The sequence below is a fragment of the Streptomyces sp. S3(2020) genome (assembly GCF_013044505.1).
GTDB lineage: Bacteria > Actinomycetota > Actinomycetes > Streptomycetales > Streptomycetaceae > Streptomyces.
The window spans coordinates 57,672-115,342 of the sequence record NZ_JABERD010000003.1 but is presented as its reverse complement, the minus strand read 5'-3'; the positions used below and the strand labels follow the sequence as shown (position 1 = coordinate 115,342).

Below are 57,671 nucleotides of genomic sequence, written 5' to 3'. Positions count from 1 at the left end.
GTCACCGGGCGGGCCGCCGGCGGCGGCGATGATGGTGTCGCCGAACTGCGCGTGTTGCTGGAGCAGGCCGATCAGCTGCCCCTGGGTGAGGGCCGCGTCGGTGTCGCGGACGACGTCGGAGTCGTCGGGCAGTGACGCGAAGTCAAAGGCGGTCTCCGGGTCGAGGACGGCGGCCCGCTGTGCCTGCCACTGCTCGTCCAGGACACGCGCCTGCTCCTGCCAGGACGGCGAGATGGTGGTGCCGATCGCGCGTACGGCGGCGGTCAGCGCCGCCAAGGCCCGCTTGGCGTCGGCCACAATGGCGGTGGCGCCGAGGCGGTCCGCATCGTGGACATTGACGTTGATGCTCGCGAAGCGCACGTCCGGGTTGTGGAAGATGGAGTGCGAGGCGGTGGCGAAGTCCGTCAGCCGGGAGCCCACGGTGAGCACGAAGTCGGCTTCCCGGGCGAGAGCGTTCACCGCAGGGGTGCCTTCGAGACCGATGCCGCCGAGCTGCCACCAGGCGCGGCGCTGAACCGCGCCCTTGCCCGCGAAGGTCTCGGAGACGGGAACGCCCGCCGCCTCGGCGAGGTCCTCAAGTTCTTTGGTGGCACCGGAGTACACGACACCGCCACCGGCGATGATCAGCGGTTTCTCGGCCTCGGCGAGCATCTGTGCCACCGCGGCGACCTCGTCGGCGTCCGGCGCCGGACGGCGGATGCTCCAGTCGCGCTCGGCGAAGAACTCCACCGGGAAGTCGTAGGCGTGGGACTGGATGTCCTGCGGGAGGGAGACGACGACCGCGCCGGTGTCCACGTCGGTGAGCGCCCGCATCGCGGCGGGCAGCGCGGTCAGCAGCTGCTCGGGCCGCGTGATGCGGTCGAAGAAACGGGAGACGGGCCGGAACGCGTCGTTCACCGTGGTGTCGGCCTCGATCGGGTGCTGCAGCTGCTGGAGTACGGGTCCCTGATGACGGGTCGCGTACGTGTCGCCCGGCAGCAGCAGGACGGGCAGTCGGTTGACGGTGGCCAGGCCCGCGCCGGTCACCATGTTCAGGGCACCTGGGCCGATGGAGGCAGTGACGGCCAGGGTGGCGTGCCTGCGCGTCGCCTTGCCGTAGGCGGTCGCGATGTGGACAAGTGCCTGCTCGTTGCGGCCCTGGATGAAGGGGAGTTGGTCGCTGAGCTGGTCGAGGGCCTGGCCGAGCCCGGCCACGTTGCCATGGCCGAAGATGCCCAGCGCGGCTGGAATGAGGCGGCGGCGATGGCCGTCGGCCACGGAGTACTGCCGGGAGAGATAGGTGACGACGGCCTGGGCGACGGTGAGGCGCACCGTGCGCTGTTGCGTCCGGTCAGTCATGAGTCGGCTCCTGATCGGGGCTTGTACGAGAGGGGCAACAGGATCACCAGGGACGGCCGTGCAGGATGACCGTCTTGACCTCGGTCATCTCGCTGACCGCAGCCCGGGGGCCCTCCTTGCCGTAACCGCTGCCCTTCAGGCCGCCGTACGGCATCAGGTCGGCGCGCCACAGCGGCGTCCAGTTGATGTGGACGGAACCGGCGTCGATCTCCCGGATGGCCCGTACCGCTCCGGCGATGTCGGCGGTGAAGATGCCGGCGCCGAGGCCGTAGGCGGTGCCGTTGGCCTGCGCGATGGCGGACTCCCAGTCCTCCGCCACGCTGACGGCGACCGCGGGACCGAACAACTCCTGCTGGCTGAACGGGGATTCAGGGGCGACGTCAGCGACCACTGCGGGCTGCACCACCGCTCCGTCGCGCGAACCGCCGGTCAGGACGCGGGCCCCGTCCGCACCGGCCTGGGCGATGGCCCGTTCGACGCGCTCCGCCTCCGCCGTGGTGATGAGAGCGCCCATGGTCGTATCCGGGGAGGAGGGGTCGCCGGTGCGGATGGCCTCGACCTTGGGGACGAGAGCGTCCAGGAAGTCACCGGTGACGGCGGGGTGGGTGATCACTCGCTGGACGGAGATGCACACCTGTCCGGCGTTCACGTATCCACCGGCGGCGACGGCACTCGCGGCGGCCTCGATGTCGGCGTCCGGCAGCACGATGACGGGGCAGGAGGCGCCCAGCTCCAGGGACAGCTTCTTCACTCCGGCGACGCGGGAGATGTGTTCTCCGGTGGCTGTCGAGCCGGTGAAGGAGATCTTCCGGACTCGGGGGTCGGTGACAAGGGCGTCGCCGAGCACCGCCCCGGAGCCGACGAGCACCGAGAGCACGCCTTCCGGCAGGCCCGCGTCCACGAAGCACCCGGCCAGTTCAAGGGCGGTCAGCGGGGTGCTGGTGGCCGGCTTCAGGATGACCGCATTGCCGGCGGCCAGGGCCGGGGCGAGCTTGTGCAGGACCAGCAGCGCCGGGTAGTTGAACGGCGTGATGGCCACGACGATCCCGCAGGGCTGGCGCAGGGTGAAGCCGACCTTGTCCTGCCCGGTGCCTCGGTTGGCGTCGAGCGGGAGCGTCTCACCGTAGAGCTGTGTTCCCTCGAAGGCTGCCAGCCGGATCAGGTCGCCGGAACGGGACGCCTCGCCGGTGGCCTCCGTGATGGTCTTGCCGGACTCCGCGCTGATGGTCTGGGCGGTCTTCGAGGCCCGCTCGTCGGCGAGTTCTGCGGCGCGCAGCAGAATACGCATCCGTTCATGGGCGGGCGTACGGCGCCAGACCGCCGCGCCGCGCTCCGCCGCCGCGAGGGCAGCCTCGACGTCCTCCGTTCCGGCGAGCGCCACGGTGCCGGCCGTCGAACCGTCGAACGGTGACCTGACCTCCCGGATCTGTCCGGTTCCCTTGGCCGACTGCCACCGGCTGCCGATCAGCAACTCCACAGGCGCCATTGCCCTCTCCCTTCAGCAAGCCGTCAGAACACGGCCGTGGCGCGCCTCAAAGGGTGCGGCACGGCCGACGGCAAGGCCGTTTACGTGCTCGCAACGCTAGGTCCACGCCGAGGGATTGATGAAGCCCTTGAATCAATCATTTGGCCATCAAAGAGGACATCTTTTTTCCATCATCATGAGCGAGGGCGTACTTCCTCCACGGCCAGTCATGGACACGGCTCACGGAGAGGTTCCGCTCCATCGCCTTCATCGGTCCCGACGCCATGGGAGGCCTCCTGGCGGCCAACCTCCTCCTGGCCTTCACGAAGAGGTCACGGGCCACAACCGCAGTCGTCGCAACGGTCGACCGTCCTGTCTCGGCCGGTGGTCCCGCAGCGGGACCACAGCGGAGGGCTTCGCCGAGGTCGTAGTTGGCGATGACGGCGTGCTCCAGCGCACCCGGCCCAGGGCGCCGCTCATCGACATGAGCACGGTCATCCCGCGTCCGGCCGCCGAGCTCACCGCCGTGGGCCAGGAGTGGGGAAGTGTGCGTCCTGGATGCTCTGAATCTCCAGCGGTGACGTGGGTACGGCCGAAGCCACGCTGCCAGTCCTCGGCGGGGGACTCTGCCGTCTGGAACGCAGGAAGGAGAACAGCTCAGCCGAGACTTCAGCCTCGGCTTCAGCATCGACCTGTAGGACAGGGACCTGGGCGACGTCACGGACACCGCCCGTGACGTCGCCGTGGACCTGCACGTCGGCTCCTTGGACGCCCGACTCCTCATGTCCTGCCGTGCCAACGGTGACCGCGGAGCGCGGCACGCCTCCCCGGTGACACGCACATCCGGCCTCGAAGGCCGACGCAATGGAGGCCGTGGTGAACGCGGATGCGCCCGCACCATGCCCGAGGCCACCCGCACCGGCAACCGGCCTGGAACGCGTCCCGTGCCCCCGTCTCGATCACCGGGCTGTCCCCTGGCTGCTTGAACGCTACGGATCCCCCACCCCGTATCCGATTCACCCGTTACTGGTTCAGTTGAGGGCTGACCCCCGATGTCCAGTTGTCAGCCATGTACTCTCGTTCGCCGGTCACGGTGACGGCGTCGAGGCGTGCGATGTCGTCCGCGGTGAGTACCACGTTGACTGCCTGGGCGTTCTGCTCGAGGTAGGCGATGCGGCGAGTGCCTGGGATCGGGACGACGTCGGGCGCCTTGGCCAGCAGCCACGCCAGCGACACCTGTCCGGGCGTGGCCTCGTGGGCTTCCGCTATATCCCGCACGACGTCGAGAGTGGTGAGATTCTTGTCCAGCGTGCCTTCGGCGTATTGGGGCATGGTGCGTCGCCAGTCGTTTTCGGAAAGGTCGTTGCGCGAGGTGATGGTCCCGGTCAGCGCGCCACGGCCGAGCGGACTGTAGGGGACGACGCTGATGCCGAGTTCCTGGGCCAGCGGGAAGATCTCGGTTTCGATGTCACGCGCCCACAGCGACCATTCCGTCTCCACCGCCGTGATCGGGTGCACGGCATGCGCCCGGCGGATCGTGTCCGGGGCAGCCTCGGACAGCCCGAGGTAGCGCACCTTGCCCTGGGAGACGAGTTCGGCCATGGCGCCGACGGTCTCCTCGATCGGCAGATCGGGATCGACACGGTGCAGGTAGTACAGGTCGACGTAGTCGGTCTTCAGAAGAGTGAGGGAACGTTCGATGCGTTCACGCATGTAGGCGGGCGAGCCGTTCATGACGGGGGGATTCCCGCCCATCGGCGGAGCCACGATGCCGAACTTGGTGGCAAGAACGACCGACTCTCGGCGCCCCGTCAACGCACGGCCGAGTACCTCCTCGCTGTCACCGTAGAGATCGGCGGTGTCGAGCAGGGTGACACCGAGATCCAGCGCCCGTCCGATCAGGTCCACGGGCGACTCGGTGCCGGCGGCCGACTGGTCGTAGGCACCGGCGTAGCCCATGGCACCGAAGCCCACGGCTCCGACTGCGAGGCGCCCGCCGAGGGTGCGACTCGGAATGCTCATTCTGTGTCCTTCGTTGGTTGGGGGCGTGCCGCGGTGCCGTTGGCCGGGACCGATCAAGCATGCGTGCGGTACCTGCCCCACCGGTGTTGCTATCCCCTGATGGGGGGCTGGGTAGCCAGGCGTGTGGCCGCGCGGGTCTTCAGGTGATCTTCAGGACTGGGCCCGGGGTGACTCCGTTCTCGTTGAAGGAGTCGACCGCGACCCAGTAGTCGCGTCCCGCGTTCAGGCTTCGCAGATCGAGGTCGTTCTGCTCGTAGAGCAGCCAGCTGTGATACAGCTTGCCGGGCGCAATGCCGTAGCGGACGTTGTACCCCTGGGCCGTCTCACAGGGGTCCCACTCGATCGTTGCCGTGAGGTCGTCGACGCGCTTCGCTCGCGTGGTGGTGGCTGAGGGTGCTGCTCCGTCGCCGATACCGAAAACGCGGAGTCCGCTGACCGAGAATGGTCCGTCGAACGGCATTCTGCCGGCTGTGACTCTTACGAATCGAGTTCGTCGTGCGGGGTCAAGCACCACGAATGCGTGCGGAGAGTCTTCGCCCGAACCTCGATTGTCCGCGACAGCATGCCATTCCTGGCCGTCTGACGAGAGTTCGATTAGGACCTCGGTCGGCTGGGGATCCGGGTAGATCGCTCTCCAGGCTCCGTTGCCCTGCTCACCGTCGGTCCTCGCCGGGGCGTGACGCGTCAGGTCCTGGTCGGCGAGATTGAGTTGAATCGCTGCAACGGTGCGTTCTTCGCCGAGATCGGTCTGGAGCCACTCACCGGGCTGCGAGGTTCCGGCGGTCCACCAGGTTCGGATGTCTTCGTTGACGGCGAGTCCGGGTTCGTGGCCCTCAGCGGACGAGGACGCTGTCGTCATGGTCCGGAACGACTGCAGCATCCACCCGGCGAAGGTGTCCGTCCACGGGTCGATACGCCGGTCGGGAACGAGCATCGGGTAGTCCCCGAAGTTCTGGTTGCAGAAAAGGACGCCGTCGGAGTCGAAACCGGCCGGGAACAGCCCGATGCGCCGCTCGAATTCGTGATGCACCGAGACACGCATGGTGGCGGCGTGCCACCAATTGCCGTGTTCGTCCTGGAAGGTGCTGCCGTGACCGGCTCCGGTGGCGAAGCCTCCCGGCTTGGAGGAGAAGGGGCTGTTGGGCGAGTACGCGAACGGTCCGAGCGGTGAGGGTCCTGTGTAGTACCCGTTTGCGTACGTGTTCCATTCCGTGCCTGGTGCGGCGTACTGGAGGTAGTACGTGTCGTTGTGCCGTGTCATCCACGCGCCTTCGACGAACGGGGAGTCGCCGAGGTACTGGGCGATGATTTTCGCCCGCTCCGTGGTGGGCTCGGCCTTGACGTGGTTCTCCCCGATCCTCTCCCAGCCGTGACGGTCGGGAGCGCCGCTGATTAGGGGGACCGGTTCGCCTGCCTTGTCCAGTGTCCTCGGGTCGAGGCGGACGCCGGTGATGGGTTCCTTGTTCGAACAGCCCCAGTACAGGTAGAGGGCGCCGTCATCGTCCTGGAAAAGGTGCGGGTCCCAGAACGGGAACCCTGGGTTCACCAGGGTGAAGTCGTCCGCGAGTGGTGCCTCACTGCGGAAGATCGGGCTGTCCGTCAGTCGGGAAGCCGCGAAGTACAGGACTCCGTCGATCTCGCGCGCGTGGGGTGCGTAGTCGAGCGCGGGCAGTTTCTGGGTCGCGCGGTACTCCCAGGTGATCAGGTCCGTCGAGTGCCAGAACCCCGCCGACATCGAGGCGAAAAGGTAGAACCGGCCCCGGTACCAGACGATGGCGGGGTCAGCCGCCTCTCGATGCACGGTCCGCTCCGCGCCCATGGGGCGCACGTCCTGATAGCGGTACGGAAGATTGAGCGGGTTGCAGACGGCTGCTTTTGTACGGGAGCGGGGGCCGGAGGTCATAAGAGGGATGTGCCCTTTCTTGCGTTGATGGCAGGCCGGAGACAGGGGCGGGATGCGCGCAGGGCGCGTTCTCGCGGTGCTCAGGTCCCTGCGCCGGGGCTGTCGAGCAGCGACACGAGCCAGTCACCGTCGATCGCACCGCCGCTCAGGTTGAGGATCTGGTTCATCGGCAGCGAAGCCACCATGCGCATCTCGTCGCTGTCGTCACCGGGTTCCGGGCCGCCCTGCGCGATGAGCGGCATCAGACGGCCCCTGAGTGGGGGCCCCGCCACGGGATGCGCGAGCCATTCGCCGACGTCCGACTGCAACGACAGAGTCGGTGGGATGCCGTCACCGTCAAGGTGGACGAGCTGCTCGCGGAGAACTGTGGAGGCGTTCTCCCCGACCTGGACCGTGTAGGCACCGCCCGGGACGACCCACCGCGCAAGCGGGAGATCCCAGTACGCGAACGCCCGCCGGTCCAGGGAGAGCCGGACGGTCCTGGTCTCCGCTGGTTCGAGGTGCACCTTGGCGAACGCCGCGAGAGTGCGCTCCGGGCGCCGGACCGGGCCGACGCCGGTGGAGACGTACAGCTGCACCACGTACTTGCCGGCTCGGGCACCGGTGTTGGTGACCGTGGCTACCGCCGTCGCCTCGGCCGGTCCGTCGACCTGTACCCGCAGCTGGGAAACTTCGAAGTCGGTATAACTCAGGCCGTGTCCGAACGGATAACGGACCGGGGAGCCGACCGTCTCGTAGTGGCGGTAGCCGACCATCACCCCTTCCCCGTAGCGGACATGTCCCTGCTCGCCCGGGAAGGACAGATAGGTCGGCGTGTCCTGGAGGCGGTGCGGGATCGTCTCCGCGAGCCGGCCGGAGGGGTTGGCCGCACCGAAGAGGAGAGCGGCGATCGCCGCGCCGCCGCCCTGGCCCAGGAGGAACCCCTCCAGGATCGCGTCTACGTCGTCGTGCCACTCACCGAGCGAGACCACCCCTCCGTTCGCGAGCACGACCACGGTCCGCGGAGCGGCTGCGGCGACCCCTTTGATCAACTCAACCTGTGCGGGCGGGAGTTCGAGACGTTCACGGTCGAGACCCTCGGTCTCCTCGACCTCCGGATTACCCGCGAAGACGACGACCACCTCGGCCTCGGTCGCGGCACGCACCGCAGCCTCGAGCAGAGCGCCGCCGTCCTCACCATGAGTGTCGAAGCCCCGCGCGTACGTGACCTCGGCCCCGCACGCAGCCGCGTGGGTCTCGATGAACTCCAGCGGGACGTCGACACAAGTCGCGTTCACGTGCGAGCTGCCACCGCCCTGGTACCGGGGCGTGGTCGCGAACTCTCCGACCACGAGGAGGGAGGATGGCCGGTCGAGCGGGAGTGTGCCGCGCTCGTTCTTCAGGAGGACCGCGCATTCAGCCGCGAGCTCGCGGGCCAGCTCATGATGGGCGTCCAGGTCCACGGCGGCCGGTCGGCGGCCGGCCGCCCCGACAAGTGCGAGCACGCGCTGCGCGGCACGGTCCACTGCCGACTCCTCGACATGGCCGGCCTGTACGGCTTCGACCAGCGCCTGCGTCGCATGATGGCCAGGTCCCGGCATGGACAGATCCAGACCGGCGTTCAACGCCGCGGGACGTGAGCGCACGGCGCCCCAGTCAGAGATCACCGCGCCGGAGTACCCCCATTCGTCTCGGAGTACCTGCGTAAGAAGCCAGTGGTTCTCCGAGGCCTGAACGCCGTTGACGCTGTTGTACGAGCACATGACCGTGGCCGGTTCGGCCTCCGTGACGACGCGTTCGAAGGCAGCCAGATGGATCTCCCGGAGCGTTCGTTCGTCGACGTCGGCGCTGATGACCATGCGCTCGGTCTCCTGGTCGTTGGCCGCGAAGTGCTTCAACGACGCCCCGACGCCACCGGCCTGAAGAGCTCTCACGTAGGCGGTGGCCAGCACCCCGGACAGGAGCGGGTCCTCCGAGTAGTACTCGAAGTTGCGGCCGCCGAGCGGGGAGCGCTTGATGTTCACGCCGGGTCCGAGCAGGACGTCCACTCCCAGCGCCCGGGCCTCCTCGGCGAGAGCGGCGCCGATCTTCGCCGCCACGTCCTCGCTCCAGCTCGATCCCACCGCGACAGCGGGCGGGAAACACGTCGCCGGTTCGCTGTGGTGCAGACCCAGATGATCGGTGCCGTGCTTCTGCCGCCGGACACCATGTGGACCGTCGGCGAGCACGATCGCCTCGATGCCTTCCTCGGGGAGAGCCTCGGTGGACCAGAAGCCACCGCCGGTCAGCAACGACGCCTTCTGTTCGAGCGACAGGGACTGCGGGGCTACTTTCTGCATGTGATGTCCTTCTGTGCCGGACCGGGCGGGGTCCACGGTGAGGGGTGGCGGGCAGCTGTCGCGACGGAAACGCGGCGGGCGTCCGTGCGCGTCAGCGAAAGGGGACGGCGCGCGAGATGACGAGGCCGCCGATGGCTCCGTCCGAGAACGGCATGGGCGCCCAGTGGGACCGTCAGGGGGTCGGGCCGGTCCCCCGGAGGGACCGGCCCGGAAAGACTCGGTCATGCGACCGCTTGGCCGACTTCGGCTTGGTCGAGTCCCTTGCCCTTCGGTATCAGCAGAATGAGGAGACCACCCAGTACGACACAGCCGGCCATCAGCCAGAACCCGTTGGTGAAGCCGCCGTCGCTGTAGAACTGGGTGCCCTTCGCAACCGTTCCGCCCTTGGCCATGACCACGAAGGTGACCTGGAGGACAACTGCCTGGACGACGCCCTGCACCATGCTCTGGGCCCCATTGGCCAGCGCCTGCTCCTCGGGCGGAACCGCCGCGATGATCATGATGGGCACGATGGCAGCCGTCATGCCCGTGCCCACTCCGGCTACCAGACCCATGATGATGATCTCGGACACCGAGTGGTGGAGAGAAGAGCCGAGAGCGAAGCCGGCGGCGGCGAAGAACGCGGCCGTGCCCAACAGGACGCGAGGCTCGATCCGTCGGGCCAGAACGCCTGTCACGACGGACACCGTGATGATCAGGACACTCATGGGGCTGGTGTAGATCGCGTTGTCCGTCGCCGACCAGCCCAGACCCGCGGACATGCCGGGGATATTGGGCATGAGGGCAAGCAGTTGCATGACCGTGCCCACCGAATAGACCGCCGCCGCGACCACCGCTGTGGCGATCAGCACGGACCAGACCCTGCGCCGCTTGAGCATCGAAACCGGGAACAGCGGGTGGGCGGCACGGCTCTCGACGACCGCGAAGGCGAGCAGCGCCAGCACGCCCGCACCGATGTAGGTGAAGATCTTGCCGCTGGTCCAGCCCCATTCGGCACCCTTCCCGATGGCGTACACGATGGCGGTGAGGCCACCCCCGAGCAGCACTCCGCCCAGCCAGTCCATGCGGGCCCGTTCCTCGCGGACAGGGCTCTCGGGCACGACGGCGATCAGCAGCACCAGGCTGAGCGCCGTGGCGAGCGCCATGGCCCACAGCGCGCCGCGGAAGCCGAAGTCGTCGATGACCCACCCGGTGAGGAACGGGCCGCCGAGCCCGACCAGGCCGAGACCGCCTCCCATGAGTCCACTGGCAGGCCCGACCAGGTGGCGGGGGAACACGTCACGGGCGATCGAGTAGGAGAGCGCCGCGATCGGTACGTAGAAGCCTGCGATGCCGCGTCCGACGAGCAGCGTCGCGTAGTTCGACGCGACGGCCGCGATGACGTCGCCGGCGAGCCCGAGCACTGAGATCACGATCATCACGCGCCTCTTGCCGTACACACCGGCGGCCTTCACCACGAAGGGCATGATGAACGTACCGATCAGGACGCCCAGCAGACTGAACCAGGCGATCTGGGTGGTGCGGAAGTGGATCGCGATCGCGGACTGCGCGTTGCCGGCCAGGATGCTCACGATGGGGAGAATCTGCGCGGTCCACACCAGGGCGAGCAGGATGAGTGTGTGCCGGACACCAAACCGGATCTTGGCGTTTGGTTCTGAAGTGTCCTCGGTGGTGGCTAGTTTCTGTGACATGTGCGGTCCTTCAAGTAGGTGGTACGGGGACTTGCGGGGTCCTCCGGAGTCGGCGTGCGGGTTGGGCTGGGCACGCAGTGGCCGACCCAGGGAGTGGGGGCGCTGCCGCGGGCAGCTCGATGACGAAGGCGAGTGACAGGCGGCCTCCGCTCATGGAGACCTGGCGGCGGTCTGGACGCTCCCGGCCATGTCAACGATTCGGAGTGTGTCCCGATGGGTGGCCGTGACCCGACTCCGGCGCTTTGCGCTGGCGGCAAGACGACGACCACGTCTGCCCGCCGTTCCGTGACCGTTGAATCCAGATCGTGGGTCCGGTCGAGCGCGAAGCCGCCGCCCTTCGTGGCAGGCGGTCACAAACGGCAGGTCCCCGACGTGCGGCCCCGCCTCTACGGGCGCAGACCACCGGGGCGTAAGTCGCTTTTGGCGAAAATCTTGAGTTCGCGGACAAGGCGTTCGACCCGCGAGTTGACGTCGCCGACCTTTGCCCGCGCCGCGTCCCCACAGGTCCCCGAGGCGGTGCCGGTGACCTTGCGTCGCAGCCTCACCCAACGCTTTCGCCCACTCCGACGACCGTGGTCGGTCGGTTGGAACAGACGAAGTCGGTGAGTCGCCCCCCAGGGGAGGCTTTCGGTAGCCGGGGCGCCCGATCGGACCCCCTGCCGCCCGGCGGTGCCCACCACCGAGGAAGCCCCCGAGCTTGCCGCGTCCGACGTCCACCAAGCCCCGTTCCCTGACGGCAGAGCGGGCTTCTCGTCCAAGGGCAGGGCGGCGAGCACTGCCCGGATGTCCGTTGTCTTGTCCGCGGCCGGGCGATGCGCCCGTATGTCGCTGAAGGCGGAGCTCGCCATGTAAGGCTCCCGACACGTCGTCGTGGTCCAGGTACCGCGCGGTGACAGGTCCTCGTCCGTTAACGCGCGTCAAAAGCAAAGCAGAGCTTATTAACGCGCGTCAATAGCGATGTAAACTGTAAGTGTCGCGCGTCAATGACGTCTGGGCGACCTGAACTTCAAGGCAAGGGAGGCAGCGGTGATCGCTACCAGTCAGGACGTCGCCGACAGGGCAGGTGTCTCGCGATCCACCGTCAGTCAGATCCTGAACGGCCGCGGAGAGCACTTCGCGGCGGAGACACGCGCACGGGTGCACCAAGCCGTCGACGAACTCGGATATGAGCCCTCCGCCGCGGGGCGCACCCTGGCCAAGGGCTCAAGTGACATCGTCATCGCACTCATCCCCGACACGACCTTCGGTGGAAACCTTCAGGACATCTACGGAGCCCTGACCGACGAACTGTCAAAGCGCGGACTCGCCCTGGTCCTCCGGCTCTCGACACACACCTCAGCGTCGCTGGATCGCCTCGTCATCGGCATGAAACCGCGGGCAGTCCTGTCCCTCACTCCGTTCTCCGACGACGACAGGCACCTGCTTGAGCGTAGAGGCGTCGAGGCGATCGACCCGGAGAGCTCGTCACACCCTGATTCCAACTCCGAGATCGGCAGACTGCAGGCGCGCCACCTGATCGATCGGGGCTATCGGCGACTCGCCTATGCCCATTTGCGCGATGCGCGCAGCGACACCTTCGGCGGTCCTCGCGAACGTGAGTTCGTGAACGAATGCCGTGCACGCGACATCGACGACCCGCGGATCCTCACTCTCGGGATCAACGCCGAGGACGCGGTGGCCGCACTGGACCAACTCGGCGAGCCGGGCTTCGCCATCGGCTGCTACAACGACGACGTGGCGACCGCCCTGCTGCACGCCACAGCACTCCGAGGATGGCGGGTGCCACACGAACTGGCACTGATCGGCATGGACCACACCCCCCTCTCCCGCCTGACGACTCCCCCACTGACGACCATGGAGTACGACACGTCCCTGGTGACGGAGGCGACCGTGCAATCGATCCTCTCCCGCCTGGACAAGGGGGGATTCATCGGCGCGCGCGCCGAGGTCCGTTTCCAGTTGATCGAGGGTGGGACCACTTGACCCCGTCCGGTTGACCAACTCGCCTGCACGTCGGAGCCGGAGCCGTGCACTGCGGTCTGGGCGTCTGCACTTCCGGGCGCGGCCGGCCTCCGTCGCCGTCCGGGAGAGCGGGATGACCTCGTCCGACCCTTCCGGCACCCGACGATGGCTGCCAGCCGCAGGCAGCCCTCGCCCTCAGGCCCTGGCTTCCAGAATGCCGCCGTTGCGGGCGACACCGCCGAGCCAGGAAAGACTCGGCTTGGGCGTGCGCCCGAACGTCTCACGGTCGACGGCTATCAGCCCGAACGTCGGCGCCCAGTTACCCCATTCGAAGTTGTCCAGTGCCGACCAGTGCAGGTACCCGCGGACGTCGATGCCCTCGGCGACGGCTCCGTACAAGTGCCTCAGCGCCTCGGCCGTATAGGCGATCCGGCGAGTGTCGTCGGAGGTGGCGATGCCGTTCTCGGTGACCAGCAACGGGATCCCTTCGGTGGCCTCCCAGGCGTGCCGCAGCGCGATGCCGAGCGCGTCGGGCCGATACGCCCAGCCGGTCTGGGTGTTGTCGGGACTCTGGGGCACGGGAACGATGCCGTTCTCGTCCACCGTCTGGCTGGTGTACGACTGCACCCCCAGGAAGTCGTCCCCGCGGGCCCCGTGGTGGTAGAGATCCTCCCAGGCCCACCGTAGGTCGGCGTAGATCTTCTCGCTGCCGGGCGCGGGAACCAGGGACTGCTGCGCCACGGTCCATCCGACCTTTGCCGAGGTGCGCTCGCGCACGACGCCCACGGCGGCCCGGTGCGCGCGCACGAGGGTCTCCCCGATGTCCTGGTCAGGGGTGGGCATCCGGACGTCGGCGCCGAGGTTGAGATCCACGCCCTGGGCCATCGCCGCCGCCATACCGCTCATCATGGCCAGGATGTTGGGCTCGTTGATGGTGCAGACCCAGGTGACGTCGTGGAGGATGCCGCAGACGCGCTCGACGTACGCGGTGAACCGGTCGACGGCGGTCGGGCTCGCCCATCCACCCTCGTCGGCGAACCAGCGAGGGCCGGTGAAGTGGTGCAGGGTGACGACGGGTTCGAGGCCGAGGCCGCGCGCCGTGTCGATCATGCGGCGGTAGTGGGCGAGCTCGGCCCGCGAGAACTCTCCGGGCTCCGGTTCGACGCGCGCCCACTCGATGCCGAACCGGTAGGCGTTCAGACCCGCGTCTGCCAGCAGCCGCATGTCCTCGCCGTAGCGGTGGTAGCTGTCGCACGCGTCGCCGCTGGGCTCCAGGCGGCCTTCGTTCTGGTGTTCCGTGCGCCACCAGTCGCTGTTGAGGTTGTTCCCCTCGATCTGGTGCGGTGAGGTGGACGCACCCCACAGGAAGTCGTGGCGAAGGTCGGGGTTGCGGCTCATCGGATCGCCTCCAGGCTCGCGGTCAGGTGGTCGGTGGACACAGGGACGCCGGGGAAGTGCGGGTACGGACGCCAGGATGGATGCGACAGCGTCCGCGCGGGGTCGCATCCCGCGTGCGTCGACGATGGTCGACTCGCCGACGCGGGATCGCTCGTGGTCGGGCCCGGCCTTGTGACGGCGGACCTCGGGCGGACCTTGCGTCCGACCCCGTGCAGGCCGCGCCCGCCTTGTCGAACGGCCGGGTGGTCGGAGACCCGCTCCTGAGCGCGACGACATCCTTCGCGCCAGGTCGTGGATACCAGCTCGTGTTACCGGCCGAGCGGATCCCGCCCCCGGCCGCGAGTAGATCGCCCCGAGAGAAAACCAAGACCCGTGGGAGCGTCCTCCGGCCGAAAATCTATCATCTAAAAAACTTCAGGGCCAGCCTCCGCGCCCGGAGTACAAAGGCTCCGCCCGCACGGGGAGCCGGGGCGCGCTGCACGCGCCGCCCGCCGAGGCAAGCAACCGTCGAGCCCGGTCAGCCGGCCACTTCCGACTCCCCCGTGCCGGTCGAAGGCAGCAGCATCCGCGTGAACGTCTCCGCGATCGCGGCGATGTCCACCGAAGGGTCGTGCATCCACTGGACCTGCAGGCCGTCCAGCACCGCGAGCAATGTCCTGGCCAGGTGGCCGGCAGGTTCGTCGGCCCGGACCTCACCGTCGCGCTGCTGCTGCTGAACATACTGGGTGATCTCGCCCGCGAGGTTCCGGTAGCGCTCGGTGAAATAGCTGTGCGCCGGGCTCTCAGGATCCGTGGCCGCCGCGGAGAGTGTGACGTACAGCTTGGCCAGGCCCGGATGGTCGGTGGTGTGGCGCGTGCTCGCCACCATGCCATCGATCATGGTCCGGCCCTCGTCGGCGAAGGCCTTACCCACCACATCTCGCCGGTCCAGAACCGCGAGAAGCAGTTCGTCACGCGTGGGGAAATAGTAGGTCAGCGCCGGCTGTGTCACCCCGACCCGGTCGGCAATGTCCTGGAGTGAGGCTCGCTCTCCGTGCTCGTCGATGGCTTCGTAGGCAGCCTCGAGAATCTGTTCCCGGCGCTCCGCGCTCTTGCGATACGGACCTCGTGGCTTTCGCTGGTTCGTCACCGGACAGACCGTACTTCACCGTTTTCGTCGGCGAGTCGGCGTGGGCCTGCGCCGTTGCGCCTCTGCGGTCGCTCGCCGCCGGCATGAAGGTACAGCGGGGCGGCCCGCGCCACCCTGTGTGTGGCGCGGGCCGCCCCGCCACCTCAGAGCGGCAGGGAACCGGTTTCGTCAGGGAACCGGCGCCCGCCCAGCCGCTCCGAGATCTCCGGGCCGTCTCACCGACGGCCGGTCCGGTCCGTCAGGGCCAGACGGTGAAGCCCTCGTGCCGGACCTGCCAGCTGCCATCGCGCGGAAAGCCCGGGCATTCGGTACCGGCGGCGTCTGTGGAGTCCCAACCGGCCGCCATGAGGGACACAGCAGCGAGCAGACCGCCGTTGGCCGCGTTGTACAGCGGCAGGGCGCTGCCGAACTGCGGGTTGTGGCCGACCAGCGAGTACGTGTTCTTCGGTGTGTCCATGAGCAGGGCGTCCACGGCGAGGTCCGGGCGCCCCACTCGGGTGGCGGTCATGGCCACGGCCGGGAAGTCCCAGCCCCATGCGGACTCCCACTGCCAGTCGTCAAGAACATCGAGCAGCGTTGCCTCCATCGTGCCCGCGTCGATGAGCGGACCGGCGGGGACGACACCTAGGGCGAACAGCATCGAGGGGTGGTCGTCGCGGCGAAGATAGGGCTCGGTCGCGATCGCCGTGTACGTCCCGCGCTCCGGATCCTGGTGCGGCGCGGCCAGGTGGTCCTGGACGTGTTGCCACCGCTTGTCACGTTCCAGGCCGAGGCGCTCGCGCCAGGACTGGGCAATCTCCAACCCGTACCACCAGTAGGCGAGTTCGAAGGTGGGGTCCTCGGTGGTCCGGGCGTCGTAGAACTCCTGCGCGGGCATCACGGGCGCGGGCAGGTGGTAAGTGCTGTCGCGCTCCTCCACGAAGGAAGCCATGAACCGAGCCGTCTCGTCGACGAGTTCGGCGAACCGGCTGACCAACTTCGCCCGCTGGTCCTCGTGCCTGCTGCGGTAGAGCAGTTCGAGCAGATAGAGGGGATGGGGCTGCTGCCAGACGAGCAAGGCGCCGATGTCCGAGGGGCTTTCCCGGCCGTCCGGGCCGACGTGCTTGGGCCAGCGAGCGCCCTCGTAGCACTGCCGCTGGGCCGTTTCGCGCGCAGAGCCGAGGATGGACAGATACCAGTCCATGCTGCGGGCGAGCAGTTCGGGGCGCCCCCAGGCCGCGAAGTGAGCCGCGTGCCACCAGTGCATCTCCAGATGGAACTTGCCGAACCAGGAGTTGGCGACGAGTCCCGACTCCTGGGGCGGGAGGGAGCCGGAGTTGTTCACGGCCGTCTGATACTGCGACAGCACGACGCGCCGTTCCAGCTCCGCCGCCCGCGGGTCGGTGCTGCCCGTGAAGTCGACGGCGGCACCCGAGGTCCAGAAGTCGCGCCACCAGGCCGAGGCCGTGCTGGCCACGGTCTCGAACGTGCCGCCCGCAGGCTCGCCGTCAGGAGCGAAGTCGACCACAAGCTCGAGCCTGTTCGCCGAACCGGACACCTCGAACTCGTGAGGCACCTCGGTCGCGGCCAGCGAGCCCTCGGTCCAGTCGAGCCGTACCGCGTAGGTCGTGTCGTCCAGCACGCGCTGGATCCTGGCCGCTCGCTGCCCCAGCCGCTCCAGTGTCGACTCGTGCCGGTCGGAGGACGTCCAGTCGGAGGTCTGGAAGAAGCTGTCACTGGCGTAGGGGAATCTCAGGACCACCCCAGCGAGACCGCACGCCAGCAGCTCCGATTCGACACGGAAGGCGACCTGTGCGTGGTGCGGGTGGGCGACCGTGGTGACCCGCACCTCCTGACCGGCGTACTCGAAGCTGCTGTTGATCGTGCCCGACCACAGGTCAAGTCGCTGGCGGGGGTTCGTGAGCACCTCCGGGTCCGTCTCGGGCGCGGCGCCGGGGGCGGGGCGCAGACACAGTCCGACCCGTCCGAGGTCGATCCGGTGCGGGTTCATGTGCAGCCAGGCTCCGGCGCGGAACTCCTCCGCCACCTCGCCGCCCCTCATCGAGGCGACGTCGAACTTGTCCGGGTACCGGACCGGGCCACGTGCCGTCTCATAAGTCGACATGGCGTCATCGAGGACGAACTCGTCGGGGTTGGGCATCGAGTGCCATCCCCAGTTCGACAGCGTCGCGCTGGGGACGGCGAGGCGCTGCTCGGCGAGGGCCGCGGACGGGTCGTGATAGGAGGTGAACGTCTGCATGCCGGTGATGTCGGCGGTGTACGCGAAGTCACCGTTGCCGACTGTCAGGACATGAGAGGAATCGGGTCGGGTGATCTCGACGGAGTGGCGGCGGACAAGGGACTCACGGTCGATCATGGTCACAGTTCCTGGTAGTGGTGGTTCTACGGCTGCTGTTCGGCCGTGACGACGACCTCCACCGGATCACATCCCGGAGCGGTTGCGGTGAGACGGATCTTTCCGCTGGAGGTGGGTCGCAGGACGGCCAGCGCGCGCCCCTCGTACGTGTGGCGTTCCGTGGTGTCGAACCGTTCCTCGGTCGACGGGGCTGCGCTGCCGAAGCCGATCAGCTCCCCGGCTCCGGACACCTCGACGCTGATCAGGCGATCGGCGCCGGTGTGGCAGGTGCCCCGCTCGTCGGTGAGGGTCAGGGTGACGAAGGCCAGGTCCCCGCCCGTCGCGCGGATGACCTCACGGTCGGCCTCGGCGGTCAGCCGTACAGGCCCATTGGCCCACCGCAGGCTGGTGCGGCCGGTCTCCACACCGTCCCGGTAGGCGACGGCGACCAGTTCCCCGGGCACGTAGACGATCTCGAACTCGGTGCGGAAGCGGTGCTCAGCACCCACCGGCCGTCGCCCGAAGGAGTTTCCGTTGCCCACCAGTTCGACTTCGTCCGCGTCGCTGTAGACCTCGACCGTGACCGGTCTGCCCTCGAAGCCGGGCCAGGTCCAACTGGAGACCGCATCGCTCCAGGCCCACGGCGAACCTGCCCAGGTTTTGCCGTGGTGCTCCGGACGGCGAACCGCGATGTACGGCTCGGCCCGCAGGCCGAAGACGATCTCACGGTAGTAGGAGGCGGGCCGGCGATGCCCGGTGATGTCGATGTCGCCGCACCCTGCCACGAGGTGCGGGTAGGGCGCGTTGTGCGCCGGCCGGGGGGTGTCCTCGGTGAGGTACTGGGGCTGGCCGATGCCGACCTCGCCCAGGTAGTCCCAGCCGGTCCAGGTGAAGTCACCGATGACATGACCGTGCTCCTTCACCAGCCGCCAGTTGCCTGCGATACGGGTAGGGAACGTCTCGGTGCCGAGGATGATCCGGCTCGGAAACAGGTCGCGGTCCAGGGCGTAGCGGGCGTCGGCGTAATTCATGCCGGCCACGTCGAGAGCGGCGAAGGATTCGGCCGTGCGCTCGCTGACCAGCCCGGAGGAGCTGACCGCGTTCATCGCGTCGCCCGCGTCCGCCATCAGGGTGTTGATGCCGGCGCCGTCCTCCGCGGCCTGTTCCAGTGCCTGCTGCTGGAGGGCGCCCAGCTCGGACATCACGGCGAGCATGCCGTTGACGGCGTTGGTGACGTAACGCGTGGCGTCCAGGGCGCGGACCTTCTCGGCGAGCCTGCGTCCCCACACCGCGCCGAAGGGCGAACCGGTCTCAGGGATCTCGTTGCCGATCGAGTACATGACGACGCTGGGGTGGTTGAAGTCCTTGGCGACCATCGCCTCGACGTCGCGTTCCCACCACTCCGGGAAGTTCAGGCTGTAGTCGAACTCGCTCTTGCCGGACGTCCACACGTCGAACGCCTCGTCCACGACGAGCATGCCGAGGCGGTCGCAGGCGTCCAGCATTGCTTTACTCATCGGCTGGTGGGAGATACGGATCGCGTTGAACCCGGCGTCCTTGAGGATCTCCACCCGCCGCTCTTCGGCTCTGGCGTAGGTCGCCGCGCCGAGGACGCCGTTGTCGTGATGGACGCAGGCGCCCCGCAGCTTCACGGTCTCGCCGTTGAGTCGCAGTCCCCGGACCGGGTCGAGTCGCAGCGAACGGATACCGAAGGTGACCTTCTCCTCGTCCACGTCCTTCAGGGCCACGCGGCAGTCGTAGAGACTCGGCGTGTCGGTGCTCCACCGGGCCGGGAAGGGAACGTATAGGCGCTGCCGGACCGTCGCCGGCTCACCGGGCAGCACCGTCACCTTCGACAGGTCGCTCGCGACAACCGCCCCGGACGCGTCCCGTATTTCCGTGGCGACATCGAGCGTACGAACCTCGATCGAGTCGTTGGCCACGTTCGTCGCGACCTCGACCACGGCACGCGAGTCGTCGATGTCCGGGGTGGTGACCTGGACGCCGTCGGGCGCGATACGGACGGCCTCTCCGACGAGCAGCCAGGTGCCGCGGTAGATTCCCGCGCCCGTGTACCAGCGTGAGTCACGGTGAGCACGGGCCTCGACCCGAATCTCGTTCTCCGCGCCGAACCGCAGGAATCGATCGGCGTCAATGCGGAAGTGCGAGTAGCCGTACGGCCGTTGGCCCGCGTACGCGCCGTTGATGTGGACGGTGCCGTCGCGGTACACGCCTTCGAACTCGACAAAGATCCGCTTGCCCCTGTGCTCCTCGGGCACGAAGAAGGTCTTGCGGTACTCAAAGACGCCGCCCGGGAAGTACGCGCCGGCGGCACCCTCCATCGTGATCTCGCCGTCCGGGGCCGAGCGCTGCTGATCGATCATCGCGTCGTGCGGGAGCGTCACCGGCCTGAAGGGGACCACGTGACCTGACAGTTCGGCGAACGGGTTGACCTTGGGCCGGACCTGCCAGCCGTCGTCGAAGGACGTGCGGATCATGTGGTCTCCATGAGTTGTCGGCTCACCGCCATAGAGGGGCACACGCACACGGTCCCGCAGGACGCGATACGCCCCGGCGACCTCACCTTGAGTGACCGCGTTGTTTCAGCTGTGAAAATCTATCATTTAAAAAAGTTGGCGACCAGGTTGACCACTCCCACCGGTCCGCCTCGGGGACGAGACGACACGGGAACTGTGACGGCAAGCCGGCTTGTGACCTGCGGTCCGCTTTGTCGGCCCCGGGAATGAACGACGGAAAGGTCCGATTCCTCGGCGTCGCCGCAGGCCTCCGTCGGACGCCGACGGAGAGCCCGGGTGCGGCGAGGTCACCATGATCAACAAGGATGTCCTCGCGGCGGCTCTGTCACCAAAGGTACTGAGCCGCCCGGCTCGGCGGGAAGCCGCGGGAGCCGCGGCGGATGCCGACCGGCTGTGCCTGTCCACAGATCAGCCGAGTGCGACAGACAGTGCCTGCCGCCACTTGGAGAACAGCGCCGCCCGTCTCCACCACGACAACGTCCTCACGGCCAGATGACCGGTCGCCAGCGGCATCACCGAAGGAGCAGCACGCCATCTGGTGGCCGACCGACTCGTCACCAAGCCCCCGGCGACAGCCGAGACGTACGGTCTACCGCCGGGCCTTCTCCTGTCCTTGAAGGACACTGGCCCCGATCAGTCGCAGTCCTCGGAGGTGACCGGGGCGTCCTGGGCGCGGATGGTGCCCGCGGGAAAGTCGTTCTCGTCCAGCACGTCCGCCTTTGAGGTGGTCTTGAACGCGGGCGAGGTGACCCGGATGCTGCCGCTGTCCTCCCAGCCGTTGATTCCCTTCTTGCCATCCGGATTCAGCAGCGTGTTCTTCTCGATGACGAATACCGGCTGACTGACCACGGAGCGGATCACCGGAACCCGCTCGAAGTGGCCCTTGGTTCGTGCGGGCACACTGATCGTCACCGCGCGGGAGATCGTCTTCGTCTCCCCGAACGACCAGGAGTTGGTCACATCCGCGTTGCCGCTGAGCGAGAGCACATCTTTGATCACGGTGATGTCGAAGCCGCCGCCGACGGAGACGGAGGTGGTGTAGGTCTCGCTGGTCGAGAAGCTCTGGGTCACCGACTCGGTCAGGGTGACCTGATCCCCGCAGTTGACCATGGGCCGTGAGACCTGCTGAGCTGGTCCGAGTGCGTCCTTCACCTCGGTGACCGGCCACTCGCAGTGGCCCTCGAAGGCGTGGAGTTCCACGCTGGATTTCTCCAGGAAGGTGCCTTTGGCTTCGTCCTCCGCGATGGCGCCGCTCACGGGGTCGTAGAACCAGTAGGTGACATCCGTCCAGTATTCCTTCTTGCGGGGGGCAGGGCAGAGCTGTGCCATCAGCGCGCCGGTATCGAAGGTCTCCCGCGTGTTCAGGTCGAGGACAGGCGACGGGTCGGCGGGCAGCAAGGCGCCGTAGGCGGTAGACAGGATGGTGGTGGTAGTGATGGTTACGCCGATGGCGGCGAGCCCCAGTATCTTCTTACGGCGCGACAGCCGGGCACGATGCGATGATCCCGCTTTCCTGACAGACACTCAGAACTCCTTGCACTTGGCAGACATGGCGTCTAGTCCCTGGTCGATTCGGAAGCCTCGAGTCGGAGTCGAACTACCTGACACCTGAACTTTTCGCGCGCGGGTTGCGGTCCGTAGGCCGTGGACCGAGTCCGGAGGGAGGTTTCCGTGCGTCAGGTTTTCACTCAGGCCTCAGCAGCCACTAGAGGCAGATATCCCTACCGGTGGTGAAAAAGTTCAGCGAGATTCTTGTGTGGAGAAATACGAGGCGTTTCCGCCTGGGAGGAATCGCATCGTGTGGTGGCGATGCGGAGCTGCAGGTCAATACTGTTGCCAACACCCGTACAGGCGGCGGCGCTTGAGGCGGCCCTGCACGCCTGCAACGAGACGGCGTCCTGGGCGTCCGGAGTCGCCTTCGAGAGGGATGTGAAGCGGACCTTCACGTTGCGTGACCACGCCTACTCCGAGATCGGGAACTTTCGCAAGCGCGTACGGCTTCGCAGACCCCAACGGGCCACCTCCAACTGGGGCACCTCATCGCGTACAAGGCCCACAAGGCCGGGATTCCGTGTTATACGTGGACCCGGCATACGCCTCCCGCACCTGTGCCGAATGCGGCCACGTCGACAAGGCCAACCGGGTCCCTCAAGTCTGGCCCGCGTGCCGGTCCTGTGTACTCGTTGAGCACGCGGATCGCAACGACTCCCGCAGCATCCGCGCTCGCGCGGAAGAGTCGCGGCGACGCGAGACGCAGTCGACCACCCCAGGCCCGCCCCCGAACCCGAACCCAGGCGTGGGACAGGACAGGACGCAAGCGCGGCACCACGCCCAGTGACGCCCGCTCTGCAAGCCCATCGCTTTGGGTAGCCGACAGAGCGTAGAAGGACTCACGGAGCGCGCTGTCCGCCGGGCTGCGCTTCTGCCCGGGATCGAATCCACAGGGGTAGGCATCAGCGAGGTCGCCGATCTCCCACGCCGTTCGATGATGCATACCTCGAGTGCCTACGCCAGGCTGAGATCACGCTCGGCGACCGATCTTCGTCCGCCGCCGGGGCGACGCACCTCCGACGCCCTGGCATAGCGCTGCCGCACACCTGGCAGGCAACGGAGGGGCTTGCCTGCCCGTCACCGAGAACGGCATCTCCGCCGCCGAGGACACATGGCGGGCCTGCACGACGGAGGCGCTGAGGCAGCCCTACGAGGGACGAGGGCGAGGTGATCCAAATGTCGACGCGCCCCCGGGGAGAATCCCGAGCTGTGCCCGATGCGCGAGGAGGCCAACGCCGCATGGTTGATAGTAGGCGGTTTCGGTGCTAATCGGCGCGAAGCCACAACAGGACGGCCGCCGTACGGTTTGAGATCCCGAGCTTGCAGTAGATGCTGCTGAGGTAGTTGCGGACAGTCTTCCGGGTAAGCGCAAGACGCTGCCCGATCTCTGTGACCCCCACTCCTGATGCCAGAAGATCCATGACTTCCTGCTCGCGCGGCGACAGTTTCTCCCGAAGTCCGACGACGGCGCCTTCTCCTGGGCCCGCGGCTGGAGGGATGCTCTTGATCAGTGCGTCGGCGGCCGCCGGTGAAAAGCATGTGTGCCCTTGTACGACATTCTCTGTCGCCACGGTCAGCGCGCGGCTGCACAAGTCCTCATCGACCAAATAGCCGACGACTCCGAGGTTCAGCGCGGTGATGACCTGCTCGGCGTCGGCGGTGGGGCAGACCAGGAGCACGGGAAGCGACCGCTCCCCCATGGCCTCATGCAACCGTGGCAGCTCACGAACAGGGTCATGACAACGCAATACGACGACATCACACGAAGCACATTCGAAGGTGGAGCAGGGAGGACGTATCCAGCGCACCCTCAGCGTCGTGTCGTTCATGTCCGGCCACTGCCGGCATGGCCAGTCACCCTCGCGGCACACCACGGCCACGTCAATCGTCACTTGTTGCCGTCGTGTCCACTCTTTCATCGCGCCACCTGGCGCGATGGCCTGTGACCAGCGGCGCCGTGATCAGCGCGGCTGACCACTTCCGCGGCCTGTCGCCACTGCGTAGATGGGTGATGAGGGCGCCGATGAGCAAGAGCAGCAGTCCGATGTCGGCAAAGACGTCCTACAGCGGTATCGAGAGGCCAGGGAGCAGCGCGGACGCCGTCGGCCGCTTCCGGTACGCCGATGACACGTCCCGTCAAGGTCAAGAGCCGGCTCTCCACAGCCAGTCGGCGCATCCGTGGAAGGGCCAGGATCCTGGCCGTGCCCAAGGTGGGTAAGAACGTGGCGAGCAGCGCGACGAGCACACTGGATCTGACGCTCATGGGGCACCTGTACTTTCCTGTGATCGTGCGGCGACTTGGAATCGTCCTGGCGGGAGCCTTCGCCGCCTGGAAGCACCGCCGGAGGGTGGCGTCGAGGGGTGCCACAGGGTTCGGGAAGCCGAGGGGGCGGAACCGCAAGAGCCCGCTTTCCGCGATGCGGCCCGTAGGAGGGCGACCGGTCCGTGTACCGTGCGCCGAGCCCGTCCATAGCCCGTTCGCGTGCCGGTGGGCTTCTGCCGGCAGTCCGGCGACGGGTGGGCTCACCGGCTCACGTTCTGGCACGGTGTGACGCTCATCGGGTGTCCCGTACAACGGTGCGCTGCCTGCCGAGGCCGACCGCGCCCCTCCCCCCTCGACGGCTATACGGCCACGCTCGCCGCGGCCTCGGCGACCGCCATCCGGCCGCCGAGGAGTTCGTCGGTGGTTAGGGCGTCATCTCCGCCACGGTGGTGCCCGTGCGAGTGAGGACCCTCCGCGCGTCGACGGTACGGAGGACGGAGGTACTCATGACGCGGCTGCTTTCAATAGGCCCCGAAGGCTGTGCCGGTCGAACTCGTTGTCTTCGCGCAGCGCACCGGCCATCGCACGCAGTTCGCTCAGGGATTCCCGGCCGGGCTTGACGCCGAGGAAGTCCTTGCTTGGCGGCGGTCCCCACTGGGACAGAGTCGATACGGCGAAGACGCCCCACCCAGGTTCGAGTGTGCAGTCGAACAGGTCGCCGTCCGTGAAGTGCTCGACCAGGAATCCGTCGGGGTCGCGCCAGTAGTCGAAGATCTGGCTGCCGTCGATGTGCCGGCCGATGCCCCAGGATCTCTGGTAGCCGTGTTGGAGCAGGTACTGGCCGCCGGCGGCCAGGGTGTCGAGGTCGGCGACCTGGTAGGCGGAGTGCACGTACTTGTTCGTCGGGCCGAGGTTCATCGCCACGGTGTGGTGGTCGGCGGGGGTGCTGCCGCGGTCACAGCGCAGGAAGGCCATGACCGGCCCGCGCTCACGCTGCTCGGGGAAGTACTGGAAATCGCTGACGATCATCCCGAGATGCTCGAGATACCAGTCGAGCGCCTCGCGGAACTTCGTCGACTGCAGGACCACATGTCCGATGCGCTGCGCCTTCGCCGGGTCCCGCGGCGCTCGCTGGCCTGCGTTCACCCGTGTGACGTCATGCCCGAAGTTGAACTCCAGCGGCTCCTGACCGGGCAGCGGGGGCAGCTCGTGCGTGCCCGAGACGACCCGCACCCCGAAACCGCTCGGGTCCGTCAGATCGACGCTGATGCCGCCCAGGCTCTCCGGCAGCTTCGCGGCCTTACGGCCGGTTGCCTCAGCAAGCCGCAGGACGTCCCTGTCGTCGGTGGCCCGGAAAGCCGACCCTACGAACCGTGACCTCGGGCCACGACGGATGACCACACATGGCGAACCCGGGTCCGTGCCGCGCAACTGCAGTTCGTCCGCCGTGCGCAGCGACACGGTGAAGCCGAAGGCACGGGCGAACAGCTCGGCCCGCTCAAGATCGGGCTTCTCGAACTCGACCCAGGCCACGTCGTGCACCTTCACGACCGGATTCTGTGCCCGTCCCGGGTGCTCACCCCTCAGCGCGCCCTGCTCGCTGTGCAGATCCGTGTGCGGATCACGCAGGCTCCCCATGGCAACTCCCCTCCAAAATTACTGATGAACACATCAGCCACGATGGTATCGTCAGTAAAACAGTACATGACGAAATCATCAATTGTGATCTGTGTCGCTTCGGTCGGGAGAGGGAAACAGGCATGGCCCAACAGACGGGGAGTGTCAGCCGCCTGGAACTACGCAAGGCCCGCACCCGCGCCGCGCTCGTCCAGGCCGCCCAGGCCTTCATCGCCACAGGACGGACGAACGTCGCGATCCTGGACATCACGCAGGCCGCCGATGTGGGGATGGGGTCGTTCTACAACCACTTCCGGAGCAGAGAGCAGCTCTTTCAGGCCGCGGTCGAGGACGCGCTTGACGTGCACGGGGACCTGCTCGACGAACTGACCTCGGAACTGACCGACCCGGCCCACATGTTCGCTCAGAACTTCCGGATGACCGGACGTCTACACAGGCATCGCCCTGAACTGAGCAGGGTTGTCCTCAGGAGCGGGCTGGACATGGTCGGCTCGGGCCGAGGCGCCTCCGCCCGTGTTCGTCGGGACATCGACGCCGCGGTGCGAGCAGGCCGCTTCAGGGCACGCGACACCGAACTTGCCCTGGTCGTCGTGGTCGGCGCGATGCTCTGCCTTGGGCAATTCCTGCACGATCATCCAGAGCGGGACGACACCGAGGCAACCGACCAGATCATTGAGGAACTGCTCCGCATGTTCGGCCTGTCCGACGACGAAGCTCGTGAAATCTGCGGCCGCCCCCTGCCCGACCTCCCGGCGGCCCCGGTGGGGCTGCGCCCTACCGGACCACCGCAGACATCCGGGACGAATCCCTCCCTTCGGGAGGATGGTGCCGGCTCATGAACCTGCACCGAGTTCTGGGCGGCCTGGCATCGTGGCGGTCCTCGGCACCGGCACGGCAATCACGTCATCGCCATCGCCTCTCGCCGTGAGTCCGCCCGAGTTGCGACATCCTGCGCCCTGTTTGCCTCTGGCCTTCGGCAATGCCGCGGTCCGCGCCCGTCCCTCGTCACATGGAGCCATTGACCAGTGCCGCAATCAGACCCTGTGTGGTGGTCGAGCGACGGACCGCGCCCGCCACGGTCGCCGAACCCGGTCAGCACGGTGTGGTCGAAGCCAGGGTCCGTCAGCTCCAGGCCCAGCAGCTACTTCACGTCGATCCTGGCCTGCACCACGTACATGGCCTGGCGATCGGTCAGGTTCTCGGCGAACTAAAGGTTGCTGATCAACACCAGTCGGCCGGGCGAGATGCCAGGACGTCCCCGGACGCCGCAGGCTGCCCTGAACTCCTTCTCCAGGAACAGCAGACCGAGACTGTCCCAGATCCTCATCGCCAGACACCCTTGGGGAACGCTACCCAGGCGACAACCCGTGTCATCACGGGCACCTCCGCCTCCGGGCCCGCCACATGGACACAGCACCACCGCCCCCGAGTTCCGCGGCTGAACGCCCAGTTCGCGCCCTCAGAACCGCCTGCACCACGTACTCACGGACCGGAATGTCACCCGGCTGGCGACCACAGCGGCTTCACCCAATGGAGCAACGGGGTTCATCGACGGGTTCTACAACAGACGCCGCCTGCGTAAGCACGTCCACTGGGGCTACCTCACGGCGAAACAACAACATGTCGAAGATCACGGGGGAACATCACCGCGATGGAGCCCTCTTTGCTCGGACACTTCCGTCTCCCCTGCAACTCGGCATACCCAGTCCGAAGGACTCCCGTGTGGCGATGGCGGTCGGGTAGCCAGCGTCGGCCTGCCGGATGACGCCGAGCCCGGTGTCGGCGTCCATGACCCGCTTCAGGCGGCGCCCCGCCTCAGGGGTGCCGTCGGCGATGGTGGTCGGGCCGGAGTTGAGGCCCTTGAACCCCCAGCCGATGACCGAGGTGAGGTCCGCGCCGGCGATGCCGTTGAGGATCGCGTTGAGCAGCGGCCAGTCGCCGACGCAGTCGCTGCCGTCCAGCATGTTCTCGGTCTCGCGGTACCGGGCGGTCACGCTCCCCGCGTCGAGATGGTCGCGGCTGAAGGCGACCGGGCCGGTGATCTCGCCGCGCGCGATCATGTCGTTGACCACGAGGGCGGCTCGGGTGCGTTCGGTGTGGCCCAGCCAGCACACCCGGGCGGGCAGTCCGGTGAAGGCGATCTCCTTGGCCCGCCCGAGCCAGTCGACGACCCGTGGCACGTCGGCGAACTCGCGCAGGAGCATGGCGTCGATCGCGTGGATCGTATCGGGGTCGCCCTGGATCGCGATGATCCGGAACGGCCCGACGCCCTGGCAGAACAGCGGGCGGATGAACATGTCGATGAACCCGCCGATCTCGAACGCGTCCTCGACTCCGGCCTCCAGGGCCTGCTTGCGGAGGTCGTTGCCGTACTCGAAGACGATCGCGCCCTTGCGCTGGAGGTCGAGCAGGCCTCGTACGTGCTCGGCGAGGGTCGCGGTCGAACGGCGCCGCAGTTCGTCGGGGTCGGTGCGCAGCAGGTATTTCGCTCCCGCCTCGTCCAGGCCCTCGGGGAGGTAGCCGTGCAGCGGGTCGGTGGTCGTCTGGTCTGTCACCACGTCGGGGACGACACCTCGGTCGGCGAGTTCGCGCAGCACCTCGGTGATGTTCGCGGCGATACCGAAGGAGGCGGCCCGCTCCTCAGTGGCGGCTGCGAGCCACTCGTCGACGCCCGCGCCGATGTCGTCGGTCATCGTGTCGAGGTAGCCCTCATCGATCCGGCGCCGCAGATGGCTCGGCTCGGCGTCCACGACGAGGATCGACGCACCGGCGAGCTTGCCCGCGAGGGGCTGGGCGCCGCCCATGCCGCCGGCGCCGGTGGTGAGGATGGTGCGCCCGCGCAGGGAGCCGCCGAGGGACTGGCGGGCGGCCTGCATGAACGACTCGTAGGTGCCCTGGATGATGCCCTGGCTGCCGATGTACTGCCAGGCGCCGGCCGTCATACCGTCGACCATCAGGAGTTCCTTCGCGAACAGCTCCTGGGTCTCCGCCTCGGTACTGCCCGTGGCCACCCCGTTGACGATGATCACGAGGGGGGCGTCGTCCGAGGTGCGGAACACCCCGACGGGTTTCCCGGACTGGACGACCAGCGTCTGGTCGGTCTCCAGCTCCTTCAGGGCCCGGACGATGGCGTCGAAGGCGTCCCAGTCGCGGGCGGCCTTCATGTTGCCGCCGTAGACGACGAGTTCCTCGGGGATGGCGGCGTTCTCCAGGTTGTTCTCCAGCAGGCGCAGGATCGTCTCCTGCCGCCAGCCCTTGCAGCGGAGTTCGGGGCCGCGAGCGGCGGTGATTCGGCGGGGCATGGTGTTCTCCAGGGAGGGGTGTGGGGTCATGGTCGGTCGCGGGCCAGGTCGCGGGCCAGGGTGAGGAAGGCGGTGCGGGCGTGTCCGGCGCGCGTCAGGCGGTCCGCGGCCCATGCGTAGAAGCCGGAGCCGGACGTGGCTCCGCGGCGGCCCTCGGCGCACAACTGCTCGATGAGTTCGGGTACTTCGGCGTCGGTGGACAGGGCGGGCATGATCACCTTCGAGACGCGCCGCACGGTGTTGAGCCCGGCGAGGTCCATCAGCTCGAAGAGCCCGGACGCGCACCAGCGCGGGCCGAGGGTGCCCGACACGGCCAGGTCGATGTCCTCGGCGGAGACGACGCCGGCGGCGACGAGGGCGAGTGCCTCGCGCATGAGGGCGTACTGGAGGCGGTTCACGACGAATCCGGGTATGTCCTCGCGGACGAGGACCGTCGACTTCCCGAGCGACGCGCATACGCGCTCGGCTCTCTCCAGGGTGTCGGGCGCGGTGTCGGCACCGAGGACGAGTTCGACGAGCGGCATGTGGGAGGCCGGGTGGAACCAGTGCATCCCGAGGAGGCGAGAAGGGTTCCGCAGGCCCCGCGCCAGTCGGGTGATCGACAGGCTCGACGTGTTCGTCGTGAGCACGCCGTCCGCGGCCAGGCACGGTTCGACCTCGGCGAGGAGCGCGGTCTTGAGGCCCAGGTCCTCCACGATCGTCTCTACGACCAGATCGGCGCCGTTCGCCGCGTCCGCCGCCGAGTCCGCCCCTGCGACGGCCCCGTCGAGGTCGGCCCGCACGGCGGCGACCGTCTCCGGCGAGCGGGACCAGACGGTCACCTCGTGTCCGGCGGTGACGAACACCCGGGCGATCTCGCGTCCCATCGTGCCGCCGCCGAGCACGGCGACCCGGAGCGGTCCCAAGACACCCCCGCCGGCGCTCACCGGGCAGGCTCCGCTACGGAGTTCGGCCTCGCGCCGCGCAGCACCAACTGTTTCGCCGCCTCGATGGGGCCGCTCAGCTCGGTCTGCGACTCGTACGGTTCCACGGCGGAACGCAGCGCCCGGTAGGCGGCGCCGGTGCCCTGGCCGAGCGCGGTGGGCATGTGGAAGTCCAGCGCCTGCGCCGCACACAGCAGCTCGATCCCCACGACCCCGGCGGCCCGGTCCAGGAGGGTCAGCAGCTTCTGGCCCGCGTTCACGCCCTGGCTGATGTGGTCCTCCTGCCCGGCCACGGTCACCATCGAGTGGACCGACGAGGGACCGGCGAGCTGCCGGACTTCCCCGAGCATCGCCGCGGCGGTCACCGGCAGCACCATCAGGCCGGACTCCGCGCCACCGCGCCGGGAGAGGAACGGCGGCAGCCCGCTCAGGGAGGAGTTGGTGAGGCGGTCGAGCCGGGCGTGGGACATGTTCGCCACCGACGCCATCGCGATGGCGAGGTAGTCGAGAGCCTGGGCGCAGGCCGCGCCGTGCCCGTTGCCGTTGGCGAGCACCTCGACCTCGCCGTGCTCCGTTGTCCGGAAGGCCGGGTTGTCCGTCACCGAGTTGATCTCGATGGTCACCGTGCGCCCGGCGAAGTCGAGCAGGTCGCGGGCCGCGCCGTGCACCTGGGGCACACAGCGCAGGCTGAGCGCGTCCTGCAACCGATGGTGGCGGTTGGCGGCAACCGGCTCGCTGCCGTACAGGAGTGACATGAGACGGGCGGCGGTGCGGACCTGCCCCGGCTGCGGGCGCAGGTCCTGTACGGCCGGCTCCCAGCCGCGCGTGTTGCCGCGCACCGCTTCCAGGCACATGGCCGCGGTCACGTCCGTGGCGTCGACGAGCGTGGCGGCGCGCTCCAGTGCGAGGGCCGCGAGCGCCGTGATCTCGTAGGTGCCACTGATCATGGCGTGCCCCTCGCGGAGCACCGGACCGTCGGTGGCGAGACCGGCCCGGCGCATCGCCACGTCTCCGGGCAGTACGGCCCCGCCATGGCGGGCCTGCCCGGCGCCGAAGGCGACCAGCGCGATGTGCGCGGGCGCGGTGAGGTAGCCCACCGAGCCCTGCGCGGGAGCGATCGAGACGACACCCCGGTTGAGCATCGCCGCGAGCCGTTCGACGAGTTCGGGCCGGACGGCGCTGCGGGCCCGCGCGAGCGAGACGAGCAGACACGCCATGATCGCGCGGACGGTCCGGTCGTCGTACGGCTCACCGACGCCGGTCGCGTGGGCGCGGAGCATCGCGAGCTGTATCTCGTCGTGCGCGGCCTCGCCCACCGGGGCCTTGTACAGATCCCCCACCCCGGTGGTCAGACCGTAGATCGGAGCTCCCCGACGATGAGTCGCCTCGACGGCGCGGTACGTCGACTCGCACCGCGCGAGTGTGTCGCGGTCCACCTCGACAGCAGCCCCGGCGGCGATCGCGGTGATGTCCGCCGGGCCCAGGTCACCGGCACCGATCTTGATCATCATGCCCGCTCCGTCCGGAGTCACAGGTTGTTGGCCTTGAGCCAGCTCTTCGCGACCGTGGCGATGGCCTGGTGCTCGTTGCTGACTTTGTCGTTCATGTCGATGAGGTCGTCGGTCGTTAGTTTCGCCGAGACCGCGTCGAGAGCCGTGGTGATCTTGCTGGAGTTCACTGAGGCCCGCACGAGTGGCGCGATGTTCTGCGGCAGGAAGAGCCCCTTGTCGTCCTTGAGGACGGTGAGGGACTTCAGCGCCGGGTCCGTCGAGAGGAGCGGCGCGACGTCGATCTGCCCGTTCTTCAGCGCCGCCAACGTCAGCGGCCCCGCAGAGTCCAGTGGCACGAACGACTTGAAGGTGATCCCGTACACCGACTTGAGGCCTACGACGCCCTCGTACCGGGTCTTCCACTCGGGCGCGCTGCCCTCGGACAGCTTCGAGGCGTGCGGGGCGAGCGAGCTGATGGTGGTCAGGCCGTACTTCGAGGCGGTGTCCCTACGTACGGCGAGCACGTTGACGTCCTGCGCCGCCGCGGCCTTGAGCATGGTGACGCCCTTGGGGAGCTTGGACGTGAGCGTGGAGGTGAGCTCGCTCGCTGTGACATGCCCGACCTTGGGGTCCAGGTAGGACAGCAGCGCGCCCTGGTAGTCCGGGATGATGCCGATGGAGCCGTCCTTGAGCGCCGGTATGTAGGTCTCACGGCTGCCGATGTTGAACTTCCGGGTGACCTTGACGCCCGCCTTCTCCAGCTGCTGGGCGTAGATCTCCGCGACGAGCTGGCTCTCGGAGAAGTTGGCGGAGCCGACCACGACGTTCGACGAGGAGCCGGTCGTACCGGAGTCGGAGGACGACGAGCATCCGGCGAGGGCGAGGGAGGTCGTGGTCAGGGTGGCGGTGAGGAGGATACGTCTACGCATTGCTTTCTCCTGTGCTGCGGATCATGAGGGAGGGGCGGAGCCGGACGAGGCGTCCGGTGCTCCTGGAGAGCCCGGGGGACACCAGGACTTTCGAGAGAAGGGCGAAGACGGCGTCGACCGCGATGACGAGTGCCGCGATGAGGACGCCGCCGGCGAGCATCTGGGAGAGGTTCTGCTGTGCCTGGCCGTCGATGATGAGCCGCCCCAGCCCACCGAGCGACACATATGCGGCGATCGCGGCGCCCGAGATGACCTGGAGGAACGCGTTGCGTACGCCGGCCAGGACGAGCGGTGCCGCGCAGGGCAGTTCGACGCCGAAGGCGATGGCGAGCGGGCCGAGCCCCACCCCGCGGGCGGCGTCGAGGACGTTGCGGTCGATCGCGTCGATGCCGGCGACGACATTGGTGAGGATCGGCGGCACCGCGAGGAGCACGAGGACCACGGTGCTCGGCAGGTAGAAGGCCAGCTTCGAGTGCATGTGCGGGGACAGCAGGATGACTAGCAGGACGACGACACCCAGGGTGGGCAGTGCCCTCAGCGCGTTCGCCAGCCCCACGACCGCGCGCTTACCGCGGCTGGTGTGGCCGACGGCCAGGCCGAGCGGCAGGGCGATCAACAGCGCGATCGCCACGGCGGCCACCGAGTACTCCAGGTGCTCGGCGAGGCGCGTCGGAACGCCGTCGCCGCCGGTCCAGTTGCGGGAATCGAACAGCCAGTTCATGCGTGCCTCACTCGGCTCGGCGGACGCCAGGGGGTCAGGAGACGGCCGAGCGCGAGGACGACCAGGTCGAGGACGGCCGCGAGGGCGAGGCTCAGCACGACACCCACGACCACGGGATCGAGGTAGAGCTGCTGGGCGCCCTGGGTGAAGAGCTGGCCGAGCTGCTCCACTCCGATCAGCGAGGCGATGGAGGCGATGCTCACGTTGGTGACGACGGCGACCCGCAGGCCGGCCGCGATCACCGGTACGGCCACCGGAAGCTGGACGAGCAGCATCCTCGCCAGGGGGCGGTAACCGATGGCGACCGCCGCCTGCTCCGTCTCGGCCGGGACCGAGTCGAGGCCGTCGACGACCGTCCGGATCAGAATCGACGTGCTGTAGACGACCAGGGCGATCACGACGTTCACCCGGTCGAGGATCTGCGTGCCGATGACCTGCGGCAGGATCACGAAGATCGCCAGGGAGGGGACCGTGTAGAGGATTCCGCTCACGCTCAGCACCACGGCCTTCCAGCGGCGCGAGCGGTGGATCAGCGCCCCGACGGGGATTGAGATCGCGAGGGAGACGAGGATCGGGACGACCGACAGATAGAGGTGAGAGAGCGTCAGGTCGGTGATGTACGACTGCTGTTGCCGGGCCCAGGTCAGCATGGCGCGCCCTCGCTCCGGCCCGCCGCCGCGATCTCGGGGAGCAGCGCGTCGATGGGCACGACCCCGACGGCCACTCCGTCGTCGTCGACGACGAGACCGGCCGACGTCGGGGAACTGAGCGCCGCGTTCAGCAGATCCCGGAGCGAGGCGTCCGGGCCCGCTGTGGCACCGCAGGGCACGAGGTGCTCGTGCTCGGCCTTTTCGAGGGGCGGCAGCCAGCCGAGCGGACGGCCCCACGCGTCGACCGCCAGACGCCACTCGCCGTCCGCCGTGGAGTCCAGCGGCACCGTGCGGACAGGCACGGGCCGCACACGGTCGGCCGACCGGAAGCCGAGCGAGCGGTAACCCCGCTCGTTTCCGAGGAACGTGGCCACGAACTCGTCCTTCGGGGCGGTGAGCAGCACGTCCGGCGCGTCGAACTGGGCGATGTGCCCGCCCTCGCGGAACACGGCGATCCGGTCCCCGAGGCGCAGCGCCTCGTCGACGTCATGGGTGACCATGATGATCGTCTTGCCGAACTCGCGCTGGAGCCGCAGGAACTCGTCCTGCAACTGCGTCCGCACGACGGGGTCGACCGCACTGAACGGCTCGTCCATGAGCAGGAACTCCGACTCGGCCGCCAGCGCCCGCGCGACACCGACCCGCTGCTGCTGGCCGCCCGACAGCTGCCACGGGTAGCGCCGGAAGAACTCCGGGCCGAGCCCGACGCGTTCGAGGAGTCCCCGCGCGACCTCGACGGCCTGCCGCCGGTCCTTCCCGGTGAGCCGGGCCGTCACGGCGACGTTGTGCTCGACGGTGCGGTGCGGGAACAGCCCCACGTGCTGGATGACATAGCCGACCCGGCGACGCAGCTCCGTCTCGTCCATGCGCGCGGCGTCCTCGCCGTTGAGCCGGATCGTGCCGGAGGTCGGCCGGATGAGGCGGTTCACCATGCGGAGCGAGGTGGTCTTGCCGCATCCGGACGGGCCGACGAAGACGGTGAGCCGGCCCGTCTCGGCGGTGAGGGACAGGTTCTCGATGGCCTTCGCCCCGTTGGGATACGTCTTCGAGACGCCGTCGAATTCGATCATGGTGCGACCTCAGTCCCGTACGCCGGTGCGCGCACTCTCGTTTTGCATCAGACGAAAACTACTCATGTCATGGAGTGAAACACATGGAGATTGCCTAATAAACCCCCACAAACGAACTGGAACCGCAAGGAAACGATTCGAAACGCGTCCGCAACCTCAGCGGGCTTCGGCCACCGGCGGCGTCCGCACGGTCAGCGGCGGCAGCGGCTCGTTCCAGGGCTCCACGGCGACGAGGCACAGCTGGCCCGTCGCCCCCTGCCCGAGCCGGGAGGTCCCGACGTCACGGGTCACGCTGTTCGGATTGCCGCTCACGCACATCCGGTCGTCGAAGTCGGGGTCTAACCAGGCCCCGGTCGGCACCCGTACGACACCGGGCCGCACCCCGTCCGACAGGGTGACGATCCCGAGGAACGACGCCTGCCTGCGCGACCGGACGCGTACCGGATCGCCCGCGGCCACGCCGATCCGGGCCGCGTCCGCCGGGTGCATCGCCACCGACTCCCGGCCCCGCTGCTTGGTCGCCATGCTCGCCGAGCCCATGTCGAGCTGGCTGTGGAGCTTGCCGGACGGCTGGTTCGCCACCAGCACGAACGGATACTCCCGTGCGTGGGGGGAGCCCGGCCATTCCTCCGGCTCCCGCCAGACGGGGTGGCCGGGGCAGTCGTCGTAGCCGAAGCCGGCGACCGTCTCGGAGTACAGCTCGATCCGTCCGCTGGGTGTGTCGAGCGGACGCCCCTCGGGATCGGCGCGGTACCAGTCGAGCCAGCTGTGGGGTGCTGGATCGAGCGGGATCGCGGTGCTGCCGCGTTCCCAGAAGTCGGCGAACGCCGGTGTGTCCGGCGCGAGTTCACGTACCCGTTCGCGCCAGTCCCGGTACAGAGCCTCGATCCACTCGCAGGGTGTGCGGCCCTCGGTGAAACGCTCGCCCAGCCGGTGGCAGGCGGCGATGTCGGCGAAGATCCGGTAGTCGTCGCGGGCTTCGGCGTACGGCGGCACGATCCGGCGCATCGCGATCATCTCGGGTTCGTTCGACGCGGCCGCGATGTCCTCGCGTTCGACCGTCATCGTGACCGGCAGCACGATGTCCGCGTGGCGGGCCGTCGCGGTCCAGAACGGCTCGTGGACGACGACGGTCTCCGGCCGCTGGAAGGCATCGTGCAGCCGGAACAGGTCCTGGTGGTGGTGGAAGGGGTTGCCGCCGGCCCAGTAGACCAGCCGGATGTCCGGGTACGTGTGCCGTCCGCCGTCGAAGTCGAACTCCTCGCCGGGGTGCAGCAGCATGTCGGCGATGCGGGCCACCGGGATGAACGCCTCGCAGCCGTTGCGCCCCTGCGGCAGCGGCGGATTGCGCAGCAGATTGGGGTGGTTGCCGTAGTTGCCCATCGAGCCGTGCCCGACGGAGAAGCCGGAGCCGGGCAGCCCGATGCCGCCGAGCATCGCGGCGAGCGCGATCCCCATCCAGACGGGTTGCTCCCCGTGCTCCGCGCGTTGCAGCGCCGGCGCCACCGAGATGAAGGTCCGTTTCGCCGCCATCTCGGCGGCCAGCTTCCGGATGACGGACGCCGGTATGTCACAGATGCCGGCAGCCCATTCCGGACTCTTCGGACGGCCGTCGGCGGCACCGGTGATGTAGTCGCGCAGCCGCTCGTAGCCGACGGTGTGGCTGTCCAGGAAGGCCTTGTCGACGCGGTCGGTCGCGATGAGTTCGTGCGCGAGCGCGAGCATCAACGCCGTGTCGGTACCGGGCCGACAGGCGATCCACTGCGCCGGCACGTCCGGCAGGTCGGACCGCAGCGGACCGATGTTCACGAACCGGCATCCGGCCGCGTGCAGGTCGCGTACGGCGCCCCGGGCCACGTGGCGGACGGCTCCGCCGGCGTTGACGGCCGCGTTCTTCGTGGCGATGCCGCCGAACCCGACGAACAGCTCGCAGTTGCCGATCAGGTCCGACCAGGTCGAACTCGAATGCAGCATCGAGCCGTTGTGGCCCACGACATGCGGTACGACGACCAGGGCGGCGCCGAGCGAGTAGTTCGTGACCCCGCGGACGTAGCCGCCGTAGAGGTTGAGGAAGCGGTGGACCTGCGACTGCGCGTGGTGGAAGCGACCGGCACTGGACCAGCCGTAGGAACCGCCGAAGACCGCCTCCGGGCCGGACTCGCCGTAGACACGGCTTATCTCGTCCGCGACGAGCCGGATCGCGCGCTCCCATGTGACGGGCACGAACGTGTCGCGTCCGCGTCGTGCGCGCTTGTCGCCGTCGAGCCAGCCGCGGCGGACGTACGGCCGGTCGATCCGCGTCGGATGGCGGACCGCGTCGGTGACGTTGTGGATGAGGTCGTACGGGTCGGGGTCGAGTTCGTGCGGGCGTACCTCGATGCCGCCGTCGGCGGTGGGGCGGGCCTGGAAGGTGCCCCAGTGGGAGGAGTGGGAGAGGAACTCCCGCTCCGGCTCTGCGCGCATGTGCTCTCCCGCGCGGGCCGCGGCCGAGGGGCGGTGCGGGCGCCCCTGCGTCGGCGTACGGTCACGCGTCGTAGTAGTCGATCCCGACGGAGAACTCGACGAACGTGCAGGCGGTGTCCCCGACGCTCCACGCGTCGTGCCCGGGCGGGAGCATCATCACGTCGCCGGCCGAGAACTCCTCGTACGAGCCGTCGAGCATGCGGACGGCCAGCGTGCCGGCCGTGACGAGCGCGACGTGCGGAAGCTCGCACAGCTCGGTTCCGGCGTACTCCTTGAGGTCGTTGGACCACTTCGCGCCGACGCCGAAGGTGACCTCGGTCACCGCCACGCCGTCGAGCTCTGCGGTCTTCTTGCTGATGAGGCCGTGCACGTCGGACTCGGCTTCGAGCAGTGCGGCCTTCTGCATCGCGGGGTTCGCGGGCATGTGCAACTCCTTCGATTCTCGTGATTCCTGCGGTAGTTCTTCAGGGGTGTCGGCTACCAGCGGTAGTCGAGGAACTTGCCGTCGAGCGTGACCACGACGCGGTCGCCGTCGGGATCCGGGCGGCGTTCGACGGAGAGGCTGAAGTTGATGGCGCTCATGATCCCGTCGCCGAACTCCTCATGGATGAGTTCCTTGATCGCGGGACCGTAGACGGAGAGCGCCTCGTAGAAGCGGTAGAGGGTCGGGTCGGACGGCGCGCCGCCGTCCAACGTGCCCCGGTACGGCTGGAGTTGGAGTTCGAGCGCGTCGTCGGCCGAGAGCCCGAGCGCCTCCGCGACCAGCTCCGCCTCGACGGCACTCAGCGCGTGCTGCCCGAACAGGGCGGCGACCGTCCAGGCGGGAGGCCTGCCGATCAGCTCGGCGAGTTGGGCCCAGGTCACGCCCTTCGCGTGGCGGGCGAGCCGGATGCGCCGTGTGAGGTCCGACTGGGGGAGATCGGTCATGTCCGGTTTCCTCTCGTCATGTTCCTTGCCTTCACCTCAGGGCCCTGCGGCGGGCCGCGTGGCCGATGAGGACGGTCAGCAGCCTGCTGAGCGTCAGTGACGTCGTGCCGCCCACGTCCAGGCCGGGGAAGTGCTCGACCACGTCGATGCCGGCGAACTCGAAGTCCCGTCCGACCGCGGTGAACAGCGCGCTCGCCTCGCGGAAGTCCAGCCCGCCGGGCAGCGGGCAGCTGGTGCCCGGCGCGATGGTCGGGTCGAGTCCGTCGACGTCGAGCGACACGAACCACGGCAGGTCCGAGCGCATCGCCTCGGTCACCACCCCGATTCCGTCGCGGTGCACGCGCGCGGCCGGGACGATGGTGTTCCCGGCGGCCAGCGCCGCCTCCACGTCTTCCGGACGGGCACTGCCCGTACCGCGCATGCCGACCTGCACGATCTGCCCGACCCACGGCATCTCGGACATGCGCCGGATGGGACTGGAGTAGCCGTCCCGGATGCCGTCGACCTCGTCACGGAAGTCGATGTGCGCGTCCACGTGCAGGACGTTGATGACAGGCTCCTCAGCCGCGAACGCCCGTGCGCACAGGATCGGGACGGAGTCGTCACCGCCGAGCACGACCGGCACCGCGCCGCGCTCCACGATCACGCGCATCGCCGCGACCGCCGCCGCCGCGTTCCCCGCGAGGTCGCGCGGATCGCCGGTCATGTCGCCCACGTCGGCCATCGCCAGCCCGGTGGTGCCGAACAGCGTGCCCTCCAGGTCGAAGTCCCAGCGCTCCGCGTGTGCACCGAAGCGCGCGGCGGCGCGCTCACGGAAGAGACGGGGCGCGTCGGCCGCGCCGGAGTGGACCAGCTCCATGCGGTACGGCGAGCCGTAGGGCACCCCGATGACGGCGAACGCCGCGCTCAGGCAGTCGAGATCGCTCAGGCTGTCCGCCCCCGGGAACGGGACGGCCGCCGGCCGCAGCCCGTAGGCCGCCTGACCGGGCGTACCGCGCTCCACCGTCGACCGAGAACCCATTTCCCCACTCCATTCATCGCCATACCGTGAAAACGGAAGCTATCATCTGGTGAAAAGCATGGCGATAGTCAATGGTCAGAGCGATTTGATTGGAACGGGCTTGACACACAGGATTAACACTCTCGTCGTCCACGCCTCGGAACTCGTCACCCCCTCACCGGCACTCGACGGCGCCGCACGTGGCGCCCGGCTCGACCGTCTTGAGGTCATCCCCGACGGTGCGCTCGCCATCGACGACGGCCGCGTGGTCGCGATCGGCAACACGGCCGACCTGCTAGCCCGGTACGACGCCGAGCACGTCGTCGACGCGAACGGCCGCCTCGTCTCCCCGGCCTTCGTCGACCCGCACACGCATCTGCTGTACGGCGGATCCCGCCACGACGAATGGCAGGGCAAGGTGCTGGAACGGGCGGTACCCGGCATCGACGCGGGCATCCGCACCACCATCGCGGCCACCCGCGCCGCCTCCGACGCCGAGCTCACGGAACGCGCCCTGGCGGACCTGGACGAGGCGCTGGCCCACGGCACCGTCGTACTGGAGGCAAAGACCGGATACGGCCTGGACCCCGACTCCGAGACCAGGCTGCTCCGCCTGACGAAGGCGCTGGACCATCCCGTCCACGTCCCGGCCACCTACCTCGGGGCGCACACCGTCCCGGCCGAGTACCTCGACGACCGCGACGGCTACATCCGTACGGTCCTGGACACGCTGCCGCGCATCGCCGCCACCGCCGACTTCTGCGACGTGGCGTGCGACCCCGTGTCGTTCACCGCCAAGGAGAGCCGGCGCATCGCGGAGGCGGCGCGTGCGCTGGGCCTGCGCCTGAAGTTCCACGCCGACCAGACCGGCGACATCGGGGGCACGGAACTCGCGGTCGAGTTCGGCGCCGTGTCGGTCGACCACCTCGACGAGGCGTCCGACGCCGCGCTGCGCACCCTGGCCGCGAGCGACACCGTCGGCGTCGTCTTCCCGGGCGCCAACTACCACCTCCTCGACATGACGGCATCGCTCGCGCCCGGCGGACGCCCCGCCAAGGACCTGGCCGCCTGGGCGAGCCGGGTCCTCGGCTCCGGCGCGGCGATCGCCCTGTCCACGGACTACAACCCGGGCACCGCGCCGTCCCTCTCCATGCAGGCGGTCATGCAGCTGGCGGCCCGGCTCTACCGCTGGTCGTACTCCCAGGTCTGGCACATGGCGACCCTGAACGCGGCCGCGGCGCTGGGCCTTGAGTCCACCCGCGGCAGCCTCGCCCCCGGCAAGGCCGCGGACTTCGTCGTCTGGTCCGTACGCAGCCATGGCGAAGTCGTCCACCGCTTCGGCACGAACATGGCCGACCGGGTGTACACCGGCGGCCGACTGGTCGCGGAGCGAGGGCGTCGGCTGTCCCCCGGGACGACGAAGAGGGCCTGCTCAACGGCGATATAGCATGGGCGATCAGAGCCATCCGCCGTGGCGCGCACGCCGAAATCCCCGCAAGCCTGCGACTGATGCGCGCAGGCGCTGCCCGAGCCCGAGGTCCTTCCATGTCATCGCCCGATCTCGAACAGGCAGCCGACGGTCCGCGGGCCGTCCACCGCGCACTGATGATGCTGACCTGTGTCGCGGAGAGGGGCCCGCAGTCGCTGACCGAACTGGCCCGCGCGCTCGACATGTCACCGAGTACTGCCATGCGGCTGGGACGCGCCCTCATCCACTGGGGGTACCTGGACCGCGACGAGTCCGGCACGTACTCGACGGGCCGCCGGTTCGCATCGCTGCGGCGGAGCGTTCCCGACGAGCCGGAGGCCGACATCGTCGAGCTCTCCGGCCCGGTGCTGCGCGCGCTCACCGAGGACACCGGGGAGTCGAGCTACCTCAGCGTCCGGGGTGCCGCCCAGACGCTGATCTATCTCCGGCAGGTGCCGAGCCCGCAGCCCATCCGGCACGTCAACTGGACGGGGCGCAGCATGCCGATGGAGGGAACGGCGGCCGGAGCGGCGCTGCTGGGGAAGACCGACGAGCGCGGGGTCGCGGTCGCCAAGGCCATCGCGACCGAGGGCGCCACGGCCATCGCGGCCCCGGTCCGCGACGCGCACGGCACCATCGTGGCCGCACTCAGCATCGTCGGCCCGTCGTTCAGGATGCCCGCCAGGACCATCGTGAGCTGGAGTGAACACGTCCGGGGGCGGTCTGCCGGGCTGTCGCGCCTGCTGGGGTACGAGAGGTAGCGCTCGCGGCCCGGCCGACGGAAGACGGCAGCGGCCCAGGCTGCCGCACGGCAAGCCCGGAAGACGGTCGGCACCACGGCGGGCGTCAATGGCTGCCGCATGCTCAGTACCCATAACTTTGAAACCACTTCGAAAGTCGCCCTGACGCCATCACTGGAAGAGGGGCGCAGGCAGCGGACCGGTCACGCACGCCTCGCTAATGGTCGGACGGCGGCGACCCGTTCCGTTCCCCCGACGGCTGGGTAACGATTTTCGATACCAAGGGGAACGATCTTCAGGGCCTCATGCCGACCCAGCTCATCAGCACTCGTGAACACCCCGGGCCCTGCCCAGGGCGCCGACAGCGCGGCACCGATCGGTGGGTCAGGTTTGGTTCCGCGCAGCCTGGCGTTCGATCCCCAGGCGGGCGAAGTGGTTGATGAGATCGGGGGCATCCACCGCGGCCGGGGCGAGGACCTGGTCGACCGGGACGCCCTGGAGCAGCCGCTTGACCGGGACTTCCAGCTTTTTGCCTGTACGGGTGTGCGGGATGTCTGGCACTTCAAGGATCTCGTCGAGCAGGTCCACGGTGACCTGGTCTGCGGGGTGCCCGGTGGTCAAATCCGCCAGTTCCTGAGCGGTGCGGGCCATGTCCAGGGTGGTCCCGATGCGCATGCTCGCCTCGTTCACCACGGACAACCGCCACTGCAGCCTGCGCTCCCGTTCCTCCTTCAACGCAAGGACGCCCTGCTCCGAGGGCAGGTCCAAGAATTCATCGCCGATCGCGATCAGTCGGCGCGCCGTCGCGCCAAGCAGCTCGACGTCGCTTGTCCATCGGGTCACCTCCTCGATCATCTGGTCGAGGAGCATGCCCCATCCGAGGCGGACCGCACGCAGCAGGGAACTGATCGGCACCCCCGCCGGCCAGGCTGCGGGCGCGTTCCGCTTCCGCCGACGGAGATTCCATCATGTGCGGCACGGGACACCAGAGCGTCTACGGTGAACCCCACAACACCGACGCTGCGCCGCTCACAGTTCCGCCGCGTGCCACGTCCCGCTGCCAGGACCAGCACACGTCGAGCGGACCGGCCCCGAAGCGCACGTGACCATGGCAGCCGAGCCGCTGGGCCCGGAACGCCGTTCGGAATCAGGGTTGTGGTGGACCAGGGTGGAAGCGTTGGCCGACCGTCAAGGAGCATCCTTACGCTTACGCCCGTCGAAGCCGCTGCGGCGGGACAGGTGCTGACCCAATGTCCGTGGAGCCGCCTGCCGGGCTGCGCTGGCGCAGCGTCCCGAACATTCGAGTTACTGATGGGTAGGGTCATCTGCCTCTATCGGCTTCTGATGCCCGAAGTGGAGATTGAGGCGCACCAGCTCCCCACACCGGCCGGAATCCACGGCGCGCGGACGATATGCCCGCAGGCTCGGGAGGACTTCACCTCCAGGCCATGCCTTCTGCAGATCCGTCGCCACGGGGCGTCACACCGACAGAGAGGGCTCACATGCAGATACGCTCGGTTTCCCATCCAGCCACGCCGTCGCGGGCGGGCAGTGGCGGGCACAGACGGGGCTCTCGGTGGTTCAAGGGGAAATTCCTGGTCCTCTTCCTCGCCGTCGCCGCGCTGCTGGGCGGCGCCGCCCTGATGGTCCCCCAGTTCCAGGAGAAGGCCAGCGCGATCGACGACGGCCAGGACATCACCTGGGACATCGGCAACCGAAACGCTGGCGCGTCCAGCTACACCAGCATGATCGAAGCGGTGCGGCAGCGCGCGTCCCGAGGCCAGTTCCTGCGCGCCAACACGCACCGCACGCGCCCCGACGCCACGAGCGAATTCTTCAGCGTCGACATGAGTGTGCAGGACGAGGGATCGAGCACCCCGAGTCAGATCCGGCTGCAGATCCGCGCCAGCGACCTGTTCGTCGTCGGCTGGCTCAACGTGAACGAGCGCATCTACAACCGGATCGAGTTCGGCAGTCCCCCCTTCGGCAATCAGGTAGGGGAGCGCACCACTTCCTATAACGGCAGCTACCTCCAGCTGGAGCGCCGTGTCGGCGACCGCGCGAACATTCCGCTGTCTCCCAACACAGTCCGGCAGGCGGTCCGCGACCTGTCCCGGAGCGCGTCCAGCGAGGCCCAGGAAGCCCGCGGCCTCATCGTTCTCATCCAGACGATCTCCGAGGCCGCCCGGTTCCGCCCGATCGAGGAGATGTTCCGCAATACCTATACCACCGAAGCGGTGCTACCGCCGCCGCACATCCTGGCCCTAGAGAACAGCTGGGCCTCCATGTCCGAGATCGGTAATCGGCATCTCAACAACCCGAACGACGAGGCCATCAACACCCTCATGCGCGCGCATGCGGGCGTCCTGGGAGACCTCGGAATAACCAATCCATCGGTCGTGGTCGCGATGCTCGGGATAGCGCTCACCATTTCTCTCCCCTGAGTGACAAGCTGGGCGACCAGCAGATCAATGGTGTGACGTTGGGGCATCGCTGCCGGTCAGGAGTTCGGGGTTCACTTGGTTGCGGCATGAGCACGCGCAAGCCGAACCCGCGATCACGGCATGGAAGGCTGGGCATCCGTCGGTCGGCGGGCATCAGGGCAAGTACGCGATGCGGGAGATCGTGAACGCGATCCTCTAACAGAACGGCACGGGTTGTCAGTGGGAGTTCCGGCTCCATGACATGGCCCCGCCCGGAGCGGTGAAGTACTACTTCTACCTCTGGCGTGACGAGGGCACCGACCAGGACATTCACGACCTGCTGCGCCGGCAGCTGCGGGAGAAGCGGAAACGCATAGCCGACCCGAGCCTGGTGGTCCTGGATACGCAGAGCATCCACGTGGCCGTCGGCGTCCCGGCCAAGACGACGGGCCGGGGCGCCGCGAAAAGGGTGCCGGGCTGGAAGAGATGCCACGCCGTGGACGTGCTGGGCCTCGTCATCGACTGCCTCGTCCTGACCGCCCCGGCGCACGAGAACACCACCGGAATCGCCCTGCTTGACCAGGTCGCCTCTCCGAGCGGCAGTGTGAGGAAGGCCCTGGCCGATGCGGACCGACCGATGCGCGCCCGCGGCCTCTGCCATGCCTTCGACCTGCCGATCCTCCCGAAGGACACCGAAGACATCCGCTCCAAACTGAAACGCCTGGTCAGCCGGGGCATCCTCATCGAACCCGAACCCGGCTTGTTCGCCCGCCCCGACAGCTGAGGGCCACCCGCAACCAGCGCTCCTTCCCCAACTTCAACCACGAAACGAAAAAGAGCCCACATTCCGCACTCTCATGAGAGGCGGCTGATCGTGCACGGCAGAGGTGCCCCAGCGATGGCGCCTGAGCAGTCGCCGGCCGGGACGACGTCCATGACCACGCGGTCTGGGCGCGACAGAGCGGCCTCCAATGGCTACCGCGCTTCCGGCCACGGCGGGCGCGGCAGCTCGTTCCGAGCGGGTCATGGCTCGCTCAACGCCGCGCTGAGCGCGTCGAGCATGGCGGTGCGAAAAGCGGTCATCGAGGGTGCCCTGCCGTCGAGCAGGGCGTCCGCGCCGTGGTACATGCCCGGTTCGACACGCAGTTCGCACGCGGTCCCCGCCTCGCGCAGGCGACGTGCGTACTCGATGTCTTCGGGGCAGAACAGATCGAGGTCACCGACGCCTATCCAGGCAGGAGGGAGTCCAGTGAGATCGGCACGCCGTGCGGCGGCGATGTAGGGGCGGTCGTCCCGTTTCTGCGGTGGCCGGCCGAGGTACGCCGTCCACGCGAAGCGGTTGGATGCCGGTGTCCAGGTGTAGACGCTGCTTTCATGGGGATCGGGACGCAGAGCAGTACGGTCGTCGAGCATCGGGTACTCCAGCAGCTGGAACCGGACCGGCACTCCGGTGTCGTGGGCGCGCTGGACGACGGTGGCGGCCAGCCCGCCGCCGGCGCTCTCCCCTCCGACGACGATGAGTTCTGGATCGACCCCGAGGTCGGAGGCGTTGTCGTGCAGCCAGCGCAGTGCTCGATAGCAGTCGTCGTGTGCGGCAGGGTAGGGGTTTTCCGGCGCGAGACGGTAGTCGACGCCGACCACGAGCACCCCGAGTTCTGCAGCGACACGGCTGCACCACGCGTTCTCCTGCCGTGCGGCGCCAACCACTGTCCCTCCGCCATGGATCCACAGCAGAGCCCCGCCCGGCCTACGACGGCCGACTGTCTGGTAGGCCAGCAGGTTCACGCCGGGGTCGGTGGCCGTGGCGGGGACGGTGCATCGCTCGACCCGCACGCCAGGCCTGATCGTGGCACCGATCAGGGGCACCACTTGGCGCGCGATGGCACGGACGGCGGCATTACCGAAGTTCAGCGGGACGTAGAGCGCGGGATGACGCAGCTCAGACGGAATCATGGCCAGAGCACGGTGGCGCGCGGTGATCACCATGGCCCCTTTGAGAGCCACCGCGGCACCCAGGACACCGACGGTACGGCGGAGAGTCATGCTGACACCTTGCTTCCAAGCGGATGGTCTCGCTGCGGACGTGTGCAGTCGTCCGGTGGGCTGCCGGCCTACCGGCACGGTGGAGATGGCCGGCAGACAGCGGCGGCAGATTTCGTGCGCCTCGCCGGCGGACACGCCGAACATACGCAGCAGTTCCGCGACGACGTGGTCGGTTGCTTCGGCGTCGTCGCGCGCTGGGTGATCGTGCGGGAACTGGCCAAGACAGAGCACAGCGCCGACCACGACGACAAGGGCAAGCTCGGTGTCGTGCGCATTTTTTTCCTACCCGTCGCGACGAATGCCCGGACGAGCGTGGCGCGGTACGCGTCCTGGGCGACTCCTGGCGATTCGGCCCGGCTCGCTCGACCTCTGGGGAGTCAGCGACGCGCTTTGTCTGGTGACTGATTGCCGCCCGGATGGGTGGCCCAGCGGGCGGCCAGCGCGGTGAGTACGAAGACCGCTGCCCAGCTGTACTTGGCGCCGCTCAGGCTGACGTAGGCGACAGGGATCGACAGCAGGAAGGCGACCGTCGGGAAGGTGATGAACAGTTGGAAACGCCGCATGACTTCGGGCGCGGCATGCGGACGCAGGAGTGCACGCGCCCGGCAGTGGCGCACCGTGTTGATCAAGACCAGCCCGGTTCCGCCGACGACGGTGGCGTAGAGGACGGCGCTGACTTGGTAGGCGCTGTCCTCGATGAGGACCTTCGTCGCGAAGGGAACGAGGATGATCCCTAGCAGCCAGACGAAGTTCAGCCACAAGAGCCTGGGTGTGAACCCGCCGATGCGGCCGAACAACCACTTGTGCGCTACCCAGTACGCGGCGATGACCGCGAAGCTCAGCAGGAACATCGCGTAGTCCGGGACTTCCTCCCGGAACGCCCTCCACACCTCGGCGTCGCTTGCCCCGTGAGGCACCGGCAGCTCCAGTGCCAGCAGAGTCAGGGCGATCGCAACGACCGCATCACTGAAGAAGACCAGCCGCTCGTTGTCGGCCACGGCTTTGCCGTTGGCCACGGCTTTGCCGTTGGTGGTCTCACTCGCCTCGGTCATGTCGGTTTCCTGGTGTCCTTACGTGAGTTCCGGTCCGCGCGCTGGGCCCAAGGCCCTTGAGAGCGATTGGGGTCCGACGCGACAGCTCGGTTGATGGGAACGGCTTTTCGCCGTGTGGTGAGCTCGGAGTTCACCGCCGCGTACGGCAAAGCGTCACCTCGGGATGAACGCGTTTGCCGTGGTGGCGAAGGTGGCCGCCCAGTCGGTCGTGATGATGCCGCCGATGTATCCGTCGGGCCGGATCAGGATCAGTGCGTCGCCGTCCACGCCGTAGATGCTGGCCAGTTTGCCGGTGGTGTCGGTGATGTAGTCGTTGTCGATTCCGCGCCCGCTGCGGATGGCGTAGCGGCGCAGTTCGGCGCCCTCGGCCGGCCATATCAGCTCAGGCAGGGCCTCGGTGGCGTTGGGGCCGAAGGCCAGCAGGGTGAAGTGCGGTCCTTGGTAGATGTCGAAGAGGCGGCTGGAGCCGGGGGCGGTGCACGGCGCGTCCGGCGCCCGGTCGCCCACGTGCAGGGTCTTGGTGGCCGGAGCGTCGGCGGGGGCAAGCGGGCCGCCGGTATAGGTGAGCCCGAGCTGCCGCTCTTCGTCCCCGCGCTTCAGCCCGGCGACACTGTGCTTGCTGAGGCTCTGATAGAGCTCGCTGGACTTGCCGAGAACACCCGCGGCGATCGGGAGCCGTTCCGCCTCATAGCTGTCGAGGAGGCTGTCCGGAGCGCCGGCGATCACCTGGCCGAGCTTCCAGCCCAGGTTGTAGGCGTCCTGCACACCGGTGTTGAGGCCCTGCGCGCCGGCCGGGGTGTGTACGTGGGCGGCGTCGCCCGCCAGGAAGACTCGGCCCTGTCGGTAGTGCTCGACGAGCCGGACGTTGGGCCGGAACACCGAAGTCCAGGTGATGTCGCGGAGCTTGAGGCCGACGAGTGCGTGGAACTGTTCGACCAGGGCGGCATGGTCGGTGTTCGGCGTCTCGCCGGACTTCAGCCGGATCATCACCTGGAACTGGTCGGAGTGCGGCAGCGGGCATGCGCCTGCGGACGCGCGGGGCCACATGTGCCACCGGTCGCGGGACAGTCCGTCGATCGTGCAGTCGATGATGAGGGTCTTGTCGGAGTTGTCGGTCTCCCCGACGAAGCCGAGACCGGTCGCCTCGCGGACGGCGCTCGCGCCGCCGTCGGCGCCGACGAGGTACTTGCTGCGCACCTGCTCACCGGTGGAGAGCCTCGCGGTGACGCCGTCCGCGTCCTGCTCGAAGCCCTCCAGGGCGACCCCGTACTCGATGCTCAGTCCCAGGCGCTCGAGCAGACGGTGCAGGATCGCGTCGGTGCGGTGCTGCGGCAGCAGCAGGATGTTCGGGTAGGGGACGTCCGGGGTCGGCTTGCTTCGCTGCTGCATTTTCCAGGGCGCGGTGACAGGGCCGAGGTGGAGTCCCGCGAGCGGGTAGGGTCCGCCCTCCGCGTGCGCCTCGTGCAGCACGCCGAAGTCCTCGAGGACTTCCTGGGTGCGGGGCTGGATGCCCTTGGCGCGGGAGCCCTCGAAGGCGTGCGGCGCCTTGTTGACGACACGGACGCGCAGGCCGCGCCGCAACAGGTCGGCCGCCAGAGTGGAGCCCGTCGGGCCGGCGCCGGCGACGAGAACGTCGATGTCGTCCTGTCGAGCGTGTCGGCGGTGGTGTTCGGTCATGTTGATCAACCTCAATCGATGGTGTAGGGGAAACAGCCGAGCGGCCGCACCGCGGGGGTTCTCGAACTGGACCACGCGTCCGCATGCGGCGGCAGGCGGCCGTGGGCCGGATGGAGCAGCGTCCGGACCGTCGAACTGTCGACGATCGGAGACGGGAGTCGTGCGGAGTACCGCCCGACGGTGGAGTTCTGCTCCTTTCCGCGAAGAGAAGCCGCGTCATGTCGACCAGTGCGGTTTGCGGCCGCCCCGGGTCATCCCGCTCTCTTTAATGGCTACAGCGTAGCCGTTTATTGAGGATGGAGCAAGCCGGGCGAGCTGGGGGTACGCAAGGATGGCCGTGTGGACCGCTCTCAACGGGCGACCCGCCCCGACCGGGGCCCGCGCCACTGGCACCACCCGGGCATCGGACGCCACACGGGGCGTCAGGCGGCCGGATCGTTCGCCACCGGCCCTTTCGGGGTCCGCCCGGTTCGATGCCTGCCGGGATCCGTGGAGTCCTGAGGCTGTTTACGTGCGGCCCGCTCCAGGCCGTCGAGGAGCAGATCCAGACCGAACCGGAATTCCTCGTGCGGCGGTACGGAGGTCAGCTCGTCGGCAGCTGCCGACGTGGCCGGGTAGCCGACCGGATCGAGGGAGCGATAGTAGCCCCGCAGCTGCGCCTGGTCCTCCGGCCCCGGCGTTCCGGGGCTGTGCTGCTGAATGGCGAAGCCGATCACGTAGTGCCCGATGGCCGTGAACGCGCGGGCGGTCAGGGACACGGAGAATCCGTGACCCAGGAGCAGCCCACCCAGCCATTCCCTTGCGAGGAGGCTGTTGGGTCCTGCGGGAACCCGGGTCGCCAGCAAGGTGATCGCGTGGGGGTGTCGGCGCAGGACCTCGTAAAAAGCGTTCGCGGAGATGGTCACGGCTTCCCGCCAGGGCAGGCCTTCCACATTCCCGGGCGTGATGCGGACCTCGCCCAGAATCTTCTCCGCCACGAGGACGAGGAGTTCGTCCTTGCTGTTGAAGCGGCGGTAGAGCGTCGCCGTGCCGGACCCGAGGGCCTCGGCGAGGGTGCGCAGGGTCAGCGCCTGGATCCCGGCGTCGTCGACAAGCCGCAGGGCCGTGTCCACGATCCGGCCGATGTCCGTCTGCGGGCGGCCTCGCTGCTGCGTGAGGGCAGGCGCCCGGCCCGCCCACCAGGCGGGGCTGCCCGGAACGGGCTGGACCTCCGAGGTCATGCGGTGATCCCCCTTCGGTGGCGGATCTCTGGGCCTGAGTGTCCGGAAGTGAGCATTATGGAGTCATCGTATCCGTTAAAGGTTGATGATGAGCAGCCAGAGCCTTGCAGGCCGCTCGGGCCGCCCGGCGACTCACGCTTACATCTCTGATGTTTTGCTCAGTTCACCTTCGCCGACTCGCCGTGCATGGTGATCCGACGCGGCCCCGCGTCCCGTTTCATCGGCCCGGCATTCCGCGCGGCCTAGCGCGGCGACCTGGACCGGCTCGCCCGGACCACCGGCTCCACCGTGCGAGACGCCGACCCGCCCGGTGGTGGCAAGGTGGTCGACCTGCTCGACCCCTCCGGCCTCCCGGTGCGGGTCGTGCACCATGTCGGGCTCGTTCTCACCAACGACGTCAGCGCCCGTGACGTCCAGCTGACCAAGACCCCGTTCTACGAGAGCAAGTCGTACCCCACCTTCACTCCGACGGGCCCGTACCTCGCGCTGCTGGAGCCGGAGGACTTCACCCATCTCCTCGATCTGCGGCTGAAGTTGTCCGTCAACTGCGACCTGAGTCAGGACCGCACCCTGGCCGACATGATCGTCCGCCCGGTGCAGGCGCTGTCCCTGCTGGCCCGTTTCCAGATCCTCGACCCCGGCGACCTGCTGCTGACCGGCACCGCGCTGAAGGCGCCGCCCAAGGCGGTCGAGAAGATCGGCGCGCTGTTGCCGCCGGCCGTCAAGTGGAAGGCGTTCTTCAGGAGCCAGGCCCGCACCCCGCACTTCCTCCACGCGGATGACCTGATCACCGCCACGATCACCACTCCGGACGGGCGGATCGACCTCGGCGAGCAGCGCACCCCCGTGGCAGACGCACAGTGAGTACGTCGCCCCGGGTACCCGTGGTGATCGTCGGGGCCAGGCCCGTCGGCGTCACCGCCGCCCTCCTGCTCGCCCGGCACGGTGTGCGGGCGGTCGTCCTCGAACGTCACTCGGACGTCTACCCCCTGCCCCGAGCCGTCGCCATGGACGACGAGGTCCGCCGGATCCTCCAGGCCGCTGGAATCCACGATGAGTTCGCCGAGGTCGCCCGACCGGCGCGTGGCCTGCGGCTGCTGGACGCCCGACACCGGATGACCGCCGAATTCCGGCGCTCCGAGCACAGGCACCATGATTTCCCGCAGCCCAGTATGTTCGGCCAGCCGGAGCTGGAGACCTGGAGACTCTGCTGCGCGAGGCCCTGGCCCGGCGCCCGGAGTGCGTGCTGGGGACCGGGGCGGAGGTGTCGCCCGTCGACCAGGCCGCTGACGGTCCGGTTCGCGTGACCGTCCGGGGAAAGGGTGGCGAGAGCCATCTGTGGGCGAACGCCGTTCTGGGCTGCGACCGCGCCAACAGCCTGACGCGTGGGGCCATCGGAGCCGGACGGGAGGACCTGCGTTTCGACGAGCGCTGGAATGTCGTCGACGTCCGCGCAGGCCTCCCGGTCAGCTCCCTCACTCCTCCGCCTTCGCCAGCGCGGCGCCCCATGCTCGGCAACGTTGACCTGAACGACGGCACCGTCATTGCGCGCCACTGCGGCGCTCCGCCGCAGTGGCATAGGCGCTGCCTATACCTCGTAGAGGCAGCGGGACTTGGTGCGCGCAGCCAGTCGTGGGGTCCACTGGCCCTGCTGTGCAGCACGTCACACCGGCCCCCTCCGCGCACCACTCTCAGCTTCCTGGCCCCTACACAGCCTTCTGGAGAACTTGTGCCCCAACCTTTCTCGCCGGATCCGGAAGAACTCCTCGCCGCCACGGCCGGCGAGGAGGCTGTTGGCGTGGCCAGTGCGCCTCGGAGCTTGATGCTCTCGATCGGCGTTTCCCAGTTCGGCATCTCCATCGTGTACGGCGCGGTGCCCGGTGTCCTGCTCGCCCTTCAGATCGAGGACCTGGCGGGCGACGACAAGGCCAAAGTGCTCAGCCTCTTCACGCTCCTTGGCGCCACCGCCGCCCTGATCGCACAGCCCCTGTCCGGCGCGCTTTCCGATCGGACCCGCACCCGCGCGGGCAGTCGCACCCCGTACGTTCTGGGCGGTAGCCTGCTTGCCGCCCCGATCCTGTGGGCGATGGGCTGGACTCAGTCACTCCTGGTACTCGGGATTCTGTACGTCACCTCAGAGCTAGTCCTCAGCGCAGCTCAGGGTCCGCTGGCCGCCGTCCTTCCAGACCAGGTACCGATTGAACAGCGGGGACGCTTCAGCGCCGCCCTCGGCCTGGGAATCCTTCTGGGATCGGCCGGCGGAACGGCACTTAGCTCAGTACTCTCGTCGAACTCTCCCCTCGCCTACTTCATCGTCGGCTGCATTCCTGCCACCCTGACTGCCACGCGCCTGTTCGTCACACGAGACCCCGACAACAGAGCCGCGCCCCACGCCCCGCGGGAGCAGGCCGGAACACGCTGGTGGAGAACCTTCCTCGTGTCTCCCCGGGCGCACCCGGACTTCTGGTGGGCCCTCACGAGCCGCACTCTCACCTACACGGGCTTCTTCACCGTCAACGCCTACGGCCTGTACCTGCTCGAGGACCACATCGGCCTCGGGGACGATGCGGTCGACATGGTTCCGGTGGTCGCGGGCCTCACGGCCTTGTGCATCTGTCTCTCGACGGTGCCGGCCGGCATGCTGTCGGACCGGATCGGACGCCGGAAGGTTTTCGTTTGCTCGGCGTCGGCACTGATGGCTGGTGGGCTGCTCATCCCCTTCGCCTCACCGACCCTGGCCGGCTACCTCACCATGACGGTCGTCGTCGGGCTTGCCTTCGGCTGCTTCGAGTCCGTCGACAACGCTCTCCTGACGCAGGTGCTGCCCAGGTCGAACTCGTACGCCCAGGACATCGGCGTAATGAACCTTGCCTCGATCGCTCCGCAGATCCTCGCCCCCGCTCTGGCCGGCGCTCTGGTCGCGGGTACTGATTCGTATGCTCTGCTCTTCCCGCTCGGCGCGGCCTTCGCCCTGCTCGGAGGGCTCGGCGTCCTGCGCGTCCAGGCTGTGCGCTGACCTCGGTGCCGGCCTGCACCGGTGCGCTCCGCGGGCTGCACCAGACCGCGGAAGAAGGCGGGCGTGGAGTCACAGGGCCCTCGGATCGGCCATCAGGGCTCCCCGGTCGACTTCAGTCACCCCGTCCCCAAGGACCCCGGCACGGCTGGCAGGACTCAGCCACGAAAGGCACCCGCGGGAGCTGCAAGGTAGCGCCTCCTCCCTGCACCACTTCGATTCGGATGGCCGCTGAGGGAGCTGAGGGGCCTCGCTCCTCAGTCGCGCTCCCCGCTCACCGACGGCTCTGCTGCAGCATGCGTCCTTGCCGTACTCGGCCAACGGGGCCGACGCAGTTCGGGCGTCACCGTGCCGCCCGCCAGCAGTTGCGAGCACCAAAACCATCCCCGCTGTCCTGCCTCCAGGAGAAGACATGAGTCCACATCAGCAACAGCCGGCTCGGCCGCCCCGCCGCCAAGGGTGTGGCGACAACGGCCTCTGCGAACTGCAAACGGCGACCTCGCTCGTTCGACGCCGCTTCCTGCGAATCAACTTCGCTGGTTGGGCGCTGGTCATCGGCCTTCCGCTGGTGGTCGGAGGCTTGCCGGCCACCCACGTGAGGGGCGGAATGCCCGCAGCAGTGCTCCTCTTTGCTCTGCAGGGGGCCGGACTCCTCGCCACGGCGTGGCGATTCGACCGCGACAGTCGAAGACACCGGGAGTCGGCCACGGGTAGCGGCCGGACCTCGAGCCTGGTCCCTGGCGGTGACCGATGAGCGCTCAGACCGTCGTCAGCACGGTCGCCGCCGGATCCGTCGACGCCGTCCCCTTCGTGGCGTTCCTCCTGGTCGTCAGCGTGACTCTGCTGTTGTGTCTGATCTTCAGCGCTGACACCGAGAACCCGGAGGACGTCTATACGGCAGGGCACTCCGTGAGGCCCTGGCGAAACGCGCTCGCCCTGACTGGTGACTCCATCTCCGTGCTCACGCTACTCAGCACCACCAGCCTGGTCGCGCTCACTGGTTACGACGGTATGGCCCTGGCCACGAGCGCTGTCGGCGCGTTCGCAGTCCTGCTCGTCCTGGCGCGGCCACTTCGCAACGTCGGCCGGTTCACGCTCGGTGACACCCTCGACGCGAGGTTTCACCACAGAAGTATCCGCATAGCGGCCACCGTGGCGACGCTCAGCATCTGCATACCGCTAGCCGTGGTGCAGTTGACGGCTTCCGGTAGGGCGACTGCGGCCCTGGCAGGCCTGACAGGAACAGCTGCTGCCCAGCTCTGCACGGTGTTCATCGGCAGCATGATGACCTGTGCCGCCGCTCTGACAGGTATGCGCGGCAACACCATGCTGCAGGTCGTCAAGACGATCATGCTGTTCGCCCTCATGGGTCTGCTGGTCATTGTCCTGATGGCGAGGATGGGTTGGAGTTTCGATCGGCTCTTTGCGGATGCTGCGAGCGCGAGCGTCGACCCCGACAGCTACTTCGCGCCCGGACTGTTCCAGGGAACGCACCTGACCGGTCGGCTGGACCTGATCTCGATTCAGGTCACTGTCGTTCTCGGTTCCGCGGTAGCGCCGCACCTGATCATGCGAGTGAAGGCCGCCGAGCACGGTGCCGCGGCACGGCGTTCGGTCTTGTACACCATCGGCATGGTCGGCACGTTCTGTGCCATGGCCGTCGTTCTCGGGTTGGGCGCGGCAGCACTCGCCGGCCAGACCCCCAAGTCGTGGTTCGATCTCCAGTCAGCCGCGTCGCTGCTGTCGCTCGTGAACAGCCTGAGCACCGAGTGGGGCGGCGAACTGCTGGTCGCTCTGACCGTCTCAGCGGTCTTTCTGACGAGCCTGACGGTGGTCGCGGCTCTCACTCTCAGTGTGGGGGCCGCGCTGGTGCACGACATCTATGTGCAGTGGCGCGGCGAGCAGCAGGTCACAGCAGCCATGGAGGTCAAGGCGATGCGCTGGGCCACCCCGATACTGGGCGCGCTGGCGGTGGCCCTGTCGGTTCTGGCCCAGAACTGGAGCTTCCAGTTCCTCGCGCAGTTCTCGATCGCCGTCACCGCCTCCGCCATCCTGCCTGCGCTCCTGTACGCGTTGTTCTGGCAACGCTGCACACGGGCAGGCATCGTATGGAGCATCTACACGGGGCTGGGCTCGTGCGTGCTGCTGCAGTTCTTCGGGCCGGCCGTCTCAGGCACACCTGAAGCGCTGTTCCCGTCGGCGGACTTCTCCTGGTTCCCGCTCGCGAACGTCGGACTGGTGTCCATTCCGGCAGGCTTCGTGGCGGGCTGGGCGGCCAGCCGGATCACCCCGCGCGGACGCGGTTCCACGGACACGGATGCGTACGCTTCCGTGTCAGCCCGTGCACTGGTGGACCACGAGGTCGGGCGCGACGTCCGCAGCACTTGAGGCGGATGGGCAGAACGGGGCATGTGTGGCCCGGTGGTCCCTGCCAGTGCGCCGCCAGCGGTCAGCCCGGTGTTGGTCCGGGTGGCCGAGACGGTCCGCAGCAGTACCTCTTAGCTGGTCAGCGGCTGTCCGCGCAGGCTGTGCGGGATCCAGGAGACCAGCCGATGTTCAGCCTTGTTCGAAGTGTTCGACGGTGATGCTCAGGGCTTACCCAGAGGACCCCCACACTCGTTCTTTGGCCCCACCAAGGGCCAGTTCCGCGTGCTTGCCGAAGCCCAGCCCGGCAAGAGCTGGATACTCCGCGAGGTCGTCATGTCGCTGACGGCCTCCCGGATCGTCGGCACGCCGGAACAGATCGCCAACCATTCAGCGAGTGGCAGGGCGTCGGCGTCGACGGTTTCAACCTCGTCAGCATCACCGGCCGTCTTGACACGTACGAGTTCATCGAGTGTGCCGTTCCTGTTCTCCAGGAGCCTGGCCTCATGCAGACGGAGTACGCGGAGGGCAGCCTGCGCGAGAAGTGCTTCGCTGGCACCGACAACCCCTCCGGACCCGGGTCAACGCCGGCCACCCGGGTGCTGATGAGGATCCCTGAATTCGGCCGGGGGTACTCGTCGCTCCACTCGGTCCGTCGTTCAACGGAGTGGGGAGTTTCATCGGGTGTCGCGCTTTGTCGGCCGGGGCCGCCCGCTCGTGGAGTGTGCGGGCCGTGCTGGCCGGTCAAGGCCCGGTAGTCCTGGCTCGGACATCAGGGAGCACGTAACCCACCGGTAGGTTCGGAGGGTTGGCCGTTGCCGCTTCTTCAACCCGTACGGCACCTTCCGGCTGGAGAGGGACAAACGGCTCGACCTGGCCCCAGCTGTCGATGTGCCGCGTCCGCGCGCGGCCCAGGCCGCCAGGCGGCTGCGCGGTGACGAAGCCGGTACGGCGCCTTCAGACCCGCCCGTCAGTGAGTATGGCGGCGGACCGCGTCGATGAGCTGGTCGATGTCGTCGACGCTGTGGGAGAAAGAGGTGACGAACCGGACGGTCCCCGCCGCCCAGCGGTCGTGGTAGAAGGCGTAGCCCTCGGCGAGGAGTCCTTCGGTGACCTTCTGGGGCAGACGGCAGAAGAGGATGTTGGCTTGGGGGGTGGCCAGCAGGCCTGTGCCGGGGATGGCTTTGAGGCCGTCGCCGAGCCGGGTGGCCATCGCGTTGGCCTGGCGGGCGTTGTGCAGCCACAGGTCGTCGGTGAGGTAGGCGTCGATCTGGGCGGCGTGGAAGCGCATCTTGGAGGCGAGCTGGCCGGCGCGCTTGGCGCGGAAGGCGAGCTCGGTGGCCAGTGCGGGGTCGAAGGAGACGATGGCGTCGGCGGTCATCGCACCGTTCTTGGTCGCGCCGAAGGACAGTACGTCGATGCCGGCCTTCCAGGTCATCTCGGCCGGGGTGACGCCGAGGTGGGCGAGGGCGTTGGCGAAGCGCGCGCCGTCCATGTGGACGCGCAGACCGGCGTCCTTGGCGATGGAGGACAGGCGGCGGATCTCCTCCAGGGTGTAGACGCTGCCGCTCTCTGTGGCCTGGCTGATGCTCACCGCGGAGGGCTGCACGCTGTGCACGTCACCGGTCCGGCGATGCACCGCCGCGGACAGCGCATCGGGGTCGATCTTGCTGTCGTCGCCGGGGACGGTGACGAGCTTGGCGCCGCTGGTGAAGAACTCGGGTGCGCCGCATTCGTCGTGGTTGATATGGCTGTCAGGGTGCGACAGCACGCTGCCCCAGGGCGGGGTGAGGGCGGCCAGGCTCAGGCCGTTGGCTGCGGACCCGGTGGAGACCAGGAAGACATCGACGTCCCGCTCGAAGATGTTGCTCAGCCTGCGACGGGCGCTGTGGGTGAAGGGGTCGTTGCCGTATGGCGGGACCTGCCCGGTGGCCGCGCCGGCGACGGCCTGGGCTATCGCTGGGGATGCACCGGCCATGTTGTCGCTGATGAAGGCACGGCTCGAGGGGGTGGTGGTGATGGTGGTGCTCATGAGCGGGTCTTCCCAGGTGTCAGGTACTGATGGGAGAGGCGAAGACGACGGTGATGTCTACGTCTTCGGCGCCGGTGCGGTAGAAGTGCGGGGCGTCCCCGGCGAAGGCGAGCATGTCGCCGGGGCCCAGGTCCTGGGGGGCGTCGACGGGGCCGGCGGTGACGTGGCCGGTGGCGATGAGCAGGTGCTCGATCGTGCCGGTGGCGTGCGGCACGCCGGACAGCTCCGTCTCGGGCGGGATGCGCAGCCGCCAGATCTCCAGGCTGTTGCCGCTGCTGATGCGGCGCAGCAACTCCCGGGAGACCGTGCCGGGCTCCGCATCGGTACCCGGCCGGAAGACCGGCCCGGTGTCGGCATCACGCGCCAGGAGGTCGGCAATCGGGATACGCAGGGCGATCGCGATCGCATCCAGGGTGTCGATCGTCGGATTGCCGTTGCCGGCCTCCAACTGCGACAGCGTGGCCTTGCTCAGCCCGGCACGCCGGGCCATCTCCGCGGCGCTCATACCGCGCTGCTGGCGGCGCAGACGAATCTTCGCGCCGACCGCGGCCGCGGTACTGCTGACCGGCTGGCGGCCGGAGGGAGGCGGCGTCATGAGCGGCTCCTGTGAGTTG

At 68.3% G+C, this 57,671-nt stretch carries 41 protein-coding genes and 3 pseudogenes (2 of these 44 cut by a window edge); 11 read left to right on the top strand and 33 right to left on the bottom strand.

Annotation, left to right across the window (positions count from 1 at the left end):
• The 6 genes from iolD to HLK59_RS02240 all read right to left on the bottom strand — a co-directional run.
• Positions 1-1,338, bottom strand: partial view of a 3D-(3,5/4)-trihydroxycyclohexane-1,2-dione acylhydrolase (decyclizing) gene (gene iolD / locus HLK59_RS02265; protein ID WP_171139448.1) — the 5' portion only. 627 nt of this gene lie to the left of the window's left edge; 1,338 of the gene's 1,965 nt are visible here — the first part of the coding sequence; it begins with the start codon at positions 1,336-1,338; its stop codon lies off the left edge, out of view.
• Between the two features lie 43 nt (positions 1,339-1,381).
• A complete protein-coding gene (locus HLK59_RS02260) occupies positions 1,382-2,824 on the bottom strand; it encodes an aldehyde dehydrogenase family protein (RefSeq protein ID WP_206326681.1) in 1,443 nt (480 codons plus the stop codon).
• A gap of 1,002 nt (positions 2,825-3,826) precedes the next feature.
• Positions 3,827-4,777 (bottom strand): aldo/keto reductase, encoded by a 951-nt coding sequence (locus tag HLK59_RS02255; protein WP_346779626.1) that lies wholly within the window; start codon positions 4,775-4,777, stop codon positions 3,827-3,829.
• Between the two features lie 187 nt (positions 4,778-4,964).
• Entirely contained in the window at positions 4,965-6,644 is a 1,680-nt protein-coding gene (locus tag HLK59_RS02250; RefSeq protein WP_206326679.1) for a family 43 glycosylhydrolase, read from the bottom strand.
• 164 nt (positions 6,645-6,808) lie between these two features.
• Positions 6,809-9,046, bottom strand: coding sequence for a glycoside hydrolase family 3 C-terminal domain-containing protein (locus HLK59_RS02245; RefSeq protein WP_171139446.1), 2,238 nt, complete (start codon positions 9,044-9,046; stop codon positions 6,809-6,811).
• Positions 9,047-9,267: 221 nt separating this feature from the next.
• The gene (locus HLK59_RS02240) at positions 9,268-10,737 is read right to left on the bottom strand and encodes an MFS transporter (protein WP_171139445.1); all 1,470 of its coding nucleotides are present in this window, start codon (positions 10,735-10,737) and stop codon (positions 9,268-9,270) included.
• Positions 10,738-11,763: 1,026 nt separating this feature from the next.
• On the opposite strand from HLK59_RS02240, the gene HLK59_RS02235 reads away from it, so the two are divergent.
• A complete protein-coding gene (locus tag HLK59_RS02235; RefSeq protein ID WP_171139444.1) occupies positions 11,764-12,720 on the top strand; it encodes a LacI family DNA-binding transcriptional regulator in 957 nt (318 codons plus the stop codon).
• Positions 12,721-12,894: 174 nt separating this feature from the next.
• Here the strand turns inward: HLK59_RS02235 and HLK59_RS02230 are convergent, their stop codons facing one another.
• The 5 genes from HLK59_RS02230 to HLK59_RS02210 form a co-directional block, all read right to left on the bottom strand.
• Entirely contained in the window at positions 12,895-14,097 is a 1,203-nt protein-coding gene (locus tag HLK59_RS02230; protein ID WP_171139443.1) for a family 1 glycosylhydrolase, read from the bottom strand.
• A 517-nt stretch (positions 14,098-14,614) separates the two neighbouring features.
• Complete coding sequence (locus HLK59_RS52290) at positions 14,615-15,226, bottom strand: TetR/AcrR family transcriptional regulator (RefSeq protein WP_171139442.1); 612 nt, start codon at positions 15,224-15,226, stop codon at positions 14,615-14,617.
• Positions 15,227-15,464: 238 nt separating this feature from the next.
• Complete coding sequence (locus HLK59_RS02220) at positions 15,465-17,582, bottom strand: hypothetical protein (RefSeq protein ID WP_206326677.1); 2,118 nt, start codon at positions 17,580-17,582, stop codon at positions 15,465-15,467.
• 26 nt (positions 17,583-17,608) lie between these two features.
• Positions 17,609-20,059 (bottom strand): glycoside hydrolase family 2 TIM barrel-domain containing protein, encoded by a 2,451-nt coding sequence (locus tag HLK59_RS02215; RefSeq protein WP_171139440.1) that lies wholly within the window; start codon positions 20,057-20,059, stop codon positions 17,609-17,611.
• Positions 20,060-20,731: 672 nt separating this feature from the next.
• Positions 20,732-21,622 (bottom strand): hypothetical protein, encoded by an 891-nt coding sequence (locus HLK59_RS02210; protein WP_171139439.1) that lies wholly within the window; start codon positions 21,620-21,622, stop codon positions 20,732-20,734.
• Between the two features lie 427 nt (positions 21,623-22,049).
• On the opposite strand from HLK59_RS02210, the gene HLK59_RS02205 reads away from it, so the two are divergent.
• Positions 22,050-22,436: a zinc ribbon domain-containing protein gene (locus tag HLK59_RS02205; protein ID WP_346779625.1), complete on the top strand. Its 387-nt coding sequence runs from the start codon at positions 22,050-22,052 to the stop codon at positions 22,434-22,436.
• 478 nt (positions 22,437-22,914) lie between these two features.
• Here HLK59_RS02205 and HLK59_RS02200 read toward each other — a convergent pair whose 3' ends face one another.
• Together HLK59_RS02200 and HLK59_RS02195 are read right to left on the bottom strand one after the other, a co-directional pair.
• Entirely contained in the window at positions 22,915-23,568 is a 654-nt protein-coding gene (locus tag HLK59_RS02200; RefSeq protein WP_171139438.1) for a response regulator transcription factor, read from the bottom strand.
• 848 nt (positions 23,569-24,416) lie between these two features.
• On the bottom strand, positions 24,417-25,550 hold the full coding sequence (locus HLK59_RS02195; RefSeq protein ID WP_171139437.1) for a VOC family protein: 1,134 nt from the start codon (positions 25,548-25,550) through the stop codon (positions 24,417-24,419).
• A gap of 122 nt (positions 25,551-25,672) precedes the next feature.
• Here HLK59_RS02195 and HLK59_RS02190 point away from each other — a divergent pair, with 122 nt between their 5' ends.
• Positions 25,673-26,389, top strand: coding sequence for a TetR/AcrR family transcriptional regulator (locus HLK59_RS02190; RefSeq protein ID WP_171139436.1), 717 nt, complete (start codon positions 25,673-25,675; stop codon positions 26,387-26,389).
• An 804-nt stretch (positions 26,390-27,193) separates the two neighbouring features.
• On the opposite strand, the gene HLK59_RS02185 is transcribed toward HLK59_RS02190, so the two are convergent.
• From HLK59_RS02185 to HLK59_RS02135, 11 genes are all read right to left on the bottom strand, one after another.
• Positions 27,194-28,852, bottom strand: a complete 1,659-nt coding sequence (locus HLK59_RS02185) for a urocanate hydratase (protein WP_171139435.1) — start codon at positions 28,850-28,852, stop codon at positions 27,194-27,196.
• Between the two features lie 26 nt (positions 28,853-28,878).
• Positions 28,879-29,757 (bottom strand): 3-hydroxyacyl-CoA dehydrogenase family protein, encoded by an 879-nt coding sequence (locus HLK59_RS02180; RefSeq protein WP_171139434.1) that lies wholly within the window; start codon positions 29,755-29,757, stop codon positions 28,879-28,881.
• Between the two features lie 17 nt (positions 29,758-29,774).
• Positions 29,775-31,286, bottom strand: coding sequence for an aromatic amino acid ammonia-lyase (locus tag HLK59_RS02175; RefSeq protein WP_171139433.1), 1,512 nt, complete (start codon positions 31,284-31,286; stop codon positions 29,775-29,777).
• 17 nt (positions 31,287-31,303) lie between these two features.
• Positions 31,304-32,194 (bottom strand): ABC transporter substrate-binding protein, encoded by an 891-nt coding sequence (locus HLK59_RS02170; RefSeq protein ID WP_171139432.1) that lies wholly within the window; start codon positions 32,192-32,194, stop codon positions 31,304-31,306.
• The gene (locus HLK59_RS02165) at positions 32,187-32,915 is read right to left on the bottom strand and encodes an ABC transporter permease subunit (protein WP_171139431.1); all 729 of its coding nucleotides are present in this window, start codon (positions 32,913-32,915) and stop codon (positions 32,187-32,189) included. Before HLK59_RS02165 ends, HLK59_RS02170 begins: the two co-directional genes overlap by 8 nt.
• Entirely contained in the window at positions 32,912-33,565 is a 654-nt protein-coding gene (locus HLK59_RS02160; protein ID WP_171139430.1) for an ABC transporter permease, read from the bottom strand. Before HLK59_RS02160 ends, HLK59_RS02165 begins: the two co-directional genes overlap by 4 nt.
• On the bottom strand, positions 33,559-34,635 hold the full coding sequence (locus HLK59_RS02155) for an ABC transporter ATP-binding protein (protein WP_171139429.1): 1,077 nt from the start codon (positions 34,633-34,635) through the stop codon (positions 33,559-33,561). The genes HLK59_RS02160 and HLK59_RS02155 overlap by 7 nt, the downstream gene beginning before the upstream one ends.
• A 156-nt stretch (positions 34,636-34,791) precedes the next feature.
• The gene (locus HLK59_RS02150) at positions 34,792-37,098 is read right to left on the bottom strand and encodes a molybdopterin-dependent oxidoreductase (protein WP_171139428.1); all 2,307 of its coding nucleotides are present in this window, start codon (positions 37,096-37,098) and stop codon (positions 34,792-34,794) included.
• Between the two features lie 61 nt (positions 37,099-37,159).
• Positions 37,160-37,522: a hypothetical protein gene (locus HLK59_RS02145; RefSeq protein ID WP_171139427.1), complete on the bottom strand. Its 363-nt coding sequence runs from the start codon at positions 37,520-37,522 to the stop codon at positions 37,160-37,162.
• Positions 37,523-37,575: 53 nt separating this feature from the next.
• The gene (gene cynS / locus HLK59_RS02140) at positions 37,576-38,025 is read right to left on the bottom strand and encodes a cyanase (protein ID WP_171139426.1); all 450 of its coding nucleotides are present in this window, start codon (positions 38,023-38,025) and stop codon (positions 37,576-37,578) included.
• Between the two features lie 31 nt (positions 38,026-38,056).
• Positions 38,057-39,046 (bottom strand): arginase family protein, encoded by a 990-nt coding sequence (locus HLK59_RS02135; RefSeq protein WP_171139425.1) that lies wholly within the window; start codon positions 39,044-39,046, stop codon positions 38,057-38,059.
• A 100-nt stretch (positions 39,047-39,146) separates the two neighbouring features.
• On the opposite strand from HLK59_RS02135, the gene hutI reads away from it, so the two are divergent.
• Both hutI and HLK59_RS02125 read left to right on the top strand, forming a co-directional pair.
• A complete protein-coding gene (gene hutI, locus HLK59_RS02130) occupies positions 39,147-40,472 on the top strand; it encodes an imidazolonepropionase (protein ID WP_171139424.1) in 1,326 nt (441 codons plus the stop codon).
• Between the two features lie 98 nt (positions 40,473-40,570).
• A complete protein-coding gene (locus HLK59_RS02125; protein ID WP_171139423.1) occupies positions 40,571-41,254 on the top strand; it encodes an IclR family transcriptional regulator in 684 nt (227 codons plus the stop codon).
• Between the two features lie 363 nt (positions 41,255-41,617).
• Here the strand turns inward: HLK59_RS02125 and HLK59_RS50715 are convergent, their stop codons facing one another.
• Complete coding sequence (locus tag HLK59_RS50715) at positions 41,618-42,103, bottom strand: hypothetical protein (RefSeq protein ID WP_240982137.1); 486 nt, start codon at positions 42,101-42,103, stop codon at positions 41,618-41,620.
• 632 nt (positions 42,104-42,735) lie between these two features.
• Between HLK59_RS50715 and HLK59_RS02115 the strand changes: the two genes are divergently transcribed.
• Positions 42,736-43,677, top strand: a complete 942-nt coding sequence (locus HLK59_RS02115; protein ID WP_171139422.1) for a ribosome-inactivating family protein — start codon at positions 42,736-42,738, stop codon at positions 43,675-43,677.
• A 241-nt stretch (positions 43,678-43,918) separates the two neighbouring features.
• Positions 43,919-44,440, top strand: a complete 522-nt coding sequence (locus HLK59_RS02110) for a hypothetical protein (RefSeq protein ID WP_171139375.1) — start codon at positions 43,919-43,921, stop codon at positions 44,438-44,440.
• Between the two features lie 239 nt (positions 44,441-44,679).
• Here HLK59_RS02110 and HLK59_RS02105 read toward each other — a convergent pair whose 3' ends face one another.
• From HLK59_RS02105 to HLK59_RS02085, 5 genes and pseudogenes are all read right to left on the bottom strand, one after another.
• The gene (locus tag HLK59_RS02105) at positions 44,680-45,609 is read right to left on the bottom strand and encodes an alpha/beta hydrolase (protein ID WP_346779631.1); all 930 of its coding nucleotides are present in this window, start codon (positions 45,607-45,609) and stop codon (positions 44,680-44,682) included.
• Between the two features lie 201 nt (positions 45,610-45,810).
• A pseudogene (locus tag HLK59_RS52285) lies at positions 45,811-45,957 on the bottom strand (TetR/AcrR family transcriptional regulator); the annotation flags it as partial.
• 119 nt (positions 45,958-46,076) lie between these two features.
• Positions 46,077-46,751: a TMEM175 family protein gene (locus HLK59_RS02095; RefSeq protein WP_171139421.1), complete on the bottom strand. Its 675-nt coding sequence runs from the start codon at positions 46,749-46,751 to the stop codon at positions 46,077-46,079.
• 153 nt (positions 46,752-46,904) lie between these two features.
• The gene (locus HLK59_RS02090; RefSeq protein WP_171139420.1) at positions 46,905-48,428 is read right to left on the bottom strand and encodes an FAD-dependent monooxygenase; all 1,524 of its coding nucleotides are present in this window, start codon (positions 48,426-48,428) and stop codon (positions 46,905-46,907) included.
• A gap of 422 nt (positions 48,429-48,850) precedes the next feature.
• Positions 48,851-49,648, bottom strand: a complete 798-nt coding sequence (locus tag HLK59_RS02085; RefSeq protein WP_171139419.1) for a TetR/AcrR family transcriptional regulator — start codon at positions 49,646-49,648, stop codon at positions 48,851-48,853.
• 153 nt (positions 49,649-49,801) lie between these two features.
• Between HLK59_RS02085 and HLK59_RS02075 the strand changes: the two are divergent.
• The 4 genes and pseudogenes from HLK59_RS02075 to HLK59_RS02060 all read left to right on the top strand — a co-directional run.
• A pseudogene (locus HLK59_RS02075) lies at positions 49,802-50,512 on the top strand (fumarylacetoacetate hydrolase family protein); the annotation flags it as partial.
• Positions 50,509-51,101, top strand: a pseudogene (locus HLK59_RS02070) (FAD-dependent monooxygenase); the annotation flags it as partial. The pseudogenes HLK59_RS02075 and HLK59_RS02070, both read left to right, overlap by 4 nt.
• Positions 51,102-51,377: 276 nt before the next feature.
• A complete protein-coding gene (locus tag HLK59_RS02065; protein WP_346779630.1) occupies positions 51,378-52,664 on the top strand; it encodes an MFS transporter in 1,287 nt (428 codons plus the stop codon).
• Between the two features lie 747 nt (positions 52,665-53,411).
• A complete protein-coding gene (locus HLK59_RS02060; RefSeq protein WP_171139418.1) occupies positions 53,412-55,049 on the top strand; it encodes a cation acetate symporter in 1,638 nt (545 codons plus the stop codon).
• Positions 55,050-55,995: 946 nt separating this feature from the next.
• Here HLK59_RS02060 and HLK59_RS02055 read toward each other — a convergent pair.
• The 3 genes in view from HLK59_RS02055 to HLK59_RS02045 are tightly spaced (at most 19 nt apart) and all read right to left on the bottom strand, a layout consistent with a single transcriptional unit that may run on beyond the window.
• Positions 55,996-57,057, bottom strand: a complete 1,062-nt coding sequence (locus HLK59_RS02055; protein WP_171139417.1) for a low specificity L-threonine aldolase — start codon at positions 57,055-57,057, stop codon at positions 55,996-55,998.
• A 19-nt stretch (positions 57,058-57,076) separates the two neighbouring features.
• Complete coding sequence (locus HLK59_RS02050) at positions 57,077-57,652, bottom strand: XRE family transcriptional regulator (RefSeq protein ID WP_171139416.1); 576 nt, start codon at positions 57,650-57,652, stop codon at positions 57,077-57,079.
• Positions 57,649-57,671, bottom strand: the final stretch of a protein-coding gene (locus HLK59_RS02045; RefSeq protein WP_171139415.1) for a metal-dependent hydrolase. 649 nt of this gene lie beyond the right edge of the window; only the last 23 of its 672 coding nucleotides appear in the window; the start codon falls outside the window, past its right edge — the gene reads right to left on this strand; the stop codon is at positions 57,649-57,651. Before HLK59_RS02045 ends, HLK59_RS02050 begins: the two co-directional genes overlap by 4 nt.

What these genes read in the sequence shown, in the direction of transcription:
- HLK59_RS02260 (WP_206326681.1), bottom strand. Translation starts at nt 2,824, where the DNA reads ATGGCGCCTGTGGAGTTGCTGATCGGCAGCCGGTGGCAGTCGGCCAAG.
- HLK59_RS02250 (WP_206326679.1), bottom strand. Translation starts at nt 6,644, where the DNA reads ATGGGCGCGGAGCGGACCGTGCATCGAGAGGCGGCTGACCCCGCCATC.
- HLK59_RS02245 (WP_171139446.1), bottom strand. Translation starts at nt 9,046, where the DNA reads ATGCAGAAAGTAGCCCCGCAGTCCCTGTCGCTCGAACAGAAGGCGTCG.
- HLK59_RS02240 (WP_171139445.1), bottom strand. Translation starts at nt 10,737, where the DNA reads ATGTCACAGAAACTAGCCACCACCGAGGACACTTCAGAACCAAACGCC.
- HLK59_RS02230 (WP_171139443.1), bottom strand. Translation starts at nt 14,097, where the DNA reads ATGAGCCGCAACCCCGACCTTCGCCACGACTTCCTGTGGGGTGCGTCC.
- HLK59_RS02220 (WP_206326677.1), bottom strand. Translation starts at nt 17,582, where the DNA reads ATGATCGACCGTGAGTCCCTTGTCCGCCGCCACTCCGTCGAGATCACC.
- HLK59_RS02215 (WP_171139440.1), bottom strand. Translation starts at nt 20,059, where the DNA reads ATGATCCGCACGTCCTTCGACGACGGCTGGCAGGTCCGGCCCAAGGTC.
- HLK59_RS02200 (WP_171139438.1), bottom strand. Translation starts at nt 23,568, where the DNA reads ATGAAAGAGTGGACACGACGGCAACAAGTGACGATTGACGTGGCCGTG.
- HLK59_RS02195 (WP_171139437.1), bottom strand. Translation starts at nt 25,550, where the DNA reads ATGGGGAGCCTGCGTGATCCGCACACGGATCTGCACAGCGAGCAGGGC.
- HLK59_RS02190 (WP_171139436.1), top strand. Translation starts at nt 25,673, where the DNA reads ATGGCCCAACAGACGGGGAGTGTCAGCCGCCTGGAACTACGCAAGGCC.
- HLK59_RS02185 (WP_171139435.1), bottom strand. Translation starts at nt 28,852, where the DNA reads ATGCCCCGCCGAATCACCGCCGCTCGCGGCCCCGAACTCCGCTGCAAG.
- HLK59_RS02175 (WP_171139433.1), bottom strand. Translation starts at nt 31,286, where the DNA reads ATGATGATCAAGATCGGTGCCGGTGACCTGGGCCCGGCGGACATCACC.
- HLK59_RS02170 (WP_171139432.1), bottom strand. Translation starts at nt 32,194, where the DNA reads ATGCGTAGACGTATCCTCCTCACCGCCACCCTGACCACGACCTCCCTC.
- HLK59_RS02165 (WP_171139431.1), bottom strand. Translation starts at nt 32,915, where the DNA reads ATGAACTGGCTGTTCGATTCCCGCAACTGGACCGGCGGCGACGGCGTT.
- HLK59_RS02160 (WP_171139430.1), bottom strand. Translation starts at nt 33,565, where the DNA reads ATGCTGACCTGGGCCCGGCAACAGCAGTCGTACATCACCGACCTGACG.
- HLK59_RS02155 (WP_171139429.1), bottom strand. Translation starts at nt 34,635, where the DNA reads ATGATCGAATTCGACGGCGTCTCGAAGACGTATCCCAACGGGGCGAAG.
- HLK59_RS02150 (WP_171139428.1), bottom strand. Translation starts at nt 37,098, where the DNA reads ATGCGCGCAGAGCCGGAGCGGGAGTTCCTCTCCCACTCCTCCCACTGG.
- HLK59_RS02145 (WP_171139427.1), bottom strand. Translation starts at nt 37,522, where the DNA reads ATGCCCGCGAACCCCGCGATGCAGAAGGCCGCACTGCTCGAAGCCGAG.
- cynS (WP_171139426.1), bottom strand. Translation starts at nt 38,025, where the DNA reads ATGACCGATCTCCCCCAGTCGGACCTCACACGGCGCATCCGGCTCGCC.
- HLK59_RS02135 (WP_171139425.1), bottom strand. Translation starts at nt 39,046, where the DNA reads ATGGGTTCTCGGTCGACGGTGGAGCGCGGTACGCCCGGTCAGGCGGCC.
- HLK59_RS02125 (WP_171139423.1), top strand. Translation starts at nt 40,571, where the DNA reads ATGTCATCGCCCGATCTCGAACAGGCAGCCGACGGTCCGCGGGCCGTC.
- HLK59_RS50715 (WP_240982137.1), bottom strand. Translation starts at nt 42,103, where the DNA reads ATGCTCCTCGACCAGATGATCGAGGAGGTGACCCGATGGACAAGCGAC.
- HLK59_RS02115 (WP_171139422.1), top strand. Translation starts at nt 42,736, where the DNA reads ATGCAGATACGCTCGGTTTCCCATCCAGCCACGCCGTCGCGGGCGGGC.
- HLK59_RS02110 (WP_171139375.1), top strand. Translation starts at nt 43,919, where the DNA reads ATGGCCCCGCCCGGAGCGGTGAAGTACTACTTCTACCTCTGGCGTGAC.
- HLK59_RS02105 (WP_346779631.1), bottom strand. Translation starts at nt 45,609, where the DNA reads ATGATTCCGTCTGAGCTGCGTCATCCCGCGCTCTACGTCCCGCTGAAC.
- HLK59_RS02095 (WP_171139421.1), bottom strand. Translation starts at nt 46,751, where the DNA reads ATGACCGAGGCGAGTGAGACCACCAACGGCAAAGCCGTGGCCAACGGC.
- HLK59_RS02090 (WP_171139420.1), bottom strand. Translation starts at nt 48,428, where the DNA reads ATGACCGAACACCACCGCCGACACGCTCGACAGGACGACATCGACGTT.
- HLK59_RS02085 (WP_171139419.1), bottom strand. Translation starts at nt 49,648, where the DNA reads ATGACCTCGGAGGTCCAGCCCGTTCCGGGCAGCCCCGCCTGGTGGGCG.
- HLK59_RS02060 (WP_171139418.1), top strand. Translation starts at nt 53,412, where the DNA reads ATGAGCGCTCAGACCGTCGTCAGCACGGTCGCCGCCGGATCCGTCGAC.
- HLK59_RS02055 (WP_171139417.1), bottom strand. Translation starts at nt 57,057, where the DNA reads ATGAGCACCACCATCACCACCACCCCCTCGAGCCGTGCCTTCATCAGC.
- HLK59_RS02050 (WP_171139416.1), bottom strand. Translation starts at nt 57,652, where the DNA reads ATGACGCCGCCTCCCTCCGGCCGCCAGCCGGTCAGCAGTACCGCGGCC.